Genomic DNA, 43,514 nt, shown 5'->3' on the forward strand with positions numbered 1-43,514 from the left:
TATCGATGGTCGTCATTTTTTCACCTACACTTCCAGATTTAACAGAGCATCGGCAAAGGATCCCATAAACTCGCTTTCCGCCTCATCATTGTTTTCTTCCTTACTCTCCTGTTGTTCATTATGTTCTTCCGCATCTTTCTGGCTGAATTTCTCAGAGTTAAAAGCATTGAAGGCCTGTGATATTTCAATTCTTTCAATTTGAATGTTTTGTCCGCTAAAGGCGTGTTTTAAACCATGAATCTGATTCTCCAGCATATCTTTGGCCTGGGCAGTAGTAGCCAGAATCTTGGCTGACAGCATACCATCCTTTTCAATCAACTCGATTCTTAGGGACCCTAAATGTTCAGGATTCAATCTGAACAACAGTTTATTTACACCGTTAGTTCCGCTAAAGTTAGCCTTACTTAAAATATTTTCAAATTGCTTAACAAACTCTTCTTGACTGACGGTTTGCTCACCTTTTGGAGCTGCCAAGACGAATTGTTCCAGCTTTGTCATGAGAAAAGGCATACCTGGCCCTTGATGTTTACCGCTATCCGTACTTTGCAAAGTCACACCGCTGCCCACTGTCCCGTCCTTAGTTACTTTGTCACTCCCGGATAATTGCGAGAATGCGCTTTTCAATGTTTCTATGGCTTTTGTTTGCCCTTTCTCCAACGTGTTAAAAGATCGGTCAATTTCTGATTTAGACTGATTGGACAGCCATTTCTCCAGCTTTCCCGTTATCCCTTCAAGGAGGCGTTTCATTTGTTTCTGGATGGCCGCTTCATCTTGTTTCATATCCTTATTCTCCGAGAGAAGAGCTTGAATTTTCACCAGTTTCAAAAGATTCACCACACCAGATAAGGGGAAGTCTTGCCATTCTTCTTCGCTCAATGCAGTAACTTTTTTCAGGATTGTATACAGTTCCATGACATCGGCAGATAACAAACTTTGTGGATTCAGGCTGAAGTCATCCACTTCTTGTTCTAAATCCAGTTCCTCGATGCTCGTTAAGAAATCAGCAAGGGCATCCTCATCATTTCCAGCTACATTCGTTAGGACCTGTAAAATATGTTTGTTGTCTCGTTGGTTTACTGTAGGGGCAACGGCTGCATTCTCTTCCCCTTTATCACTCAACCTTTCAAGTTTCAAAAAAACAAGCAAATCCTTTATTACAGACATTCGTCCTTCAGTGATGGCTGCCATATCCGATTGAATGGAGAGTTCTGCCCCCATGGCTGATCGAAGGACGGAACCAAACCCTGAATTAGTTTGCTGATTTGCCTTAATTGGTACCTTTAGATTCAATGATGCCAAAGGAAGTACAGAATTAATGGTTGAATTCATCTATTCACCTCCTCACTCTTTCCGCTTAAGAACCTTGTTCAGTTAGTTTCTTCGTTAATCTTGCAGCATCAGCTGTTGTCATTTTCTCCAAAACCTTAGCTAAAGTGGCTGCTTTCATACTTGAGAGAATTTCCACTGCATCTTCATCATTCATTTCTGTAATGATAGGTGCAGCTCTCTTGGGAGCCATCGTTTCATAAGTACGGATTATATCTTTGAACGCTTGTTTACTATTATTCTGACCATCCTTAAGTTGATTCATTTCTGTTTGAAGCTGCTGTTTTTCCGCTTCTGCCTTTGCAATGGCCTTGTCACGTGTATCAATGATGCCCTCAAGCTTTTCTATCTCTTTTTCCTTATTTTCAATCTCGGTTTCTAATTTTTCGAGCTTCATGGAAACTTTCTCATCATTCTTCGCTGATTTACCAATCTCTTCACCCTTTTGATCCGATTCAATGAAGGGTATTTTCGCCGACATTTCCTTTGCCTTTTCCACTACATTCACCCCTGCAACGGTAAAAACGATCAACGCTACAGTTACCGCAAAGATTAATGGAATGAAGATGACAAGAAACCATTGAAACTTGCTTATCTTGCTTTCTTTCAATTCATTAGATTCACTTTTTTTACGCATTCCATCACCTTACGCCTTTGCTTAAGTATTGCCGGATAGATATTTCATCCATTTCTTTGTTCTCAGCTTCCTTCATGACATCGAGAAATTCAAGCAAATCATTTTCTTTCATTTTCTCGTACTTTTTAACCTCGACATTTCTTTCCATTAATATATCCCGTTGAGTATTCATCTTGTATCGCGCTTCAATGACTTCCTGTTGACAGAGGCTTAAGAGTTTTTCCAAATTGTCCATAAATAACTGATGATGACGAATATCCTGAACGGATAATCCATTTCGCAGCTTCTCCTGTTGAAACTCAAGCAACTCTTCTTTTTTCTTTAAAAGCTTATATAATTTTTCTGCCACTTCTTCAAATTTTTTTAAAGCGGCATTATATTTAGCTAGTGCATCGGTTTTTTCTTTTTCTTTGATGGACAGGATCTTCTCGAATTTATATTGATAAATCATCATTAATCACCTTTCTCCATCAATTCGACAAGGGCGTTGATACTATTATCTTTAGAAGCTTTTTCAAGGGTTCCTTGCTTTAAAAATGAAATGATGTCCGGATAGCGTGTAATTGAATGATCAATTTGTTTGGAAGACCCCTTCTTATAAGCTCCTATATTTATCAAATCTTCTGACTCCATATAGGTTGATAAACTTGCCCGCAATTTTTCTGCAGCGTTTTTATGCTTTTCACCAACAATATTGTTCATGACACGACTAATGCTCTTTAATACATTAAGCGCTGGAAACTGTCCTTTATTGGCCAAATTACGGTCCAGTATGAAGTGACCATCCAAAATTCCCCTGACAGCATCAGCAATCGGTTCATTCATATCATCACCGTCGACGAGAACTGTGTAAAAAGCTGTAATGGTACCCAACAGATTTGTTCCCGTTCTTTCGAGTAACCTTGGAAGGATGGCAAAAACGGATGGCGTATATCCTTTGGTCGTCGGCGGTTCCCCGATGGCAAGCCCAATTTCCCTCTGGGCCATCGCAACCCTCGTGACCGAATCCATCATCAGCATCACATTCAATCCCTTATCACGAAAATATTCAGCGATGGCAGTTGCCGTCAAAGCACCCTTTATCCTCATCAACGCTGGCTGGTCAGATGTCGCCACTACAACGATTGATCGTGCCAGCCCTTCTGGTCCAAGATCTTTCTCAATGAATTCCCGAACTTCACGGCCCCGTTCTCCAATAAGACCGATTACATTTAAGTCCGCCGTCGTATTCCTTGCCACCATTCCAAGCAACGTGCTTTTCCCGACACCGCTCCCTGCAAAGATACCAACACGTTGTCCTTTTCCAACTGTTAATAAACTATCAATCACTCGAACTCCTACATCTATCGGCTCATTAATGGGAGGTCGTTTCATCGGATTCGGCGGATCTTGATCCACAGAAATTGTCGCGAGACCTTTTGGAAGCATAGAGTCATCTATAGGGTGTCCCAATGGGTCGACTACTTTGCCAATCAGCCCACTTCCCACCTTTATCTCAAGGCTCCGTCCGCTCCCTTCCACGATACACCCCGGTGCAATATCACTAACTGCTGTAAACGGCATTAAAATAACCATTTCATCACGGAAGCCGACAACTTCAGCCAAGATTCTATTTTTCTTTTTTTGTATACCTGTATAGATATAACAAATATCGCCTACAGAGCTTTCAGGGCCTTGAGATTCTATCATTAGCCCCACGACACGTTTGACCCGTCCATAATGTTTGAAAGGATCAACTTCATCAACTAAGGCCAATAGGTCTCTAGTTTTCATCTCTACTCCCCTTCCAGCACTTCAGTTAGTTTCACTTTTATTTCCTGCAGCTGACTGTCGACACTGGCATCCATCCTTCCGTTTTCGGATTCAATGATACAGCTGCTTTCTTCAAGCTCATCATCCGGAAAGATATACAACTCGGTATCTTTCGGAAAGATTGCCATCAATTCATCTTTATGAGAAAGAATCGATTGATATTGGATTGGATGGATATGCAATTGCACTTCACGATAATCCCTCACCTCTTTGATGGCTCTTTTGACTATGGATAAAAAAGACACTTCATCTTTTTCAAGCTGTTGCCCGATAATTTTCTCTGCCACTTTCAGGGCAAGATTCAAAATAACCCTCTCAGATGATTCAATGTGGTGCCGATAATCTTTTTTAGAAGACTCTACCACTTCCTTAGCGAAGGCTATTTCCGCTGCAATCTCGCTATACCCCTTTTGAATACCATCTTCGACTCCCTGCCGATACCCTTCTTTTTGAGCTTGTTCGATAAACATTGCTTTCTCTTGATTCTCCCATTGTTCTCGGTCTTGCTGGATTTCGGCATCAATCGCTTGGGCTTTTTGTTTAGCTTCAAGCAATAACGTTTTCGCTTCCTGTTTAGCATCATTAAGAAATTCATCAGATTGAAGATAATGAAGGTTTTTCCGCTCATCTGCAACATCATTTTGAAGAAAGTCGAAAGGGCGAACTTTTATTGCAATCTTTTTGCTTTTCTCCTGGTTAGCCTGCTGGGATTTGATAATCCTAGACAATGATATCATCCCCTCCGCCGCGGGCTATCACAATATCACCAGTTTCCTCCAGTTTTCGAATGACGGCAACAATTCTTGATTGTGCTTCTTCCACATCACGCAAACGTACCGGTCCCATAAATTCCATTTCTTCCTGGAACGTTTCAACCATACGTTTTGACATGTTGCGAAAGACGATTTCCTTCACTTCATCACTAGCCACTTTAAGAGAAAGTTTAAGGTCTTCGTTATCAGATTCCCTGACTACTCGCTGAATCGCCCTGCCATCAAGGGTCACGATATCTTCAAAAACAAACATTCGTTTCTTGATTTCCTCAGCAAGCTCCGGATCTTGGATTTCAAGTGCATCCAAAATCGTTCTTTCCGTTGAGCGGTCAACACCATTCAACACATCTACAACAGCTTCAACTCCACCAGTCTGTGTATAATCTTGGGTTACGGTCGCAGAAAGTTTCCTTTCGAGTATTTGCTCCACTTCATTGATGATTTCCGGAGAAGTGCTATCCATTAATGCAATCCTTCTTGCAATATCGGCCTGCACCTCTTGCGGAAGTTCAGACAATATTTGTCCAGCCTGTGTGGGATCAAGGTAAGACAGGATTAATGCAATGATCTGCGGATGCTCGTTCTGGATGAAATTCAAGATTTGTCCAGGATCTGCCTTTCGTGCAAAGTCGAATGGACGAACCTGTAAGGATGATGTTAAACGGTTAATGATGGCGGTTGCCTGATCAGTGCCTAATGCTTTTTCTAGTACCTGCTTCGCATATCCTATCCCGCCCTGCGAGATGTAATCCTGTGCCAAAGCAATATTATGGAATTCTTCCAGGATTTCTTCTTTATCATGGGGGTCCACTTTCCTCACTCCAGAGATTTCAAGGGTCAATCTCTCAATTTCCTCTTCAGTAAGATGCTTATATACGGATGCAGAAACATCCGGGCCTAAGGAAATAAGGAGGATGGCAGCTTTCTGTTTGCCAGTCAATCCGGCCTTTTTTTTTCTTTCTGTCACTTTCCAAGCCTCCTAGTCTTCCGCTATCCAGCTTCTTAATAATTTTGCAAATTCATCCGGCTTTTCTTTTGCAAGTTTCTCCAATTGTTTTCTTTTTAAGGATGCTTCCGTTTCCTTCTCTTTGTTCAAATCCGGAACTTCGAATACGACCTCTTCCTCTTCAACCACGTACTCCTCTTCCATTTCAGCTTGTTTTCGGGACCGGAGGAATAAGATTAATAGAATGATAATGGCAAGTATTAGCACTCCGCCGACGATGTACGCCCAAATTGGTAACGAAGGATTCGTTTCATCTTTTTGCACCTTCATTTTTCCGTTAAACGGCTGAACGGAAATCGCAATTTTATTATTAAGCTCCTCGTCCGTCAGTTCTTCCCCTTCAGCTTTTTTCTCGATTGTCGTGCGTATTATCGTACCTAGGATTTGTGTAATATCATCCACACTCTGTTGAGATAAAGAATCCGGATCGTCAGCTGAAGGCGGCTCGACCATGACTTGAATACCTAAATCTTTAACTTTATATGGGCTTTCGACTATTTCTTTCTTGATTCGGTTCACTTCACTATTTATCGTTTCATCCACTTTTTCATAATCACCGGAACCGTTTGTGCCTTCAGCATATTGGGTTCCCAATGAATCTGAGGAATCCTCACTTTGCGGAACGCCTCCTGCCCCCGCTGCGTCCCCGCTATACGATTCATTGATTCTTTGCGCAGAAATCTCAATCCCAGCCATATTTTCTTCATCGACCGGTTCAACTAAATTCTCTTCCCGATTTTCTTGAGTGAAATCGATGTCTGTCGTGACTGAAACTACGACTTTGTCTCTTCCCATTATCGTTCCAAGCATATTTTGTACCTGTCTTTGAATATCGCGTTCTATCTCTTTTTTTATTTCGTTTTGGGTAGCAAATACGGACGCAAAAGAAGAATTTTGTTTTTCAAGATCGAAGTACTCAAACTCTTGGTTCATAATGACGATATTATCTGTAGGGAGATTCGGAACACTTTTTGAGACAAGATGGTAAAGGGAATTGATTTGACTTTCCTCAAATTTATAACCGGGTTTCGTATTCAATACAATGGATGCTGACGCTTCCCCAGCTGAATCACTGACAAAAACTCCTTCATCAGGAAGAGTGATCATTACACTGGCATCTTCCACTCCATCAATCTTTTTTATTAAACTGGCCAATTCCGTTTGCATCGAGTCCAATTTAATGACATTGAATTCATTTTCAGTCATGCCGATACCGGCACTCTGACTAAAAAAGGAATAGTCGATGCTGCCCGATTCCGGAATTCCTTCTGCTGCCAGTTCCACTTTAAGTGAATCCAGTCTTTCTTCAGGAACTTTTATGGTCGTTCCATTTTCAGAAACTTCATTCATAATCCCTTGACTGTCTAGATTCTCTTTAATGCTCCCCGTTTCCGATGGAGTTAAGTTGGAGTATAAGGGCACCAGCGTCGTACGCGTGGTTAAAATTGAAACCGTCGTAATGATGATGATAATTAATGCTGCTGAACCAACCATCATGATTTTTTGGTTTTTACTGCGGCTCGTCCAGTAAGCAGTTATTTTGTTTTTAAAATTTACTAGTACTTCATTCATTTAAATCCCCCGGTCAGTCTATGAATTTATGATTGGGGGATTTCTTTTCCCCCTGGTCATTTTTCTCTATATTATGAGGTTAAAAAATGAATGCTATATACTCATTCTCATCATTTCCTGGTAGGTTTCCACAACCTTATTCCGAACCTCTAATGTAGCCTGCATGGTGACACTGGCTTTTTGTGAAGCTATCATCACCGAATGAAGCTCAACATCCTCTCCATTAACCAATTTGGTTGTAAGGTCATCAGATGCCACTTGTGTTTCGTTGACTTTATTCATTGATTCTTTTAATACCCACGCAAAATCCCTCTGTGCTTCGTATGGTGTATTAGTATTGCTCTGATCTTTTTTTAGTACATGATTTGCATTGGTCACTGCCGAAAGAGAAATCCCCTCCATGACAACATCTCCTTTCAAGATTTTATTTTCCGATTTCCAAAGCCTTCATCATCATTTCCTTTGATGCATTTAGAACTGTCACATTCGCTTCGTATGAACGTGTGACACTCATTAAATCAACCATTTCCCTAAGTGGGTCGACATTTGGCATTTCAACATAACCATCTTCATTGGCATCAGGATGGTCGGGATTGTAATCCAGTGCAAAAGGTGTTTTATCTCCTACTATTCCAGTCACCTTCACTCCATTCCCTACTTCGCTCGTTTTTCCGGATGCTGCGTTTAAGAAACTCGAAAAACCATTTTCCTTACTTTGCAACACAACCGATTTTCTTGTGTATGGCTTCCATGTTTTCGATTCAGCGTCATATTCCGCCCTGGTCGTATCGGCATTAGCCATATTAGCAGAGATTACATCCATCCTAACCCTTTGACTCGTCAGGCTAGATCCGGTCATGTTTATACTTTGGAAGATCCCCATCACTTACCTCCTCTAATTACATTCTGCAATGATTGAAACTTACCCGAAAGCCTGTCGGTTACTGCATTATAGTAAATTTGATTGGCAGCAAGATCCGTCATTTCCTTATCAATGTCCACGCTATTTCCATTGTTGTTATATCGGACATTTTTCTGCGCCACGATGTGAGAAGCATGACTCCCCTCTGATTTGAAGGTAAAGTGTCTTTCATCGGTACGATATGACTCGAGGGAAGATTCCAGCTCTGCCTTAAAGGACTTTGTTTTGTCAACATCTTTAGCTTTATAATTAGGCGTGTCCGAATTGGCTATGTTCTGTGAAATGACTTTTTGTTTTGCATTAGAATAATCAAGGGCATTTTCTAGTGATTGAAAAGTATTCGAAAATAATTCCATATCGATCACCTCTTTCTATAATTGACAGATAATTACTTTATCAATAAATTAACCCAGCCGATTTACGTTTTAATTTTAAAGAAACATTATAACTATGTCCATAAACAATACATAGACTTTAGACCTATTATCGTCGAAATTTGTCACAAATTGCTCAATTTTGTCTTTTTTCTTAGTATCATTATAGGGTTAATATTACGTAATCTTACATTTTAATATGATATTCTACATATTAACCAAATTTTACTTCTATTAACTTTTATATCATATCGAAAAACCTACCTATATACCTGATACTTTAGAACTAATTTTCACGTTTACTTTCAAATTTTTAATTTATTTTAGTTGATTTCACCCTTTAAAATAAAGGATTTATAAGAAAACAACGGATTGCTGCATTTTTTCTTTTTTGAAAAAAAACCGTTTTTATCAAAGTTTTGAACCATTCGACAAATTTCTCTAATGACTAAAACCGTTATCAATAGTCTTTTAAGAATCAAAAAGTTATCCTATCGTTCATTTACACCATTTCGACAGTTATAATAATATAATTACCCTTTATGGGAAATATTTAACTACTTTCTGCTTCAAACAGAAGCATGCCCATATTCACATGTCCATTTTATCTGAATTACCTCTTTTCCCTCCCCCTGCCCTTCACCGTATTTACCTGTTTGTCCCGGACAGTAACACATCCAAATATCAAAAAAAGGCAGCCCTTTTTTCAAGGACTGCCTTTCTATATGTTAATTATTTTTAAGCTTCTCTAATTCAAGAAGGAATTTATCGTTCAATACCTTGATATAAGTACCTTTCATTCCAAGAGAACGTGATTCAATGACCCCAGCACTTTCCAGTTTCCTTAGGGCATTTACGATAACGGAACGGGTGATGCCGACACGGTCCGCAATTTTTGATGCTACAAGCAGACCTTCATTACCTTTAAGTTCCTCAAAGATGTGCTCTATTGCTTCCAATTCACTGTAAGATAACGAGGAAATCGCCATTTGAACGACAGCTTTACTACGAGCTTCCTCTTCTATCTCTTCTGATTTTTCACGAAGGATTTCCATACCGACTACAGTCGCACCATATTCAGCCAAAATTAAATCATCATCGTGAAATTTTTCTTGTAAACGGGCAAGAACCAATGTTCCTAAACGTTCTCCCCCACCCATAATCGGTACGATCGTTGTTAATCCAGTTGAGAAAAGTTCCTTGTTTTCGACTGGGAAAGCAGTATATTCGCTTTCGATATCAAGATTCGAAGAGGTTTCAGGAATATTGAACAGGTTTTTTGTGTACTCTTCAGGGAATTGTTTATCTTCCAACATTTTGTACATGCGTTCGTTTTCAATTTGCTGACTTACTGCGATGCCAAGTAATTTCCCGCGGCGGCTGACGACGAATACATTTGCTTCGATAACTTCACTTAAACTCTCAGCCATTTCCTTGAAGTTAACTGCTTTACCTGCTGCTTTTTGGAGCATTGCATTGATTTTTCTTGTTTTTGCTAATAAGTTCATTTGATTTGTTCCTCCTAAAAATACCATGGTTCACAATAACTATGAAGTTGTATTTCCGTAATTTTATGTTCATTGCTTAGGCAAATCATTGCCAAAATTGTTTCTAATTAAAGGATAAACTGGCTTAAATCTTTGTTCCGGGCGATAGAACCAAGCTTACCTTCGACATATTGGGGCGTAATTGTAATCTTCTCCATCGTTATTTCCGGAGCTTCAAAAGATAAGTCTTCAAGCAACCGTTCCAAAATGGTATGAAGTCTTCTTGCACCAATATTGTCTGTGTTTTGATTTACTTCGAAGGCCACTTCTGCTATCTTACGAACAGCATCGTCAGAAAATTCAATTTCTATACCTTCAGTTTCCAATAAAGCAACATATTGTTTTAACAAGGCATTATCGGGTTCATGCAGAATCCGCACAAAGTCATCTACAGTCAGTTTGTTCAATTCTACACGAATTGGGAATCTACCTTGTAATTCCGGGATTAGGTCGGATGGCTTAGCCATATGAAAGGCCCCTGCAGCAATGAATAGGACATGATCCGTTTTAACTGAACCATATTTAGTCACTACTGTTGAACCTTCAACAATTGGCAGGATATCCCTTTGGACACCCTCTCTTGATACATCCGCTGATGAACTTCCAGATTGCTTACTGGCAATTTTGTCTATTTCATCTATGAAGATAATCCCATTTTGCTCAGCCCCGTATACTGCATCTGAAGTTACTTCATCCATATCAATCAATTTTGCCGCTTCTTCATTTGTTAAAACGGTTCTCGCTTCACTTACTTTCAATTTGCGCTTCTTGCTTTTTTTCGGCATCAAGCTTCCTAAAGCGTCCTGCATGTTCATCCCCATTTGTTCCATTCCCGAACCTTGGAGCATATCAAACATAGAAGCAGCCTGTTCTTCCACTTCGACCGTTATCATTTCACTTTCCAGCTCACCATTAGCCAGCTTTTCAGCGACGATTTTTCTTTTTTCCTGCAAACTTAAATCTTCGGAATTTTCTTCCGGATCCTGTTCGTCTTGATTGTTATTGCCTCCAAAAAAGACTTCAAGAGGATTCTTGAAATTACTCTGTTTTTTAGCCGATGGCACTAATAGCTCTATTAAACGGCGATTTGCATTTTCTTCTGCCCGTTCCTTTACACTGGCCATCTTTTCTTCCTTCACGAGGCGGACGGAAGTCTCCACCAAATCACGGACCATGGACTCTACATCCCGGCCGACATACCCGACTTCCGTAAATTTCGTTGCTTCAACTTTTACAAAAGGAGCACCCACCAATTTAGCCATTCTCCGAGCTATTTCTGTTTTCCCAACACCTGTCGGTCCAATCATTAATATATTCTTCGGAACGACTTCGTCACGAAGTTGATCCGAGAGAAGGGAACGTCGGTAGCGATTCCGAAGAGCCACTGCCACTGCCCGTTTTGCCTCACGCTGCCCAACGATATACTGATCCAGTTTTTCAACGATTTGCCTCGGTGTTAAATTAGCTTTTTTTGACATTTGCGCTCCTCCTTACAACTCTTCCACGATTATATTCGTATTTGTAAATACACAAATTTCCGCTGCAATTTGTAAAGATGATTGAGCGATTTCCTTTGCCGATAAGTGGTCGCTGGAAAACCGCATTAATGCCCTGCCGGCTGCCAATGCATAATTCCCTCCCGATCCTATGGCGAGAATCCCGTCATCCGGTTCAATTACTTCCCCGGTGCCAGAAACGAGCAGTAAATGGTTCTTATCCATCACGACTAGCATGGCTTCAAGCTTTCTCAATACATTGTCACTTCTCCATTGCTTTGCCATTTCAACGGCAGCGCGCTGAAGATTGCCATTATACTCTTCAAGTTTAGCTTCGAACATCTCAAATAAAGTGAAAGCATCTGCAACGGAACCAGCAAAACCTGCAAGTACATTACCATTAAAGATTTTTCTTACTTTCCTCGCTGTATGCTTCATCACTACTGAATTTCCTAAAGTAACCTGCCCATCACCGGACATGGCACATTCACCTTTATGATGCACTGCAAATATCGTTGTCATAAAGTGTCCCCTTTCAACATTTAAGGCCGCGGATGTGATGCATTGTAGACTTTTTTCAATTGGTCTTTTGTAACATGCGTATACACTTGCGTTGATGAAATTTTTGAATGACCAAGCAATTCCTGAACCGTGCGAATGTCCGCCCCATTATTCAATAGGTGTGTAGCAAACGAATGCCTTAGCATATGGGGATGAAGACTTCCATCTGCGGCTGACTTTTTAATCAATTCATTCAATATATAGCGAACTCCCCTAGGTGTCAGAGGGTCTCCACGAAAATTAACAAATAAATAAACATGCGCCTTGGCGTCAGACGAAGTCAATTCCATCCTGGCTGTACGTATGTATAAATCTATCGCTTCCTGTGCATATCTACCAACCGGAACGTAGCGATCCTTTTTTCCTTTTCCATGGATCAGTACTGTCCCTAAGGAAAGATCGATATCCTGCAGTTTAATATCACAACATTCACTTACGCGAATGCCTGTAGCATACAATAATTCCAGTAAGGCATTGTTCCTTATTCCTATCGGTGAATCTTTCTTTAAAGAAGAAAACAACTGATCCATTTCCTTCTCATAGAGAAAACGTGGCAGTCTTTGATCCTTTTTAGGTAAAGAAGCAAGGGAAAAAGGGTTATCCTTCACATCACCTTCACGCAGTAAAAATTTATAAAGGCTCCGCAAGCAAGAAGTTTTTCTTGCAACAGTGCGCTTAGAAAGTTTTTTCTCATATAAATTCGTTAAATATAACCGGACATCAAGATATTCAACGGACGTGATGTCCTCAATCCCCTGTTCATTAAGGAACAGGAAAAATTCGTGAATATCACGTTTGTAATTTTCAATGGTGTAATGTGAACTGTTCTTTTCAATTTGTAAATATTCGATGAAGGATGATAATGCCTTTTTTTGATTAATCATGGAAACACCTCGCAAAGGCTAATAAATAGTATCATACTTTAAAACAGCAGGCAAATATTTTACAAATTTTTCACAAAGTTCTGAATTGTGTCCAAAGCGCGTTTAGCATGCGTTTCATTCCGCTCTTTTTTGGATTTGATTCTCACTTCAAGGTCTGGAAGCAATCCAAAGTTGGCATTCATCGGCTGGAAGCTCTTACCATTCGTCGATGTTATGTACCTTGCCATACTGCCCATCGTCGTCTCCGCAGGGAAAATGATAGGCTCCAAACCTTCGACGATCCTTGCAGCATTGATACCTGCGACAAGTCCCGACGCAGCCGATTCAACATACCCTTCAACGCCAGTCATCTGACCGGCAAAGAATAAATCATCCCGATTCTTGAATTGGTATGTTGGCTTCAAAACATTAGGTGAGTTTATGAAAGTGTTTCGATGCATGACCCCATAACGTACAATTTCCGCATTTTCCAATCCGGGTATGAGCTGCAATACTTCTTTTTGCGGCCCCCATTTCAAATGTGTCTGAAAACCAACAATATTGTAAAGTGTTCCTGCCGCATCATCCTGACGCAATTGAACTACAGCAAAAGGGCGTTTTCCCGTTTTGGGATCTTCTAGGCCAACAGGCTTCAATGGACCAAATAACATCGTTTTCTTCCCACGTGATGCCATCACTTCAATCGGCATGCAGCCTTCAAAAAAGATTTCTTTTTCGAATTCTTTAAGCGGGACTGTTTCAGCAGCAATCAATGCATCATAAAAGCGGTCAAACTCTTCTTCCGTCATCGGACAGTTCAAATAAGCTGCTTCCCCTTTATCATAACGGGATTTCAAATATACTTTATCCATATTGATGCTGTCTTTTTCAAGAATTGGTGCGGCAGCATCATAAAAGTACAAGTATTCTTCATCCATGATTTGCTTTAAGCTATCAGATAGTGACTGACTTGTAAGCGGACCGGTTGCAATGACGGTAGGACCTTCCGGAATTTCCGTCACTTCTTCATTAATGACCGTCACATTTGGATGATTTTTGACCCTTTCCGTAACAAGACCGGCAAATTCATGACGATCAACGGCTAATGCACCGCCAGCCGGTACAGCACAAGCATCCGCAGCGGACATGATGACCGAATCCAGTATACGCATTTCTTCTTTTAATACACCAACTGCATTTGTTAACGTATTTGCCCGAAGTGAATTGGAACAAACAAGTTCAGCGAATTTATCGGTATGATGGGCTGGCGTTTGTTTTACAGGGCGCATTTCATATAGATCGACTTTAATTCCTCTTTTAGCTAACTGCCACGCCGCTTCACTTCCAGCAAGCCCAGCACCGATTACACTTACTTTTGTTTCTTTCATTTTTCGAACCTCCATGTATAGATATGATAAGACAGGATCATTTATCATTAAAACTGCTTTCCAGAAGTTTCATTTTTAACGATATCTATGTATTTATACCCGAAATACTCATTCCTGCTAACGATTATTTTAAAAATATGCCATCCTTATTTACTAAAAGGGTAACGGACGCAAATAGGAATTATATCTTTAAAAGAATGTACTTGTCCACTGAATTTTACATCACAAGGCCTAAATAAAAAAGTTTCAAGCTTTATCCATTTTCTTCTTGGAAGTAAATCCACCTATCACCATGATATCATACTTCCCTGAACATAAAGAAACCCGGCAGATGCCGAGTCCATTTGTATTTAGGGTTTTTCGATAGTTCACAAGGAAAGTAAACGATTTCAAGGCCTTTTCTATGCTTGGGGCATTTCTTTAAAATCACAATCCATGCACTGGACCTGGACACCTTTTTTGAGTTTTTTCTCAACAAGAGTACCTTCACATTTTGGACAACTCCGCGGCAGCGGTTTATCCCAAGATATGAAGTCACATCCAGGGTAAGTATCACACCCGTAAAATATGCGGCGTTTTTTACTTTTCCTTTCAATGATATTTCCTTCTTTACATTTTGGGCATTTGACACCGATTTCTTTGACGATTGGTTTGGTGTTACGGCAATCCGGGAAATTACTGCATGCCATGAACTTTCCATAACGTCCCATCTTAAAGACCATCCCATGTCCGCACTCCACGCAATCTTCACCTGCAGGTTCATCTTTGATTTCAATTTTCTCCATCTCGACTTCGGCTTTAGCCAAATGAATTGCAAATTCTTTATAAAATTCATCGATGACCTTAATCCATTCAATATTGCCTTCCTCAACGCTGTCGAATTCCTGTTCCATCTTGGCAGTGAACTCTGCATCGAGAATATCCGGGAAGAATTCGCGTATCAATTCGAGAACGATCTCACCAAGCTCTGTCGGGATGAACCGTTTATTATCCAAGGTAACATAGCCCCGTTTTTGGATCGTGTCCAAGGTAGGCGCATATGTAGACGGACGGCCAATTCCCAGTTCCTCTAGGGTCTTGACCAGACGGGCTTCAGTATATCGGGGCGGAGGCTGTGTGAAATGCTGCTTCGGCTCGATATCTTTTGAAAAGAATTGATCTCCTTTTTTCACATCAGGAAGTGCATTTTCCTTTTCTTCCACCGAGTCATCGGACCCTTCAACATATACCTTCATGAAACCCGGAAATTTAATTTTTGAACCATTAGCCCTGAAGATGACATCCCCGTTATGCAGGTCGATGCTCATCGTATCCATGACCGCCGAAGACATTTGACTGGAAACGAATCGTTCCCAAATCAATTTATAAAGACGGAATTGATCTCTGGATAAGAACTCCTTGACTACGCCCGGTTCACGTAATGTGCTTGTTGGCCTGACGGCTTCATGCGCGTCCTGGGCATTAGTTTGTTTTTTCTCCTTGCGCTGCTCGACCTGAACATATTCTTTACCATAACTATTTTGAATGAACGTATGGACCTCCTCTTTGGCACTATCTGAAATCCGGGTCGAATCGGTTCTCATATAAGTGATTAACCCGACTGTACCTTCCTTGCCAAGCTCGATTCCTTCATAAAGCTGCTGAGCAAGCATCATGGTTTTCTTCGCACGGAAATTCAATTTACGTGCCGCTTCCTGTTGCAGGGAAGAAGTTGTAAAAGGTGCTGCTGGATTACGCCTTCTTTCCTTTTTAGCCACAGCTCCTATCGTAAATTCGCCGCCATTTAAAGAAGCGAGCACTTTTTTGACGTCCTCTTCGGTATTTAATTCCTTCTTCTCGCCGCCAAGGCTGAAGAAAGAACCTTCAAACTGTTCTTTTCCTTTTACAAAATCAGCCTTGATTGTCCAATACTCTTCCGGGATAAAATCTTTGATCTCCTTCTCCCGGTCAATGATCATCCGTACAGCAACCGATTGGACCCGTCCCGCGCTTAAGCCCTTTTTCACCTTTTTCCACAATAACGGGCTTATATTGTATCCGACCAAACGGTCCAAGACCCTTCTTGCCTGCTGAGCATCAACCAATTTCATATTTATTGGCCTTGGCGATTTAAATGATTCCTTGATAGCCTCTTTCGTGATCTCGTTGAATACCACGCGGCAATCTGAGTTAACGTCAACATCAAGACTGTGAGCCAAATGCCAGGCAATTGCTTCCCCTTCCCTGTCGGGGTCAGCCGCGAGATAGATTTTTTTCGCTTTTTTTGCAGCAGTTTTCAATTCTTTTAAAACCGGGCCTTTGCCGCGGATAGTTATATATTTAGGTTCATATTCATGTTCAACATCGACACCCATTTGACTTTTAGGCAAATCACGTACATGCCCCATGGAAGCCTTTACTTTATATTTTTTTCCCAAGTAACGTTCTATTGTTTTCGCCTTTGCGGGCGATTCCACAATCACTAAGTATTCTGACATCCAATAAATCCTCCTCAAAGAGGTAATATAAATCTTCACTATTATTAATCATTCAAAAATCATTTGTCAACACCTCTTTACTTTTCAAAGCATGCTGATTCATTTATTTCTAGTTTTTTGACAAGAGGTGCCATTTGCAAAACTTATAACAGTTTTACAATATTTTCAACCTTTTTGTCTAATAATTCAACCCACCCTTCAAAAAAAGCACCTATTTTTTCAATTTTCCCGTTTGATTCTCCGTCTATCTTCTATATTATATTGTTCAAAACTCTTCCTCGATCTGCCTGGAGCTAAAAACAAGTTTGGCACCATCATAAATCAATTGATTGGTACCAAGTGATTCAGGGCTCGTAACATTACCAGGAAGCGCAAATACTTCCCTGCCGTGTTCCAAAGCAGCTTGTGCCGTAATAAGGGAACCGCTTCTTTCTTTTGCCTCTACCACGAATACGCCCTGTGATAATCCGCTGATGATTCGATTCCTAAGTGGAAACATCCATGGTTCCGCCTTCACTTCCGGTGGAGTCTCAGATATAAGCAGGCCTTTATTCATGATTTCTTCAGCAAGGGTAAAATTGGATTTCGGATATATTTGCTTAAGCCCTCCGCCTAAAACCCCGATCGTATCTCCGCCTTCCCTTAATGTGATCTTATGTGACTCTGCATCGATTCCAGCGGCCATTCCGCTTATGATCACGAACTTTTTCTTTACAAGCGGTAATAGAATCGTTTTTAAGGCCTCCAGCCCATACGAGGTTGGCTTGCGTGTTCCAACAACACCTAGGGTATTCTTCCTTGTTAAAAGCTTCTTATCACCTTTAAAATAAAGAACCCACGGAGGATCGAATATTTGCTTTAGCAAAAAAGGATATTCATCATCGAAGATCGTTAAACAATGGATTTGGCTATCTTCGTATTTTTTAAGTTTTTCGATGGAATGGAGTGAATGTAAATCTTTGAGAAAGAGGTTAAGCTTATTTGAAGGGATAGGGAGCATTTTTGCCCATTCAACGTAATTCGTCGTGAACAGGGAAGATAATGATGGGTCTTTGGACATGATTGCTTGGATTGTTTTCCATCCTGCTCCGCGGCAATGATGGAGATGGATTAACTTTTCTTTTTTATTCAATCGGAAACGCCCCTAATCGGATATTTTTAAAGGTAGGTTGATAGTGATGTACTTGGTCTCTCCCGAGGAAATTCGAGGAAATAAAGACCGACCCAAAAAAAGGTCGGCCCAGCTTAAATCAATGTGTTTTACAAGGTTCGTAAATATCTTTTTCTTTTAAAACGGAAATCAATGTTTCTCCCATTACGGATGGAGTTTCGGCAACTTTGATTCCACATTCGTTCATGACGCGGATTTTCTCGTCAGCCGTCCCTTTTCCTCCTGAGATAATGGCACCGGCATGTCCCATGCGTTTACCGGCAGGAGCCGTACGGCCACCAATGAAACCAACAACTGGCTTAGTCATATTTTCCTTCACCCAGATTGCCGCTTCTTCTTCCGCCGTTCCGCCGATTTCCCCGATCATGATCACCGCATGTGTTTCCGGATCTTCATTGAACGCTTTTAAAACATCAATGAAATCCGTTCCGTTAACGGGATCTCCACCGATACCGACAGCCGAAGATTGCCCGATGCCTGCTTGCGATAATTGGTGAACAGCTTCATATGTCAAAGTTCCAGAACGAGAAACTACGCCTACATGGCCTTTTTTGTGGATATACCCTGGCATGATACCAATCTTACACTCTTCAGGAGTAATGACACCTGGGCAGTTCGGTCCGATCAAGCGAGTTTTTTTGCCTTCCATGTAGCGCTTCACCTTGACCATATCCAGTACAGGAATATGTTCCGTGATACAAATGGCAAGATCAAGTTCTGCGTCTACGGCTTCAAGAATTGCATCGGCAGCAAATGGTGCCGGTACATAGATAACAGATGCACTCGCACCGGTTTCAGTGACAGCTTCGGAAACTGTATTGAATACAGGTACCCCTTCCACTTCTGTTCCACCTTTACCCGGAGTGACTCCCCCTACGATTTTCGTGCCGTATTCCAACATTTGTTTTGTATGAAATAATGCTGTTGCACCAGTGATTCCCTGAACGATCACTTTCGTATCTTTATTAATATAAACGCTCATTATGTTCCCCCCTGCCTATTATCCTACAAGTGATACTATTTTTTGTGCTCCATCTGCCATTGATTCAGCAGCCGTAATATTTAAACCTGACTCTTTTAGAATCTTTTTGCCAAGGTCCACATTCGTTCCTTCAAGACGAACAACAAGAGGGACATCCAGTCCAAGCTCTTTGGCAGCAGCCACGACGCCTGTAGCGATGATGTCACATTTCATGATTCCTCCGAAGATATTAACGAAGATGCCTTTAACATTTTGATCGGAAAGGATGATTTTGAAAGCCTCTTTTACTTTTTCCTCAGTGGCGCCGCCACCAACGTCAAGGAAGTTAGCCGGATCTCCCATATAATGTTTAATGATGTCCATCGTCGCCATAGCAAGCCCGGCACCATTAACCATGCATCCGATATTTCCGTCAAGCGATATGTAACTTAGGCCATGTTTTGATGCTTCAATCTCATTCGCATCCTCTTCATCCAAATCACGGTACTCCGCGATGTCCTTATGGCGGTAAATCGCATTATCATCGAAGTTCAATTTAGCATCAAGTGCCATTACATCGCCGTCACCCGTTACCACTAATGGGTTGATTTCTGCGATTGAGCAATCCTTTTCAACGAAAGCTGTATATAGGTTAATCATCAGTTTGGAAGCTTTATTTATAAGTGGAGCCGGAATATTGATATTGAATGCAATCCTCCGTGCTTGGAAACCAGTCAGGCCTACAACCGGATCGATTACTTCTTTGAATATTTTCTCTGGTGTCTTTTCGGCCACTTCCTCAATTTCCGTACCGCCTTCTTCAGAAGCCATCAATACGACACTGTCCGTAGCACGGTCAAGGACAAGCCCGATATAATACTCTTTCGTAATGTCGCAGCCTTCTTCAATAAGTAAACGCTTAACTTCCTTGCCTTCAGGTCCCGTTTGATGGGTCACCAGTGTCTTGCCAAGAATCTCTTCTGCATATGTACGTGCTTCATCAAGATTCTTTGCTACCTTGACTCCGCCGGCTTTACCGCGGCCGCCCGCATGAATTTGAGCTTTGACGACAACAACTTCCGTACCTAACTCCTTCGCTGCTTCAACTGCTTCATCAACAGTAAAGGCAACCCGGCCATTTGGAACGGATACCCCGTATTGTCGCAATATCTCTTTCCCCTGATACTCATGGATATTCATTTCCCATCCTCCTTATCTACTAAAAAACAACCTTGAAATTTAATGCGTGTTTTCTCTATCATATTACAACAAAATTCTCCCTCGTGCATAATATTCTTTCACATAATTTTTAAAATATTATTATAATATACTTCCTTACCCTTTAAAAAAATAGAAAAAACCTTCTGCGCCGTTGTGTTTTTTTCTTATTAATATCATTTATTTCGGATCTGCAATTCTAGTACAAAAAGAGTCATATTTCTATCAAAAACACTTCCATGAAAGCCTTTTCAATTTATTGTTCCAAAGATATTCTCATGAAAAACTACGGTTATCCTGGTCTTGATTCAAAGAAAAGTAAAAGGACAAAGCCATGTCGCCTTGTCCTTTTACAAATAGTTTAGTATTTTTTTAATATAATGAAAAATCGTCAGTAATTCCCCTAATATTCTACATAAACCAACAGAAACCCATTGGTGAAACCAGATGGTTAGTCTCCTACCGATTCATGTCCTTGTCAACTTTATAAATGAATGCAAATACCTCTGCAACAGCTCCATACAATTCTTCAGGAATCGTTTGATTTATATCCAATTGACCTAAAAGTGCAGCAAGGGATTCGTCCCTTTGGACCGGTATATCGAGTTTCATGGCCTTTTCCATAATTGTTTCAGCCGTTTTCCCTTTCCCTTTGGCCAATATGACGGGCGCTTTGGATGTCTTTTGATCATACTTTAAAGCAATGACTTCTTTTCGTTTATCATTTATCATATTCGAATATCCACTCCACTATATGAACCTGCTTCTGTAAAAAGAATCGGTTCCCCCCTAAGGTCCCGCTCTTTTTCATATACGGGATTTACAAACGAAACTCCTGATAATCTGTAATCCATTTTCCCAAGATTCTCTCTCAGGATGTCAAGGTATTGACCGGCTGCCTCTTCAAGGGTTGCACCATGCCCATTGATGACCGTCACTTTTATGATTCGGTTTTGAACCTGCATGTCGATGACCGTCTCTTCAAGGTGCTCCAATTCTAAATAAAATAGGACTCGGCAGTAATCCGGGTCTATTTTGCCTTCTTTTGTCTTCCTTCCGCTCCATTGTAACGTCAGATCCGTTTTAGTAGATCCCAGATTGAGTGGAATTGTAAGGAGTAAATTCTGAATCGGCCCGTTTTCCTGTGAAAGGATCTGTTGCGCAGTAATCCGATTCAGGATTTGTTCTGCCATTTCCTTGATAGCTGCCGGAATTTGCTCATTCAGCAATTTAAGCAGCAGCGGTTTAAGTGTCTCTAAATCATTGGGGAAATCCGCCAAATCATCTCCTGGAAGATTAATGAGTGCATGTTCCAGCTGGAGTCCAAGGATCTTGGTCATTTCTTTCAGTTGGTGTGCGACAGAAGGTCCATGGGTGAAATCGATTGTTTGAAAATCAGCTGCCAATACATGTGAAAGGACCAGCTTCTCATTAATCCTAGCGGATTGGGCCTCAGGAGGCTTATTAAGCGACCGAAACAGTAATTCAGCAGCTTTACCCTTCGACTCAGCTACTTGCTCTGTGTCCTTATTCAAGTAGCCTATAAGGTCATTCACTTCTATTTTTCCGTCTACTGCCTTTGTAGCTATCGCTTCGGCAAAAGCATTCTGGAGTAAATGAAAGGCAAGAGGGGTAAGTTTTTCTGCAGAAATGTTTTTTCTCTGCATCGAGTGGATATCAATCGGCAGTTTTGCCTTCTCATGATCATGACTATTCAATATGCGGTTAATAGCCATTTCGATTTCTTCAACTTGTGCAAATGCTCCGCCTTTAGCTGCGGAAAGCAGCTGCAATCCTTGGTGTAATTTATCAATCGCTGAATTTTTAGGAATACCGGACCTAACCTCAGCTCCATCCATTAAACTTTCCAGAAAGACGGATTCCGTCATTCCCTTTGGAACGAAACCCGTCTTTTGAAGCAGGGAAAATGCCCCGGATTTCATTTCTGGCGTTGAATCGGAATTCAGCCAAGCGGTCACAAGTTTTTGTAAACCGATTTGTTGAAGCTGGTTCTGTTTGGCAACATGTAAAGAGTCCAATACCTCCATTAGCTTGGAGGCAGTCCTCGTTACTGCCCCACCATCCTGCAGCTGCTGCCTGAAGCCACTGAGGAGTTTGTGGAAAGGTTCACCTTTGGACTGCGTAAATAATGCATCAAATACACCTTTTACAAAAGGCAGTTGCTGAATGAACATTGTTTTTATTACAGGCAGACCAACTTCTGCAGCATCAGCAGCTTTTAACCATTGTAAAGCGGATTGAAAAGTTTCCTTGGTTATCGGAAGGCGGTTTGTCAGCAGGTATTCGGCAAGCTTGGTTGCGGCCGGTTCAGGTTTTATGCCGAGGTGAGCGATCAATTGTGCAACTGTTCCCTTTAAGCCAGAAACGTTCAAATTGGGGGAATCTAAAGCTTTTAACACGACACACCCCTCAATTGGTTGCTGCACTTGAAACCAATACTTCACTCCTGTACGAAGCGGGATATCAAGAGTGGCAACCATTTTTTGATGGCCAACCTGTACCTCGGCCGTTTGGTTAAGAAAAAACTTATTCACCTTCCCGAAAAGGATTTGCCCGTTTTTCAAACTCGCAGTTCCTTTTATTTCAATGGGTGAAGCTACGGGTTGACTGCTTTTTATGGATTGCACCACTCATCCCCTCTTATTCCTTCGTTCGTGCAGCGATTTCCTTAACCGGTGCAAAACTTCTTCTATGCCAAGGTGTAAGCCCGTGTATGTCGAGCGCTTCTAAATGTTGGCTTGTCCCGTAACCCATGTGCTTTTCAAAACCATATTCCGGATATTTTTCACCATATTCCTTCATCATCCTATCACGAGTCACCTTGGCTATTATGGATGCCGCAGAGATGCTAATGCTTCTTGCGTCCCCCTTTATGAGCGAAAGCTGGGGAATCGGCACATCCAGTTCCATCGCATCGATCAACAAATGATCCGGAAGTTCTGACAGATCGTTCACTGCAGCCACCATTGCCTTTTTCGTAGCTTGATATATATTGATTTCATCAATTACTTCGCTATGTACAACACCTACACCTACGGATATCGCTTCCTTAAAAATCATCTCATAAAACTGTTCCCTTTTTGACTCCGGAATCTTTTTAGAATCATTAAGCCCTGGCAAATAAAAAGAATCAGGCAAGATGACTGCACTTGTCACAACCGGTCCTGCAAGAGGTCCTCTTCCCACTTCATCGATGCCAGCGAGAATGGAAAACCCTTGTTTCCGTAATTGCCTTTCAAACTCTGTCATTTCCGTGAAAGCATCCCTTACCTGTTGTTCTTTTTCATAAGTTCTTTGCCATTTGTTTACTAAGTCGGTTACTCCCTTCCGTCCGTCCTCCCGGCATTTCTGTAAAAATAAATCTTCCGGCTCTCTTATCGTCTTTAACTTTAAGGAGATTTCCTTAATGCTCATTGCAGTTATCATCTTTTATCACCCATCATTTTAATTATCGGCAGTCTTGCTTCTTTTCTACAGTTCAGACAAAAATACGGAGCGGAAAAGAGACATCAAAAAGAAAAAATCTTTTCGACATCCAACTCCAGCTCCGTATTACAACACTCAAGTCAATGTTAATCTTATTCGGGGATATCATCCTTTTCATAATCCGAAGGAACCTCGAACGTAAGCGGGCCCATCTTTTCTGAACGGATTTCACGTACGACCAACTCTGCGGTTTTGTCATAATCGATGAAGCCCCCAGATGCTAAACAGCCCCTGAACTTTCCGACAGCATCAAACAATTCGAGCGTTTCCTGTGGAATTACATCCAGGTTATAACGGGATTTCAGTCTTTCCGGGTATTCTTTTTCCAAAAAGCGAAGGCCGTATAATGAGACTTCGTGCAAGTTTAAAATCGTATCCTTGATCGCACCTGTCAACGCAAGCTTCAAACCTACTTCTTGATCCTCGAATTTCGGCCAGAGAATCCCCGGCGTGTCGAGCAATTCCAATTCCTTACCCACTTTTATCCATTGCTGCGCTTTAGTGACTCCAGGTGTATTTCCTGTTTTGGCAATGTTCTTTTTGGCAAGTCGATTGATTAAAGTCGATTTCCCCACGTTAGGAATGCCGACTATCATGGCACGGATCGCTCTCGGCTTTATTCCTCTTGATTCCATCCGCTCATACTTTTCTTTTAAAAGATTTTTGGATGCAGCTGTAATCTGGTTTAAACCGTTTCCTGCCTGTGAGTTAATGGCAATCGCCGTTTTCCCCTGCGATTTATAATGTTCCAGCCACATATTCGTTTTTGCCGGATCGGCCATATCAGCTTTATTCAAAAGGATGACCCTCGGTTTATGCTGAATGATTTCGTCGATCATCGGATTTCGTGAAGATGCCGGAATCCGGGCATCCACAAGTTCAAAGATGATGTCGATCAGTTTTAATTTCTCTGTTACTTCCCGTCTTGCTTTGGCCATATGGCCAGGGAACCACTGTATTGTCAATGGAATCCACCTTCCTACTATTCCGCCAATCGAAAGTCTTCGATCGGCCAATAAACTAATTTAGTTTTTCCTAACACTTTATCGTAAGGAACGACACCTACACCAATATGGCGGCTATCCTTGCTGAAACGGCGATTATCCCCCAGGACAAATAGGTGATCTTCAGGCACCGTTCCTTGTTCTATGACATCACTTAATGTAAAAGGTTCCGTCAAAGCCCCGCCATCAATCAATTGTTCTTTATATTCATCCAAGTATGGCTCATCATAAGCTTTTCCATTCACGTAAAGAGTATCATCTCTATATTCCACTTTTTCCCCTGGCAATCCGATGACCCGTTTTATGTAATCTTTGCCTTCTGGAGCTTCGAAAACGATAATGTCGAATCTTTTGGGTTCGCCAATCGAATAGGAGATTTTATTAACGATCATGCGGTCCGTATCCTTTAATGTCGGCATCATGGAATTACCGTCCACAACAATAGGAGCCAGGAGGAAATAACGAATCAGCGTCGCCGCTATAACCGCGATTATGACCGCCTTTGTCCATTCCCACAATTCATTTTTCTTTTTCGCCATCCTTACCCACCCTTTTTGAAGCATATCAACAATTATTCTAACATGTTGCGGACGCTATAGCGAGCAGGATTCTATATAGCTTTCACCCTATGTGCATTCATATCGTTTCTTAAAGTGCAAAAAGGGAGCCTGATAAACAAGCTCCCTTTTTTGCATGATACTGTTTGGTTATTCACCTTATGTGGATCATGGTAAACCCGCATGAAGATATTCGAAGAATTAACGACGAATTTCTTTAATACGTGCTTTTTTACCACGAAGTTCGCGTAGGTAATAAAGTTTCGCACGACGTACTTTACCGTGACGGATAACTTCTAGTTTCGCAATTTTTGGTGTGTGAACAGGGAAAGCACGTTCTACTCCAACGCCGTAAGAGATCTTACGCACTGTGAAAGTTTCACTAACTCCGCCGCCACGACGTTTGATTACAACGCCTTCAAACAACTGGATACGTTCGCGAGTTCCTTCAATAACCTTTACGTGTACACGTACTGTGTCACCAGGTCTGAATGATGGAAGATCTGAGCGAAGTTGTTCTTTTGTGATTTCGTTAATAAGATTTTGCATCGATTTCAACTCCTCCTGGACGCTCTTGCAAATACTTATTGTTTGCAGCGGAACATCGTTATAAGACTGAGCATTTTGCCCAAGTCACAAGGTATATCCTATCATACTCTAAACGTCGATGCAATAGACATCAGTCTTCTTTTTTAATCTCGGACAATAATTTTTTTTCAACTTCCGATAGTTCATAACTATCGAGCAAATCCGGACGTCGAATCCAAGTTCTGCGCAGAGATTCCTTCATCCGCCATTCATCGATTTTTTTATGATTCCCGGATATTAGCGGATCGGGAACTTTCATCCCCCTGAAATCTGCAGGTCTAGTATAATGGGGATGCTCTAACAAACCAGAAGAATAGGAATCAAGGATCGGGGAGTCAACATTTCCCAAAACGCCCGGCAGCAAGCGAACAACGCTGTCAATAATGACCATTGCGCCCAATTCCCCGCCTGTAAGCACAAAGTCACCAATAGATATTTCATCCGTTACGACATGCTCCCGGATGCGCTCATCATACCCTTCATAATGCCCGCAAATGAAAATGAGATGTTCCTCTTCAGCAAACTCTTCGGCTTTTTTCTGCGTGTAACGCTCTCCCTGGGGACAAAGGAGGACTACCCTTGGGGTTAGCTCCCCTTGCCCTTTAAGAGCTTCCACAGCATCAAAGATCGGCTGTGCCTTTAATACCATTCCGGCACCGCCTCCATAAGGATAATCATCTACCGTCGAATGCTTATTATCTGCATAATCTCGAAAATTGGTCACCTTATAGCTCACAGCCTGCTTTTCCGCAGCCTTTTTTAAGATTGACGAACCAAATACCCCTTCGAACATTTCTGGAAAAAGCGAAAGCACATCGATTTTCATCAGTCTAAAAGTCCTTCCATCGGTGTAATGATGACCCTTTTAGCGGAAATATCCACTTCTTTAACAATTTGTTCAATATACGGGATCAGGATGTCCTTACTGCCAGCTTTCTTAATGACCCAAACATCATTGGCACCAGGCGTAAGAACCTCAACGATTTCCCCAACTTCCATTCCTTCATCCGTAAATACCGAACAGCCGATGATTTCATGGAAGTAGAACTCACCTTCGTCCAATTTACCAAGCTGTGCTTCCTTCACTTTCAGGACCCCGTTTTTAAATGCCTCAACCTGTCCGACGTTATAATAATTCTCGAACGTCAATAGGTTAAAGTTTTTATGGGTGCGATGCGACCTGATAATAAGGGGCAAGGGTTTTTTCTCCGTGTCCCTAAACAGATACAGAGTATTTCCCACTTTGTACCGTTTTTCTGGAAAGTCTGTTGAAGAAATCACACGGACTTCTCCTAAAAGACCATGTGTGTTGACAATTTTACCTACATTAAACCATTTTTCCATTCTTTCACCTCTAACGAATTTCCGAGACGATTCCATCTTTTATGACAATGGTCTTCGTTGCCATGATTTCGTCCCAATCTGCCCCAATTTCCACATCAATGATACTTTGAACTTCCCGTTCCTTCAATTCACTACCTGCGGGAAGGATCTCCAACTGCTCCATCTGAAATTCAAGCAGTTTAATTTTTTCTTGCCTCTGGTTTATTTCTTTTTCAAAATGAGCACGGAGACTAGCAGGTTGGAGAGTTCTTGTTTTTTCAAGTTTTTTCAGTTCAAAGCGAAGCTGTTCACTCTCTTTTTGAAGCTGAAGGCGTTTTGACTTGTATTTCTCGAGGAGCTGATTCTTGCTGGATTCCGTTAATACTTGGTTAACGATTACATTTTGGAGAATTTTCATTCCAGCACCTCCTATTATCTATGATTTCTTATTTCCTTCAAAAAATATGTATGATGGGGTAATCTTTTTGAAATGGGGGTCATTCTCTTAAGTATAACGTAAATCGGTAAAAGATGCGTCTTAAAAAGGAGTAAAGTTTAAAGTCCGGGTCTATTCAATTAGGATCCAAGTCGAAATTTCACTTTCTTGAAGTACAAAAAAAGGAGGGGTATTAACCCTCCTTATTCGGAAATCTCCAAATAGATTTTCTTCTGCTGTGAAGATCCTGCTGCATATACCACAGTCCGAATCGCCTTAGCAACACGCCCTTGTTTACCGATCACCTTGCCCATATCCTCTTTATGAACGGAGAGGATATAAACAATCCGGTCGGATTCTTCCTTGGAGGTCACGATGACCTCTTCCGGATAATCCACAAGTGCTGAAACAATCGTTTCAATAAGTGCTTTCATCAACTACCGTCGATTACTTGCTGTTTTTTGCAACATGGAATTTTTCCATGATGCCTTGTGTAGAGAATAAGTTACGAACTGTATCAGATGGTTTAGCTCCATCTTGTAACCATTTAAGAGCAAGCTCTTCGTTGATTTCAACTTTAGCTGGTTGAGCAACCGGGTTATAAGTTCCTACCACTTCAATGTAACGTCCGTCACGTGGTGAACGAGAATCTGCAACTACAATACGATAGAAAGGAGATTTTTTAGCTCCCATACGTTTTAAGCGAATTTTTACTGCCATTTTAAATAAGCACCTCCGAATAGTTTCACACAAGATAGTATAATATCAAATGTCTTGCATGTTTGTAAAGGTTTTTTTCTTAACAGGTAAAAAAAGTGTTGAAATACATGGCTTCGACCCGTATTCGCCTCAGTTTAGACCTGAAATAAACCTTACATGAACGGGAATTTGAATCCCTTTTTCTTTCCTTTTTGCATGTTCGTGACCTGTTTCATCATCTTTTTCATTTCTTCGAATTGCTTCAGTAGACGGTTCACTTCTTGAATCGATCTGCCGCTTCCTTTTGCAATCCGTTTCTTGCGGGATGCATTCATGGTTTCCGGATGTTCCTTTTCATGCGTTGTCATTGAACGGATGATAGCTTCAACATGACCGATCTGTTTCTCATCGATCTGAAGGTTGTCCATCCCTTTCATTTTATTCGCACCGGGAATCATTTTCAGAATATCATCAAGCGGTCCCATATTCCGCACCTGACCAAGCTGATCAAGGAAATCATCAAAGGTAAAAGTGGCGGTACGCATCTTTTTCTCTAATTCTTTCGCTTTTTCTTCATCTACATTGGCCTGTGCTTTTTCGATAAGGGTCAATACATCACCCATGCCGAGGATCCTTGACGCCATCCGCTCTGGATGGAACGCTTCAAGTGCATCCAATTTTTCACCCATACCGACGAATTTGATCGGCGTGTCGGTGACTGAACGAATTGAAAGTGCCGCACCACCACGTGTATCCCCATCAAGTTTCGTTAATACGACTCCTGTCAGGCCTAGCTGTTCATTGAAGCTTTGGGCTACATTGACCGCATCCTGACCTGTCATCGCATCGACAACCAGGAAGATTTCATCAGGTTTTGTCAACTCTTTGATATCCTTCAGTTCGCCCATCAAGTTTTCATCCACATGAAGACGGCCTGCGGTATCAATCAACACATAGTCATGATGTTCTTCCTTAGCTTTTTCAATTGCCTGTTTGGCAATTTCAACAGGGCTGACCTGGTCCCCAAGGGAGAAAACAGGCATGCTTAATTGTTTGCCAAGTGTTTCGAGCTGCTTAATCGCCGCCGGACGGTAAATATCAGCCGCAACGAGCAATGGCTTGCGGTTGTATTTTTTTCTAAGAAGATTGGCAAGCTTTCCGGTGGTCGTCGTTTTACCAGCACCCTGAAGACCTACCATCATAATGACAGTCGGTGGTTTCGAGGCAACGGCAATCTTGCTCTGTTCGCCGCCCATCAGCTCAGTCAATTCTTCCTTAACTACTTTAATTACCTGTTGACCGGGGGTTAAGCTTTTCAGCACTTCCTGACCTACCGAACGTTCACTGACACGTTTTACAAAATCCTTCACGACTTTAAAGTTAACATCCGCTTCAAGCAGGGCCAATCGAACTTCACGCATCATTTCTTTAACGTCCGCTTCGTTGACCTTCCCTTTTCCACGGATCTTTTGCATCGTGCTCTGCAGTCGGTCGGCCAATCCTTCAAATGCCATATTGCCGCCTCCTAATCCAACTTCTCAAGCGTTGTGATTGCGTCTAGCAGCTTCTCTTTTGAAAAGGATTCCTTTTCTATGAGTCCCTTCATATTCGCAATCCACTGGTTACGCTCTTGAAATTTTTGAAATAACAATAGCTTTGCTTCATATTCCTCAAGCATCGCTTCTGTTCTTTTTATATTATCATAGACTGCCTGCCTACTGACTTCGTATTCATCGGCAATCTCGCCAAGAGAGTAATCATCCAGATAGTAGAGGGACATGTAGCTCTGCTGCTTCTCGGTTAACAACGATTGGTAAAAGTCATACAAATAATTAATCCGCGTTGTCTTTTCAAGCATCTTAGCAAGCCTCCCTGCTGTTAAGTGAAAACCCTTTACAAGTTTATATTGTAAAGCCTTGTTTATTTGATGTCAAGTTAAACTCCTTACCACGTGTTTGCAAAGCATTATTTTTTCATTTTCCGCTTCTTTTTTGGACCTTTCTTCAATTGGTCCTCCAATTATCATGGTAAAAAAACCAGAAGAGAATGAACTCTTCCGGCTAACAATTTTCCCTTAAACCTCTTCTTTATCGATGATATCAGCAAAAAGGCCATAAACATATTTCTCGGCATCGAATTCCTGTAGATCATCCATTTTTTCACCTAGCCCGACAAATTTAACGGGAATGGCCAATTCATTGCGAATCGCCAAAACAATTCCACCTTTTGCGGTGCCATCAAGCTTTGTTAAAACAATACCGGAAACATTTGTCGCTTCCTTGAATGTCTTGGCCTGGATAAGGGCATTTTGCCCAGTTGTCGCATCAAGGGCAAGCAGCACCTCGTGTGGTGCACCTGGTACTTCACGTTCAATTACACGTTTCACCTTTTCCAATTCCTTCATTAAATTCACTTTATTCTGCAAGCGACCGGCAGTGTCACAGATAAGGATATCCGCTTTTCGTGCCTTGGCGGCCTGAATGGCGTCGAACATGACAGCTGCTGGGTCAGAGCCTTCACCCTGTTTGATTACACTGACACCGACACGCTCACCCCAAACCTCAAGCTGTTCAATCGCACCGGCACGGAAGGTATCCCCTGCAGCCAATACGACAGATTTTCCTTCTGTTTTGAATTTGTGGGCAAGTTTACCAATGGTCGTCGTTTTACCTACACCATTAACCCCTACAAACAAAATGACCGTCAAACCTTCTTCTTGTATATTCAGGCTAGAAGTCGCTTCATCATCACCTTGGTAGATTTCAACAAGCTTTTCGGAAATAACGGACTGCACCTCCCTCGTATCAGAGATATTGCGAAGCTTGACTTCCATTTTTAATTGATCAATCAGTTCCATCACAGTATCAAAGCCTACATCAGCCTGTATCAGGATTTCTTCAAGTTCTTCAAAAAAGTCCTCATCCACTTTCCGATAACGGGCAACAAGTTCATTAACCCTTCCAGTAAAGGAATTCCTCGTCTTTGTCAAACCTTGTTTAAATTTTTCCCCAATGGATACTTCTGCTTCAACTGATTTTTCTTTTTCTTCCTGAGTAGTAAATTTCTCTTTTAACTTTTTGAAAAAACTCATTGTCCCACTTCCTCTAATTCATGAATTTTAAACTTCCATAAAGTTTTCTGATTCTTCCATCCGGACGGAAACAAGTTTGGAGACGCCTGACTCCTGCATCGTAATGCCGTATAGGACATCTGCCTCTTCCATCGTGCCTTTGCGGTGAGTAATCACGATGAACTGCGTTTCCCTGCTGAACTTTCTTAAAAATTGGCTGAACCGGACGACATTCGCCTCATCTAGCGCTGCCTCGACTTCGTCAAGGATACAGAAAGGAACAGGACGCACTTTTAGAATGGAGAATAAAAGGGCTATGGCTGTCAATGCTCGTTCTCCGCCGGATAAGAGGCTCAAATTTTGCAGTTTTTTTCCGGGAGGCTGTGCAATGATATCCACCCCTGTATTTAGCAAATCATCAGGATTCGTCAGTTTCAGCTCCGCTCTGCCTCCGCCAAATAAAGCTTTGAAGACTTGTTCGAATTCTTTACGGATCGAATAGAAAGTATCCGCAAAGCGGCGTTTCATTTCATCATCCATTTCATCGATGACTTGGAATAATGTATCTTTCGCCTGTTGAAGGTCTTCCTTTTGACTAAGAAGGAATTCATAGCGTTCAGCTACACGTGCGTATTCATCAATTGCACCTAAATTCACCGTCCCCAGTTCCTCGATTGCAAGCTTGATGAGCTTCACCCTTTTTTGAGCTTCGTCGGCAGGCATCATCAATGGATACTGTTCTTTAGCACCTTCAAAGGAAAGGGTATATTCTTCTCGCAAGTGGTCGAGGCGATTTTCCAGTTCGACATCCAGACGAGTTAATTTCACTTCTTCATCCTTTATCACTTCGACAATGCCTCTATAAAGTCGATTTTCTTCTTTCAAGGACAGTTCGAGCGTTTCAACTTCCATTAGAAGCTCGTTTTTTTCCTGTTTTTTTATGGTGATTCCTTCAATTGCTCCATTTTTATCGAGCAATTTCTGCTGAGCCATATCTTCCAGGGACTCTTCCCCGCTTGAACTGTCTGTCATTTCATTGGTCAGGAGCCCTAAATCATCTTTGTTTTCAGCAAGCCTGCTTGATTCCTTAGAAAGATCCGATTCAATGCGTTCCATCTTCTCTTTTTGGTTTTGCAGCTGGCCACGCTTGGAAGCGAGCATTACCTTCAGTTCATTCGTTTCTTCAGCAAGACTCTCTTTTGAAGATTGTTGTGATTGCTTTTGTTCGGTCATTTCGGAAATCAACCGGTCCAGACCTTCAATTTCCGATTTACATGATTCCAAAAGTTCTTCCAGCTCTTCAAGTCTTGCCGTTTTTTGCTGTTGTTCTTCTAAATATGAATTTTTATCCAAATCATAAAGATGCAGCCGTTCATTCACATTTCTTTCCTGAAGCTCCACTTCACGGAGTTCCCCTTTAAGGGTTTGTTCTTGTAATCGAAGTCTCTCTCCCGTTTTTCTGGTTTGTTCAAGCGTTTGCTCTTGAACACCCACATCCACTTTGAGCTGTTTGACTTGCTTTTCAAGCTGATTCGTTTTGACTTCCATGGCAGCAAGTTTTTGTTGGAGCTCCTCCAATTCCGTTTTCCTTGAAAGCAGGGAGGTCGTTTTTTGCTTTAAGGCTCCACCAGTCATTGAACCACCTGGATTGACGATATCCCCTTCAAGTGTTACGAAGCGGAAACGGTGCTGCATCATTTTCGCCAGGTCATTTGCCCCTTTTAAATCTGTGGTGATAATCACTGTTCCTAATAGGTTTTCAGCAATCGCTGCATGCCTATCATCATATTGGATCAATGAGGAACCAGTCCCTACAAAAGCTGAATGGCTCTTCAGCATCGATAATTGGTTAGCTGATATCTCTCTTGCCTTTATGACTGATAAAGGCAAGAAAGTCGCACGCCCATACCTATTTTTCTTCAAGAAGGAAATGGCTTCCCGTGCATGCTCTTCGCGTTCCACGACAACATGCTGCATCGCTCCGCCCAAAGCCGTTTCAATGGCCGTTTCATATTCCTTTGGAACCTTTATCAATTCCGCAACTGCCCCTTCAATGCCTCGAAGGGTTTCTTTCGCTTTCAAAACCTCTTTTACACCCTGAAAGAAGCCTGCATAATCATCTTCCATTTCTTCAAGCAGTTCCTTACGCGATTTAGCCTGTTGAAGGAATTGATAGGCCTTATAAAGGGTGGTTTCTTGTTTTTGATACGTATCTTTTGCCGCATTCAATTTATTCTGCTGATTTCGGAAATAAGTGACATGCTCTTCAAGCTGCTTGGTCATATTGTCCATCAGCTGTGAATATTCCATTTTTTTAGCAGTGATTTCCATTCTTTCAGTTAAGAACTTTTCATTTTCCATATCAAGTTTTGCATTTTTATGTTCCTGCTGCGCAAGCTGCTGAAGCAGGTATTGTTTTTCGTTCTTGGCCGAGGCCTGCTTGTTCAACCACTCGATATAGTCACTCTTTTTCGCTTCTATCACCGCTTCGATATCACTATTGAATAGACCGAGGCTTTTTTGTTTTTCATGTAAGGTTTCAGAAATCCCTTTCACTTCCAAGTTCAGTGCATGCAGGATTTCCGTTTCTCTTTCCTTTTGCAAAGACAAACGCTCGACAGCAGCCTCACCTTCCACAATCGCTTTTTCCAGCTGTGACTTGTTTTGGGCGGCATTTTTTTTCCGTTCTTTCAAAACTTCTTTACGGCCTTCAAGCTTTTCAAGTTCTTCGCTGGCATTCAGGAGAATCTCCTGAAGGCCATTGATCGATGTCTCAAGCGTCGCAAGACTATCCCTTAACTTTTTGAGATGCGCTTCCCTGTCCTGAAGCTGTCCTGCCATTTGCTGTTCCATTTCATTATGTTTTTCAAGTTCCTGTGATAGTTTTTCCCATTTTTCATAAAGCTCTTCAATTTCATAAACGGTTAAAGCCACTTCTATTTGCTCTAGCTCGTCTTTCTTCGCCAAAAATTCCTTGGCAAGGGAAGACTGAATTTTTAACGGCTCCACCTGCCCCTCCAATTCATGGAGGATATCATGGACACGGTTTAAGTTATCCTGTGTTTCCGTCAGCTTCGATTCCGCTTTTCGTTTTCTCGTTTTATACTTCAGGACACCGGCTGCTTCTTCAAAAATCACTCGTCTTTCTTCAGCCTTACTGCTAAGGATTTCTTCCACTTTCCCTTGGCTGATGATGGAAAACGCTTCTCTCCCAAGACCGGAATCCATGAAAAGGTCTATGATGTCTTTCAGACGGCAACCTTGATTATTAATGAAAAATTCACTTTCTCCCGATCGATATACACGCCTTGTCACACTGACTTCATGAAAGTCGATCGGCAGGGAATTGGTCTCGTTATCAAGGGTCAATGATACTTCCGCAAAATTCAACGCTTTCCTCGTGTCACTTCCCGAAAAGATGATATCTTCCATTTTTGCTCCACGCAGTGATTTCGCAGACTGCTCTCCAAGGACCCACCGGACTGCATCGGTCACATTACTTTTACCGCTTCCGTTTGGTCCAACCACTGCCGTGACACCAGGTACAAAATCTATCGAAATTTTCTCTGCGAAAGATTTAAATCCTACAACGTCCAAACGTTTGAGGAACATGACCTTTCCCCCTCTACTGTTCAACTATCTTGTTGATTTTTTTCTTTTAAAACGATCAATGCATGCTCGGCTGCATGCTGCTCCGCTTCTTTTTTGGACTTTCCTATTCCAGAGCCAAGTTCTTCCCCATTCAGGGAGACCGTCGAAACAAACTCCCGATTATGGGCCGGTCCTTTTTCCTGCAAGATCTTATATTGCAGGACACCGATGGCATCGCGCTGGATCAGCTCCTGAAGCTGGCTCTTATAATCCATCACATGAGAAAAAGCACCCTCGTCTATCTTCGGAAACACGACATTCTTCAAAAACTGCACAACTGGCTCTAATCCTTGATCAAGGTACAAAGCACCAATATAGGCTTCGAATACATCCGCAAGCATGGCAGGGCGTTCCCTTCCACCTGTCATTTCTTCCCCTTTTCCGAGTAATACATATTCCCCGTAAGAAAGGCTATTGGCAAAAGCAACAAGTGAAGGCTCACACACAATGGCTGCCCTTAGTTTGGTAAGTTCACCTTCGCTCATCATCGGATATTTTTGATATAAGTATTTAGAGATGGTCAGTTCAAGTACAGCGTCCCCCAAGAATTCAAGCCTTTCATTATCTTCATAAGGCTTACGGCGATGCTCATTCACATAAGATGAATGTGTAAAAGCTTGTTTCAATAAGTTTTCATCTTTAAAATGAAAACCCAGATTTTCTTGCAACTGTTTGAATTTATTTTCCTTGATTGATGGTTTACGATTATTTCCGTTCCTACGCATCACACAAAACCCTCCACGGTTCAAAAAGCATATTTTTCCAATATATAAAAAGAAACCTGGCAGGAATTCCTGTCAAGCTTTCCTATGTACCATCATACATGATTATCCGCTTAAAGAAAACTAAAGGCAAAAGACACTGCATGCAGGCGGAGCATACCCGTGAACATGCTCATTCCGTTATCTGCCGCTGAATCAAACTTCTTTAAGCAATAAGAGAAAGCCCCGTTAAAAAACGGAGCTTTTAGTCAAATGACAATTCATTACATAGTGCTTTGTATGTAATTCACAGCATCACCTACTGTGGCGATTTTTTCAGCGTCATCGTCCGAAATTTCCATATCAAACTCGTCTTCGAATTCCATGACTAGTTCAACTACATCAAGGGAATCGGCACCAAGATCTTCTTTGAAAGAAGCTTCAAGTTTTACCTCTGATTCTTCTACGTTCAAACGATCTACAACGATTTTAGTTACTCTTTCTAATACATCTGCCAATGTGTTCACCTCCCCTCAAGACATTATAAATTAATTTCGAAAAAAATCAAAGAAAACTTACATGACCATGCCGCCATCTACATGAAGAGTTTGCCCAGTCATATATTTGCTTGCATCGGAAGCAAGGAAAGACGCCACTGCAGCAATATCTTTAGGGTCACCGAAACGTGCAAGCGGAATTTGGTCCAGCATGGCTTTTTGGACGTCTTCAGGCAATTCCCCAGTCATATCCGTTGAGATGAAACCTGGGGCAATCGCATTGACCGTAATGCCTCTTGATGCAAGTTCCTTTGCCGTCGTTTTAGTCAAACCGATGACACCTGCTTTAGCCGCTACATAATTAGCCTGCCCTGCATTTCCGCTGACGCCGACGATCGATGCCATATTGATGATCCTGCCGCTGCGCTGCTTCATCATTTGCCTTGTAACAGCTTTGGTGCATAGGAACACGCCTTTAAGATTCGTATTGATAACAGAATCCCATTCATCTTCTTTCATGCGCATCAAAAGGTTATCACGTGTGATGCCGGCATTATTAACCAGGATATCCACTCTGTCAAATTGTTCGACGACCTCTTTGATCATGCTTGTCACTGATTCACTATTTGCAACATCGCATTGGATGGCGAATGCTTTCCGGCCCAATGCCTTGATTTCATCAACCACTTCATTCGCTTTTGCTTCACTGCCGGAATAGTTAATGGCAACGTCTGCTCCCTGACGGGCAAGTTCCAATGCAACTTCCCTGCCAATACCTCGTGATGCTCCCGTTACAAGTGCTTTTTTACCTTCGAGGATCATGCTTGTACCCCCTTCAATGTTTCAATTGTTTTAGTTAGAGTATCTATATCTGATACCGAATGAATTTGAACGGAACGATCAATTTTCTTTATCAATCCGCCCAACACTTTCCCTGGGCCAACCTCGATGAACGTATCCACGCCCAATTCAAGTAGATTTTTCACACTGTCCTCCCAAAGGACCGGTGAATACAACTGTTCGATTAATTTTTCTTTTATTTCGGCAGGTGCTGTAATGGGCTTAGCCGTTACGTTTGAAATGACAGGAATTTCTGCCTGTTTGAAGCTTACTTCATCAAGGACACCCTGTAACTTTTCTGCTGCCGGTTTCATTAATTCAGAATGGAACGGTCCGCTCACTTCAAGAGGAAGAGCCCGTTTAGCCCCATTTTCCTTGGCTTTTGCACTTGCAAGTTTAACCCCTTCGGAGGTGCCTGAAATGACGATTTGCCCTGGACAATTAATATTGGCCAATTGAACGGATTCACCTGTGGCCGTAATTTCAGAAGTGACTTCAGATAGAGCTTCACGGTCCATTCCCAAAATCGCAGCCATTGAGCCTTGACCATTCGGTACCGCAGCTTCCATGAATTCACCGCGTTTACGCACTGTATATACGGCATCTTCAAAAGAAATTGCACCAGATGCCACTAATGCCGTATATTCACCTAAACTGTGCCCGGCAGTATAATCGGGTTTGATTCCCGCTTCTTCCAACTCCTTGACAAAAGCATAACTCGTAGTCAATAAGGCTGGCTGTGCATTATAAGTCACCGTTAATTCTTGTTGTGTGCCATTAAAGATCAATTCCGTAAGCGGAAAATCAAGTTTTTCATCTGCTGATCGAAAAATTTGCTGAGCACGCTCTTTTTCCTGAAATAAGCCATGCCCCATTCCTATTGATTGTGATCCTTGTCCTGGAAAGACAAAAGCAATTTTACCCATCTGTTACTCCCCTGCCTCTATGATTTATTATTGTTTTTCTATTGTCTCCGCAATTGTCGATATGACGTCATTTCCAACCATATCGCGAGTCTGGCGTATAGCATTATAGACCGCATTCGCATCTGAAGAACCATGCGCCTTAATGACAGGGGCCTTCAAACCGAAGAGGCCAGCACCGCCATACTCCGAGTAATCCATTTTATTTTTTATTACTTTTAGTTCTGGCTTTACCATTGCTGCAGCCAACTTACTTTTGAGGTTGCTCATCAAGGCAGCTTTCACCATTTTGAATACGCCCATAGCAGTACCTTCCAGCGTCTTTAACACCATATTTCCCGTGAAGCCGTCCGTCACAACAACGTCTGCCGGCCCGTTTAGGAGGTCCCTTGCCTCTACGTTACCTATAAAGGATATCTCCGATGATTGCTGCAGTAATGTAAAGGCATGCTTAGTCAGTTCATTCCCTTTTTTTTCTTCTGTTCCGATATTAAGTAATCCGACACGGGGCTTTTCGATTCCCCGCACTTTTTGGGCATAAACAGACCCCATTATGGCGAATTGAAGGAGATGCTCCGGTTTCGCATCGGAGTTCGCGCCTACATCCAGTAATACAAAACCCTTGCCATCGATCGTCGGAAGGGTGGGAGCCAATGCCGGACGTTCAATGCCTTCTATCCTTCCGACCACAAACAAACCTGCAGCCATTAGCGCCCCCGTATTGCCTGAAGAAATGCATGCGTCCGCTTCTCCGTCAGCCACTTGCTGTGCAGCCAATACCATCGATGCGCTTTTCTTGCGGCGAACCGCACGAACAGGTTCATCGGTACTTAATATTTTTTCATCAGTATGTATAACCCTTATTCGGCCATGCTTCGCTAAGTATTGGTTAATCTCGGATTCATTGCCTATCAAGGTAATTTCCACATCGGAAAAAGCCTCGACAGCTTTCATCGCTCCCAAAACCTGTGCCTTGGGAGCATTATCGCCACCCATTGCATCTATCGTTATCTTCATTTTTTTTCATCCTTTACTAGCAAGTTAAGAGCGATACATTTCGAACTCGCCTTTAAAAACCAGTTCATTACCTACGTAGCTTCTAACCTCCACCACGGAACGATCGTTGGTGTGGTCCACGTTTTTAACCCTCGCTTTAGCTACCACTCTTTCATTTTCCTTTACAGAACGAGTGAATAAAATGGATGCTTTCGCAGTTAATGCCAATTCATCATTTATGACTGCCACAGCCAATGAGTTTGCTTGTGCAAAAAGGTGATGTCCCCTTGCGATTCCATTCCGCTTAAAGACATGCTCTTTATTTATATCCAAAATCGAAATTGCATTATCATCTAAATTAAGATCAATTACTTCCCCGATGATTTCATCCAAAGGCAATGCCCTGATTTCGTCACTGAATTTTTTCTCGGCCACGCTTTTAATCCGTTCACGCAGTTCCGGTATCGATAATTCAAGACGGTCAAGCCTAATGGTCTGGACGCTCACCGAATATTTTTCAGCCAGCTCCTCATCCGTTACAAAAGGATTCTGTTTAATCGTTTCGATTAATAATTGCTGGCGTTCCTTCTTATTTCTTCGCATTTGAAGGTCACCATCCGTAGTATTATGACTAGGTACTAATAGTAGTATATATATTTTAAAAACAGATTGCAAGATATTGCGTAAAATCTCACAATCTGCTATTGGTTTTTTATTGGGTTCAGTCCAGCTTTTCTCCCGTAAATACTCCCGTTCCCTCTAAATAGTCCCGCAAAGGTGCATACTCCGGGGAATGCCAAAAGCTTTGGGAGGCAATCAATTTTGCTGCATCCATCCTTGCCACTTCAAGGGTCCTGTAATCATGGACCATGTCGGCTACCTTGAATTCGGGAAGGCCGCTTTGTTTTTTACCGAAGAAGTCCCCGGGTCCACGGAGTTCCAAATCTTTTTCGGAAAGGGCAAAACCATCGTTTGTCTCAGTCATGATTTTCATCCGCTCTTTGCCGACTTCCGTTTTCGGATCAGCCAGCAGGATGCAAAAGGACTGATCGCTCCCCCGTCCAACCCTTCCGCGTAGCTGGTGCAACTGTGAAAGTCCAAAGCGCTCCGCATCATAAATGACCATTACCGTTGCATTTGGAACATTCACCCCAACCTCGACGACTGTAGTGGAAACAAGGATTTGCGCTTCATTGGCACTGAACTGCTGCATCACTTCTTCCTTTTCATCCGCGGGCAGACGTCCATGCATAAGACCCACTTTGTACCTGTTCGCAAAGTATTGTGTCAGCATTGCATGAACATCAAGAACATTCTGTAAAGAATCGAGTTTCTCCGACTCCTCAATCAATGGACAGATGACGTAAGCCTGTCTCCCTTTCTTTAGTTCCTTTTCGACAAAGGATAAGATCCGATCAAGCATTTGGTGTTTCGCCCAATAGGTCTCTATCGCTTTACGCCCGGCAGGCATTTCATCGATCGTCGAGACGTCCATTTCCCCAAACACTGTAATTGCGAGAGTTCGCGGAATTGGTGTAGCCGTCATGAAAAGTACATCTGGATTGGTACCTTTTTCACGAAGGATGCGGCGCTGCTCCACTCCGAAACGATGTTGTTCATCCGTTATGACAAGACCTAAGTTCCGGAAATTCACTTCATCTTGAATCAATGCATGAGTTCCTATCAAAAGATCCAGCTCCCCGGATTCCAGCATTTGCAATAGTTCCTTGCGCTTTTTGCCTTTTACCGAACTTGTCAACAATGCGACCTTTACTCCACTCGGTTCCAACATGGCTTTCAGCGATTGTGTATGCTGCTCAGCCAAGATTTCCGTGGGGACCATAAGTGCACCTTGGAAACCTGCTGTAATCGTAGCCTTCAGGCATATGGCGGCAACCACCGTTTTCCCAGACCCGACATCCCCTTGAAGCAGACGATTCATCCTGTAGGGAGATTTCATGTCATTCATTATTTCCTCTACGACCCTATTCTGAGCGTTCGTCAAAGGAAAAGGGAGGGTTTCAACAAAGGCTTCCAGCCGCTCCATGTCAAACTCCTGGCCTATTCCTTTTGACTGCTCCCGCTGCACTTTACGAAGTGCCTGCATTTTAAGTTGAAACATTAAAAATTCTTCATACACAAAACGGCGTCGGGCCTTCTTCACCTCATTGGCCGATTGAGGGAAATGCATGGTACGAAGAGCATCATTACGCGGCATCAGTTTGTATGCCGCCAATAATTGCGGGGGCAGATTTTCTTCTATCATTGTCCCATATTCAGAAAATGCATTGGAGATAAAGCGGCGGAGCCCTTTGACGGTAATGCTGCCCTTCACTGAATACACCGGTTCGAACTCTTTCTCCCGGCTTCGATCACCAACATGGCATTCCGAGCCTGTAATGGTTTGGCGATGACGATCCCATTTTCCCGTTATCGTTACGGTTTCGCCTATCGCAAGCTTCGGCTTCAGATAAGGCTGGTTAAAAAAAATGACATTTATTAAATATCTCCCAGTCAAAACTTTAATCGTGAGCCTGGATTTTTTCTTTCCGAAGTACCCTAACGTGGGTACTGTATGAACTTTGCCTTCTACAGTAACCCGTTCATCATGCTCGACCGTTTCTAAATCCCTCAACCGGTAATCTTCATAGCGATATGGGAGGTGCTCAAGGAGATCCGCGACGGTATGGATCTCCATTTCCCCCAAAGCTGCTGCCGTTTCGGACCCAATGCCTTTTACTGCGGTAATGGGTTCGCGTAACGTCGAGTTCACTTCTTATTTAGCGGTAAGCCAAAGATTTTCGCTTCCAACTCCCGCCCAGTCGGTGTAGCCGCTAAACCTCCTTGTGCAGTTTCCCTAAGAGCAGATGGCATCGTTTGCCCGATTTTATACATCGCATCAATTACTTCATCACACGGTATGCGGCTTGTGATACCCGCTAAAGCCATATCTGCTGCAACCATGGCATTGGCTGCACCCATGGCATTACGCTTCACACAAGGCACCTCCACAAGCCCAGCAACAGGATCACACACAAGACCAAGCATGTTCTTTAATGTGATTGCCATCGCTTCTGCACTTTGTGCCGGTGTCCCTCCTGCCATTTCAACGATGGCTGCCGCCGCCATACCCGAAGCAGAACCGACCTCCGCCTGACAGCCCCCTGCGGCTCCAGAGATAGAAGCATTATTCGCTACTACAAAACCAAACGCCCCTGCTGTAAATAGGAACTCAATTTTCTGTTCCCGATTCGGTTTTAATTTATTTTGCAAAGCGAAAAGGGTACCAGGCACAACACCAGCAGATCCCGCAGTCGGTGTCGCACAAATCGTTCCCATGGCTGCGTTCACTTCGTTTGTTGCCACGGCTTTGCTTACAGCATCCAACAGGAGTTCACCGGATAAGGAGTTTCCGGATTTAATATAATTCTGAAGAAGGACTGCATCCCCTCCCGTCAGGCCGGAAACGGACCGTACACCTTGAAGTCCTTTTTCAACTGCCTGTTCCATTACATCCAGATTGACTCCCATCTGGCGAATGATTTCTTCACGGCTTTTTCCCGTTACTTCCATTTCCTGCTCTATCATCAGCGTTGAAATTTTTTTCTGCTTTGATTCAGCTAATTCTACTAATTCCGCTACATTTCGAAACATGATTTCTTCTCCTTCCTAAGTGGAAACGATTGCTCTATCAATCCACAATCCTTGCTACTTGAGTGATATTGGGGAGTGCTGTAATTTCAGCTATGACGTGATCCTCCAGGTTTTGGTCCACTTCAATCGTCATCAAGGCCATCTGCCCTTTCTCTTTTCGGGAGACTTCCATTTGGCCAATATTGATTTGATGCTTGGCTAATATGTTTGAAACATTGGCAATGGCACCAAATCGATCATCATGAACGACGAGTATGGCAGGGTTATGCCCGGACAACCTCAATTTAAACCCGTTCAATTCGACGATTTCGATCTTTCCCCCGCCTATCGATATTCCGACAAGTTCCAGTTCACCATCATCATCACCAACTGTTATTTTTGCTGTATTGGGATGTTCCGGTACTGCCTCTTCTTCTCGAAATGTAATTTTCATTTTCTTTTTGCGTGCTATTTCCAGCGATTCTTTGATTCTCTCATCAAATGTATCAAAATCAAGCAAACCTCCTACAATGGCTACATCCGTTCCATGGCCTTTATAGGTTTTGGCAAACGATCCGTAAAAAGAAATATGGGCCCATTTTGGTTCCCGGTCGAATAAATTCCTGGCAACCCTACCGATCCTTGCAGCTCCTGCTGTATGGGAACTAGAGGGGCCGATCATAACAGGACCAATTATATCGAATACACTTCTAAATTTCATGATTAGCTCCTCCTTCTATTCACTTGGAGTCAGTTTAATAATAAAGCCTGATATATTGTAATTACAATTATGCTGTCCGTAATCCTTCTTTTCATAAAAATAAAGGCTCTTTTCTTAAAGATTGTTGTTTTTAAAACGAAACTATTTAAGGTTGATTGGAGCGGAAGTGCGAGACTCCTGCGGGAGCAGCGGGACAGGTGAGACCCCACAGGCGTTTACGCCGAGGAGGCTCACCGCCCGCCCCGCGGAAAGCGAGCATCTGGA

At 42.2% G+C, this 43,514-nt stretch carries 44 protein-coding genes (1 of these 44 cut by a window edge); all 44 read right to left on the bottom strand.

Going from position 1 to position 43,514, the window contains the following annotated elements:
• Positions 1-16: the 5' end (the start) of a flagellar hook assembly protein FlgD gene (gene flgD / locus AC1DIV_RS12995; protein ID WP_289349448.1), read on the bottom strand. The gene continues 620 nt to the left of window position 1, outside the view; the window shows 16 of its 636 coding nt (coding positions 1-16); it begins with the start codon at positions 14-16; its stop codon lies off the left edge, out of view.
• An 8-nt stretch (positions 17-24) separates the two neighbouring features.
• Entirely contained in the window at positions 25-1,329 is a 1,305-nt protein-coding gene (locus AC1DIV_RS13000) for a flagellar hook-length control protein FliK (protein WP_340875754.1), read from the bottom strand.
• A gap of 25 nt (positions 1,330-1,354) precedes the next feature.
• Entirely contained in the window at positions 1,355-1,963 is a 609-nt protein-coding gene (locus tag AC1DIV_RS13005; protein WP_340875753.1) for a MotE family protein, read from the bottom strand.
• A gap of 4 nt (positions 1,964-1,967) precedes the next feature.
• Positions 1,968-2,417, bottom strand: a complete 450-nt coding sequence (gene fliJ, locus AC1DIV_RS13010; RefSeq protein ID WP_323598850.1) for a flagellar export protein FliJ — start codon at positions 2,415-2,417, stop codon at positions 1,968-1,970.
• Positions 2,417-3,736, bottom strand: coding sequence for a flagellar protein export ATPase FliI (fliI, locus tag AC1DIV_RS13015; RefSeq protein ID WP_340875751.1), 1,320 nt, complete (start codon positions 3,734-3,736; stop codon positions 2,417-2,419). Before fliI ends, fliJ begins: the two co-directional genes overlap by 1 nt.
• 2 nt (positions 3,737-3,738) lie before the next feature.
• Positions 3,739-4,503: a flagellar assembly protein FliH gene (gene fliH, locus AC1DIV_RS13020; protein ID WP_340875749.1), complete on the bottom strand. Its 765-nt coding sequence runs from the start codon at positions 4,501-4,503 to the stop codon at positions 3,739-3,741.
• The gene (fliG, locus tag AC1DIV_RS13025; RefSeq protein WP_340875746.1) at positions 4,496-5,515 is read right to left on the bottom strand and encodes a flagellar motor switch protein FliG; all 1,020 of its coding nucleotides are present in this window, start codon (positions 5,513-5,515) and stop codon (positions 4,496-4,498) included. Before fliG ends, fliH begins: the two co-directional genes overlap by 8 nt.
• Before the next feature lie 12 nt (positions 5,516-5,527).
• Positions 5,528-7,126 carry a flagellar basal-body MS-ring/collar protein FliF gene (gene fliF / locus AC1DIV_RS13030; protein WP_340875743.1) on the bottom strand — a complete coding sequence of 533 codons (1,599 nt, stop codon included), beginning with the start codon at positions 7,124-7,126 and terminating at the stop codon, positions 5,528-5,530.
• Positions 7,127-7,219: 93 nt separating this feature from the next.
• Positions 7,220-7,528 carry a flagellar hook-basal body complex protein FliE gene (fliE, locus tag AC1DIV_RS13035; RefSeq protein ID WP_340875741.1) on the bottom strand — a complete coding sequence of 103 codons (309 nt, stop codon included), beginning with the start codon at positions 7,526-7,528 and terminating at the stop codon, positions 7,220-7,222.
• A 22-nt stretch (positions 7,529-7,550) separates the two neighbouring features.
• Positions 7,551-8,009, bottom strand: a complete 459-nt coding sequence (flgC, locus tag AC1DIV_RS13040) for a flagellar basal body rod protein FlgC (RefSeq protein WP_340875739.1) — start codon at positions 8,007-8,009, stop codon at positions 7,551-7,553.
• The gene (gene flgB, locus AC1DIV_RS13045) at positions 8,009-8,404 is read right to left on the bottom strand and encodes a flagellar basal body rod protein FlgB (protein ID WP_063596280.1); all 396 of its coding nucleotides are present in this window, start codon (positions 8,402-8,404) and stop codon (positions 8,009-8,011) included. The genes flgC and flgB overlap by 1 nt, the downstream gene beginning before the upstream one ends.
• Positions 8,405-9,150: 746 nt before the next feature.
• A complete protein-coding gene (gene codY / locus AC1DIV_RS13050) occupies positions 9,151-9,930 on the bottom strand; it encodes a GTP-sensing pleiotropic transcriptional regulator CodY (RefSeq protein ID WP_034313657.1) in 780 nt (259 codons plus the stop codon).
• 107 nt (positions 9,931-10,037) lie between these two features.
• On the bottom strand, positions 10,038-11,447 hold the full coding sequence (gene hslU, locus AC1DIV_RS13055; protein WP_340875735.1) for an HslU--HslV peptidase ATPase subunit: 1,410 nt from the start codon (positions 11,445-11,447) through the stop codon (positions 10,038-10,040).
• A gap of 12 nt (positions 11,448-11,459) precedes the next feature.
• On the bottom strand, positions 11,460-11,987 hold the full coding sequence (gene hslV, locus AC1DIV_RS13060; protein WP_048684874.1) for an HslVU peptidase proteolytic subunit: 528 nt from the start codon (positions 11,985-11,987) through the stop codon (positions 11,460-11,462).
• 20 nt (positions 11,988-12,007) lie between these two features.
• The gene (gene xerC, locus AC1DIV_RS13065; protein WP_048684877.1) at positions 12,008-12,910 is read right to left on the bottom strand and encodes a tyrosine recombinase XerC; all 903 of its coding nucleotides are present in this window, start codon (positions 12,908-12,910) and stop codon (positions 12,008-12,010) included.
• A gap of 59 nt (positions 12,911-12,969) precedes the next feature.
• Positions 12,970-14,277 carry an FADH(2)-oxidizing methylenetetrahydrofolate--tRNA-(uracil(54)-C(5))-methyltransferase TrmFO gene (gene trmFO / locus AC1DIV_RS13070; protein ID WP_048684880.1) on the bottom strand — a complete coding sequence of 436 codons (1,308 nt, stop codon included), beginning with the start codon at positions 14,275-14,277 and terminating at the stop codon, positions 12,970-12,972.
• Between the two features lie 401 nt (positions 14,278-14,678).
• Positions 14,679-16,754, bottom strand: a complete 2,076-nt coding sequence (gene topA / locus AC1DIV_RS13075; RefSeq protein WP_048684883.1) for a type I DNA topoisomerase — start codon at positions 16,752-16,754, stop codon at positions 14,679-14,681.
• A 265-nt stretch (positions 16,755-17,019) separates the two neighbouring features.
• On the bottom strand, positions 17,020-17,886 hold the full coding sequence (gene dprA / locus AC1DIV_RS13080) for a DNA-processing protein DprA (protein WP_053534373.1): 867 nt from the start codon (positions 17,884-17,886) through the stop codon (positions 17,020-17,022).
• Between the two features lie 118 nt (positions 17,887-18,004).
• Positions 18,005-18,907, bottom strand: a complete 903-nt coding sequence (sucD, locus tag AC1DIV_RS13085) for a succinate--CoA ligase subunit alpha (protein WP_048684890.1) — start codon at positions 18,905-18,907, stop codon at positions 18,005-18,007.
• Positions 18,908-18,925: 18 nt separating this feature from the next.
• A complete protein-coding gene (sucC, locus tag AC1DIV_RS13090) occupies positions 18,926-20,086 on the bottom strand; it encodes an ADP-forming succinate--CoA ligase subunit beta (RefSeq protein ID WP_477576548.1) in 1,161 nt (386 codons plus the stop codon).
• A 477-nt stretch (positions 20,087-20,563) separates the two neighbouring features.
• Positions 20,564-20,836 carry an EscU/YscU/HrcU family type III secretion system export apparatus switch protein gene (locus AC1DIV_RS13095; protein WP_477576550.1) on the bottom strand — a complete coding sequence of 91 codons (273 nt, stop codon included), beginning with the start codon at positions 20,834-20,836 and terminating at the stop codon, positions 20,564-20,566.
• Complete coding sequence (locus AC1DIV_RS13100) at positions 20,833-22,752, bottom strand: hypothetical protein (protein WP_477576552.1); 1,920 nt, start codon at positions 22,750-22,752, stop codon at positions 20,833-20,835. The genes AC1DIV_RS13095 and AC1DIV_RS13100 overlap by 4 nt, the downstream gene beginning before the upstream one ends.
• A 13-nt stretch (positions 22,753-22,765) precedes the next feature.
• Positions 22,766-23,548: a ribonuclease HII gene (locus tag AC1DIV_RS13105; RefSeq protein ID WP_223255880.1), complete on the bottom strand. Its 783-nt coding sequence runs from the start codon at positions 23,546-23,548 to the stop codon at positions 22,766-22,768.
• Positions 23,549-23,703: 155 nt separating this feature from the next.
• Positions 23,704-24,576, bottom strand: coding sequence for a ribosome biogenesis GTPase YlqF (ylqF, locus tag AC1DIV_RS13110; protein ID WP_048684908.1), 873 nt, complete (start codon positions 24,574-24,576; stop codon positions 23,704-23,706).
• Between the two features lie 17 nt (positions 24,577-24,593).
• Complete coding sequence (lepB, locus tag AC1DIV_RS13115; protein ID WP_063231882.1) at positions 24,594-25,154, bottom strand: signal peptidase I; 561 nt, start codon at positions 25,152-25,154, stop codon at positions 24,594-24,596.
• A 219-nt stretch (positions 25,155-25,373) separates the two neighbouring features.
• Entirely contained in the window at positions 25,374-25,721 is a 348-nt protein-coding gene (rplS, locus tag AC1DIV_RS13120; protein ID WP_034313702.1) for a 50S ribosomal protein L19, read from the bottom strand.
• Positions 25,722-25,851: 130 nt separating this feature from the next.
• A complete protein-coding gene (gene trmD, locus AC1DIV_RS13125; protein WP_048684912.1) occupies positions 25,852-26,586 on the bottom strand; it encodes a tRNA (guanosine(37)-N1)-methyltransferase TrmD in 735 nt (244 codons plus the stop codon).
• Entirely contained in the window at positions 26,586-27,104 is a 519-nt protein-coding gene (gene rimM, locus AC1DIV_RS13130) for a ribosome maturation factor RimM (protein ID WP_340875714.1), read from the bottom strand. Before rimM ends, trmD begins: the two co-directional genes overlap by 1 nt.
• Positions 27,105-27,114: 10 nt before the next feature.
• Positions 27,115-27,501: a YlqD family protein gene (locus AC1DIV_RS13135; RefSeq protein ID WP_034313711.1), complete on the bottom strand. Its 387-nt coding sequence runs from the start codon at positions 27,499-27,501 to the stop codon at positions 27,115-27,117.
• 221 nt (positions 27,502-27,722) lie between these two features.
• Positions 27,723-27,953, bottom strand: coding sequence for a KH domain-containing protein (locus AC1DIV_RS13140; protein WP_048684915.1), 231 nt, complete (start codon positions 27,951-27,953; stop codon positions 27,723-27,725).
• 13 nt (positions 27,954-27,966) lie between these two features.
• A complete protein-coding gene (gene rpsP / locus AC1DIV_RS13145; RefSeq protein WP_048684918.1) occupies positions 27,967-28,239 on the bottom strand; it encodes a 30S ribosomal protein S16 in 273 nt (90 codons plus the stop codon).
• 152 nt (positions 28,240-28,391) lie between these two features.
• Complete coding sequence (gene ffh / locus AC1DIV_RS13150; protein WP_034313716.1) at positions 28,392-29,732, bottom strand: signal recognition particle protein; 1,341 nt, start codon at positions 29,730-29,732, stop codon at positions 28,392-28,394.
• A gap of 11 nt (positions 29,733-29,743) precedes the next feature.
• Positions 29,744-30,076, bottom strand: a complete 333-nt coding sequence (locus AC1DIV_RS13155; RefSeq protein ID WP_034313718.1) for a putative DNA-binding protein — start codon at positions 30,074-30,076, stop codon at positions 29,744-29,746.
• 216 nt (positions 30,077-30,292) lie between these two features.
• A complete protein-coding gene (ftsY, locus tag AC1DIV_RS13160; RefSeq protein WP_034313721.1) occupies positions 30,293-31,309 on the bottom strand; it encodes a signal recognition particle-docking protein FtsY in 1,017 nt (338 codons plus the stop codon).
• A 27-nt stretch (positions 31,310-31,336) separates the two neighbouring features.
• The gene (gene smc, locus AC1DIV_RS13165; protein ID WP_252297588.1) at positions 31,337-34,900 is read right to left on the bottom strand and encodes a chromosome segregation protein SMC; all 3,564 of its coding nucleotides are present in this window, start codon (positions 34,898-34,900) and stop codon (positions 31,337-31,339) included.
• Between the two features lie 20 nt (positions 34,901-34,920).
• Positions 34,921-35,664, bottom strand: coding sequence for a ribonuclease III (gene rnc / locus AC1DIV_RS13170; protein ID WP_403091927.1), 744 nt, complete (start codon positions 35,662-35,664; stop codon positions 34,921-34,923).
• A 260-nt stretch (positions 35,665-35,924) separates the two neighbouring features.
• Positions 35,925-36,158, bottom strand: a complete 234-nt coding sequence (locus tag AC1DIV_RS13175; protein ID WP_034313729.1) for an acyl carrier protein — start codon at positions 36,156-36,158, stop codon at positions 35,925-35,927.
• A gap of 57 nt (positions 36,159-36,215) precedes the next feature.
• On the bottom strand, positions 36,216-36,959 hold the full coding sequence (gene fabG / locus AC1DIV_RS13180) for a 3-oxoacyl-[acyl-carrier-protein] reductase (protein WP_053534365.1): 744 nt from the start codon (positions 36,957-36,959) through the stop codon (positions 36,216-36,218).
• Positions 36,956-37,903, bottom strand: coding sequence for an ACP S-malonyltransferase (gene fabD / locus AC1DIV_RS13185; protein WP_034313737.1), 948 nt, complete (start codon positions 37,901-37,903; stop codon positions 36,956-36,958). Before fabD ends, fabG begins: the two co-directional genes overlap by 4 nt.
• Positions 37,904-37,930: 27 nt before the next feature.
• Positions 37,931-38,917 carry a phosphate acyltransferase PlsX gene (plsX, locus tag AC1DIV_RS13190; protein WP_034313740.1) on the bottom strand — a complete coding sequence of 329 codons (987 nt, stop codon included), beginning with the start codon at positions 38,915-38,917 and terminating at the stop codon, positions 37,931-37,933.
• Positions 38,918-38,941: 24 nt separating this feature from the next.
• The gene (fapR, locus tag AC1DIV_RS13195; protein WP_034313744.1) at positions 38,942-39,499 is read right to left on the bottom strand and encodes a transcription factor FapR; all 558 of its coding nucleotides are present in this window, start codon (positions 39,497-39,499) and stop codon (positions 38,942-38,944) included.
• A gap of 118 nt (positions 39,500-39,617) precedes the next feature.
• Positions 39,618-41,669, bottom strand: a complete 2,052-nt coding sequence (recG, locus tag AC1DIV_RS13200) for an ATP-dependent DNA helicase RecG (RefSeq protein ID WP_477576554.1) — start codon at positions 41,667-41,669, stop codon at positions 39,618-39,620.
• Positions 41,666-42,550 (bottom strand): L-serine ammonia-lyase, iron-sulfur-dependent, subunit alpha, encoded by an 885-nt coding sequence (gene sdaAA, locus AC1DIV_RS13205; protein WP_048684931.1) that lies wholly within the window; start codon positions 42,548-42,550, stop codon positions 41,666-41,668. Before sdaAA ends, recG begins: the two co-directional genes overlap by 4 nt.
• Positions 42,551-42,587: 37 nt before the next feature.
• On the bottom strand, positions 42,588-43,250 hold the full coding sequence (gene sdaAB / locus AC1DIV_RS13210; RefSeq protein WP_034313754.1) for an L-serine ammonia-lyase, iron-sulfur-dependent subunit beta: 663 nt from the start codon (positions 43,248-43,250) through the stop codon (positions 42,588-42,590).
• Positions 43,251-43,514 lie beyond the last annotated feature (264 nt).

This window comes from Peribacillus sp. 05N428, from assembly GCF_056397085.1.

Excerpts from the sequence above, each read along its gene's own strand:
- AC1DIV_RS13155 (WP_034313718.1), bottom strand. The coding sequence starts at position 30,076 with ATGCTTGAAAAGACAACGCGGATTAATTATTTGTATGACTTTTACCAA.
- fliE (WP_340875741.1), bottom strand. The coding sequence starts at position 7,528 with ATGGAGGGGATTTCTCTTTCGGCAGTGACCAATGCAAATCATGTACTA.
- AC1DIV_RS13000 (WP_340875754.1), bottom strand. The coding sequence starts at position 1,329 with ATGAATTCAACCATTAATTCTGTACTTCCTTTGGCATCATTGAATCTA.
- lepB (WP_063231882.1), bottom strand. The coding sequence starts at position 25,154 with ATGGCGAAAAAGAAAAATGAATTGTGGGAATGGACAAAGGCGGTCATA.
- fapR (WP_034313744.1), bottom strand. The coding sequence starts at position 39,499 with ATGCGAAGAAATAAGAAGGAACGCCAGCAATTATTAATCGAAACGATT.
- codY (WP_034313657.1), bottom strand. The coding sequence starts at position 9,930 with ATGAACTTATTAGCAAAAACAAGAAAAATCAATGCAATGCTCCAAAAA.
- hslU (WP_340875735.1), bottom strand. The coding sequence starts at position 11,447 with ATGTCAAAAAAAGCTAATTTAACACCGAGGCAAATCGTTGAAAAACTG.
- trmFO (WP_048684880.1), bottom strand. The coding sequence starts at position 14,277 with ATGAAAGAAACAAAAGTAAGTGTAATCGGTGCTGGGCTTGCTGGAAGT.
- rimM (WP_340875714.1), bottom strand. The coding sequence starts at position 27,104 with ATGGAAAAATGGTTTAATGTAGGTAAAATTGTCAACACACATGGTCTT.
- topA (WP_048684883.1), bottom strand. The coding sequence starts at position 16,754 with ATGTCAGAATACTTAGTGATTGTGGAATCGCCCGCAAAGGCGAAAACA.
- flgB (WP_063596280.1), bottom strand. The coding sequence starts at position 8,404 with ATGGAATTATTTTCGAATACTTTTCAATCACTAGAAAATGCCCTTGAT.
- ftsY (WP_034313721.1), bottom strand. The coding sequence starts at position 31,309 with ATGAGTTTTTTCAAAAAGTTAAAAGAGAAATTTACTACTCAGGAAGAA.
- fliI (WP_340875751.1), bottom strand. The coding sequence starts at position 3,736 with ATGAAAACTAGAGACCTATTGGCCTTAGTTGATGAAGTTGATCCTTTC.
- rnc (WP_403091927.1), bottom strand. The coding sequence starts at position 35,664 with ATGCGTAGGAACGGAAATAATCGTAAACCATCAATCAAGGAAAATAAA.
- plsX (WP_034313740.1), bottom strand. The coding sequence starts at position 38,917 with ATGAAGATAACGATAGATGCAATGGGTGGCGATAATGCTCCCAAGGCA.
- AC1DIV_RS13140 (WP_048684915.1), bottom strand. The coding sequence starts at position 27,953 with ATGAAAGCACTTATTGAAACGATTGTTTCAGCACTTGTGGATTATCCG.
- AC1DIV_RS13135 (WP_034313711.1), bottom strand. The coding sequence starts at position 27,501 with ATGAAAATTCTCCAAAATGTAATCGTTAACCAAGTATTAACGGAATCC.
- AC1DIV_RS13095 (WP_477576550.1), bottom strand. The coding sequence starts at position 20,836 with ATGATAAATGATAAACGAAAAGAAGTCATTGCTTTAAAGTATGATCAA.
- AC1DIV_RS13005 (WP_340875753.1), bottom strand. The coding sequence starts at position 1,963 with ATGCGTAAAAAAAGTGAATCTAATGAATTGAAAGAAAGCAAGATAAGC.
- sucC (WP_477576548.1), bottom strand. The coding sequence starts at position 20,086 with ATGAATATCCATGAGTATCAGGGGAAAGAGATATTGCGACAATACGGG.
- sdaAB (WP_034313754.1), bottom strand. The coding sequence starts at position 43,250 with ATGAAATTTAGAAGTGTATTCGATATAATTGGTCCTGTTATGATCGGC.
- trmD (WP_048684912.1), bottom strand. The coding sequence starts at position 26,586 with ATGAAAATCGATGTGCTTTCGCTTTTTCCAGAAATGTTCGAAGGGGTA.
- fabG (WP_053534365.1), bottom strand. The coding sequence starts at position 36,959 with ATGATCCTCGAAGGTAAAAAAGCACTTGTAACGGGAGCATCACGAGGT.
- ffh (WP_034313716.1), bottom strand. The coding sequence starts at position 29,732 with ATGGCATTTGAAGGATTGGCCGACCGACTGCAGAGCACGATGCAAAAG.
- rplS (WP_034313702.1), bottom strand. The coding sequence starts at position 25,721 with ATGCAAAATCTTATTAACGAAATCACAAAAGAACAACTTCGCTCAGAT.
- fabD (WP_034313737.1), bottom strand. The coding sequence starts at position 37,903 with ATGGGTAAAATTGCTTTTGTCTTTCCAGGACAAGGATCACAATCAATA.
- xerC (WP_048684877.1), bottom strand. The coding sequence starts at position 12,910 with ATGATTAATCAAAAAAAGGCATTATCATCCTTCATCGAATATTTACAA.
- flgC (WP_340875739.1), bottom strand. The coding sequence starts at position 8,009 with ATGGGGATCTTCCAAAGTATAAACATGACCGGATCTAGCCTGACGAGT.
- sucD (WP_048684890.1), bottom strand. The coding sequence starts at position 18,907 with ATGAGCGTTTATATTAATAAAGATACGAAAGTGATCGTTCAGGGAATC.
- hslV (WP_048684874.1), bottom strand. The coding sequence starts at position 11,987 with ATGACAACGATATTTGCAGTGCATCATAAAGGTGAATGTGCCATGTCC.
- fliJ (WP_323598850.1), bottom strand. The coding sequence starts at position 2,417 with ATGATGATTTATCAATATAAATTCGAGAAGATCCTGTCCATCAAAGAA.
- rpsP (WP_048684918.1), bottom strand. The coding sequence starts at position 28,239 with ATGGCAGTAAAAATTCGCTTAAAACGTATGGGAGCTAAAAAATCTCCT.
- fliF (WP_340875743.1), bottom strand. The coding sequence starts at position 7,126 with ATGAATGAAGTACTAGTAAATTTTAAAAACAAAATAACTGCTTACTGG.
- smc (WP_252297588.1), bottom strand. The coding sequence starts at position 34,900 with ATGTTCCTCAAACGTTTGGACGTTGTAGGATTTAAATCTTTCGCAGAG.
- sdaAA (WP_048684931.1), bottom strand. The coding sequence starts at position 42,550 with ATGTTTCGAAATGTAGCGGAATTAGTAGAATTAGCTGAATCAAAGCAG.